The organism is Desulfobacter postgatei 2ac9, from assembly GCF_000233695.2.
Classification (GTDB): Bacteria; Desulfobacterota; Desulfobacteria; order Desulfobacterales; family Desulfobacteraceae; genus Desulfobacter; species Desulfobacter postgatei.
Genome location: NZ_CM001488.1, coordinates 3,872,033 through 3,929,703, shown reverse-complemented (window position 1 = coordinate 3,929,703; position 57,671 = coordinate 3,872,033). Strand labels below are relative to the sequence as shown.

The 57,671-nt window shown below is 53.4% G+C and carries 41 protein-coding genes and 1 pseudogene (2 of these 42 running past the window's edge); 35 read left to right on the top strand and 7 right to left on the bottom strand.

All coding sequences use genetic code 11. The annotated features are described in order from the left end of the window. On the top strand, positions 1–148 hold the end of the coding sequence (locus DESPODRAFT_RS18160; RefSeq protein ID WP_004075681.1) for a SixA phosphatase family protein. The gene continues 359 nt to the left of window position 1, outside the view; 148 of the gene's 507 nt are visible here — the last part of the coding sequence; its start codon lies beyond the left edge, outside the window; the stop codon is at positions 146–148. Positions 149–240: 92 nt separating this feature from the next. On the opposite strand, the gene DESPODRAFT_RS18155 is transcribed toward DESPODRAFT_RS18160, so the two are convergent. Beyond that, complete coding sequence (locus DESPODRAFT_RS18155; protein WP_004075679.1) at positions 241–507, bottom strand: hypothetical protein; 267 nt, start codon at positions 505–507, stop codon at positions 241–243. A 279-nt stretch (positions 508–786) separates the two neighbouring features. Here DESPODRAFT_RS18155 and mtgA point away from each other — a divergent pair, with 279 nt between their 5' ends. Continuing rightward, entirely contained in the window at positions 787–1,464 is a 678-nt protein-coding gene (gene mtgA, locus DESPODRAFT_RS18150; protein ID WP_004075676.1) for a monofunctional biosynthetic peptidoglycan transglycosylase, read from the top strand. A 3-nt stretch (positions 1,465–1,467) separates the two neighbouring features. On the opposite strand, the gene DESPODRAFT_RS22005 is transcribed toward mtgA, so the two are convergent. Together DESPODRAFT_RS22005 and DESPODRAFT_RS18140 are read right to left on the bottom strand one after the other, a co-directional pair. Beyond that, positions 1,468–2,571: a peptidylprolyl isomerase gene (locus DESPODRAFT_RS22005; protein WP_004075675.1), complete on the bottom strand. Its 1,104-nt coding sequence runs from the start codon at positions 2,569–2,571 to the stop codon at positions 1,468–1,470. Positions 2,572–2,809: 238 nt separating this feature from the next. Further along, positions 2,810–3,547: an ATP-binding protein gene (locus DESPODRAFT_RS18140; protein WP_004075673.1), complete on the bottom strand. Its 738-nt coding sequence runs from the start codon at positions 3,545–3,547 to the stop codon at positions 2,810–2,812. A gap of 241 nt (positions 3,548–3,788) precedes the next feature. Here DESPODRAFT_RS18140 and DESPODRAFT_RS18135 point away from each other — a divergent pair, with 241 nt between their 5' ends. The 29 genes and pseudogenes from DESPODRAFT_RS18135 (at position 3,789) to DESPODRAFT_RS17995 (ending at position 39,048) form a co-directional block, all read left to right on the top strand. Then, the gene (locus tag DESPODRAFT_RS18135; RefSeq protein WP_157488537.1) at positions 3,789–4,430 is read left to right on the top strand and encodes a Crp/Fnr family transcriptional regulator; all 642 of its coding nucleotides are present in this window, start codon (positions 3,789–3,791) and stop codon (positions 4,428–4,430) included. A gap of 445 nt (positions 4,431–4,875) precedes the next feature. Then, positions 4,876–5,142 carry a hypothetical protein gene (locus tag DESPODRAFT_RS18130; RefSeq protein WP_004075668.1) on the top strand — a complete coding sequence of 89 codons (267 nt, stop codon included), beginning with the start codon at positions 4,876–4,878 and terminating at the stop codon, positions 5,140–5,142. Positions 5,143–5,568: 426 nt separating this feature from the next. Next, on the top strand, positions 5,569–6,066 hold the full coding sequence (locus DESPODRAFT_RS20195) for a hypothetical protein (protein WP_157488536.1): 498 nt from the start codon (positions 5,569–5,571) through the stop codon (positions 6,064–6,066). Positions 6,067–6,084: 18 nt separating this feature from the next. Further along, the gene (locus DESPODRAFT_RS18120; RefSeq protein ID WP_004075664.1) at positions 6,085–6,450 is read left to right on the top strand and encodes a hypothetical protein; all 366 of its coding nucleotides are present in this window, start codon (positions 6,085–6,087) and stop codon (positions 6,448–6,450) included. Positions 6,451–6,452: 2 nt separating this feature from the next. Further along, positions 6,453–8,561, top strand: coding sequence for a phage tail sheath C-terminal domain-containing protein (locus DESPODRAFT_RS18925; RefSeq protein ID WP_004075662.1), 2,109 nt, complete (start codon positions 6,453–6,455; stop codon positions 8,559–8,561). A 14-nt stretch (positions 8,562–8,575) separates the two neighbouring features. Then, the gene (locus DESPODRAFT_RS18920; RefSeq protein WP_004075660.1) at positions 8,576–10,387 is read left to right on the top strand and encodes a phage tail sheath C-terminal domain-containing protein; all 1,812 of its coding nucleotides are present in this window, start codon (positions 8,576–8,578) and stop codon (positions 10,385–10,387) included. Positions 10,388–10,419: 32 nt separating this feature from the next. Continuing rightward, positions 10,420–10,878 carry a phage tail protein gene (locus DESPODRAFT_RS18105; RefSeq protein ID WP_004075658.1) on the top strand — a complete coding sequence of 153 codons (459 nt, stop codon included), beginning with the start codon at positions 10,420–10,422 and terminating at the stop codon, positions 10,876–10,878. 16 nt (positions 10,879–10,894) lie between these two features. Then, on the top strand, positions 10,895–11,275 hold the full coding sequence (locus DESPODRAFT_RS18100; protein WP_004075656.1) for a hypothetical protein: 381 nt from the start codon (positions 10,895–10,897) through the stop codon (positions 11,273–11,275). Continuing rightward, positions 11,272–11,454, top strand: coding sequence for a DUF6760 family protein (locus tag DESPODRAFT_RS21810; protein WP_004075654.1), 183 nt, complete (start codon positions 11,272–11,274; stop codon positions 11,452–11,454). Before DESPODRAFT_RS18100 ends, DESPODRAFT_RS21810 begins: the two co-directional genes overlap by 4 nt. Before the next feature lie 13 nt (positions 11,455–11,467). Next, positions 11,468–13,297 (top strand): phage tail sheath family protein, encoded by a 1,830-nt coding sequence (locus DESPODRAFT_RS18090; protein WP_004075652.1) that lies wholly within the window; start codon positions 11,468–11,470, stop codon positions 13,295–13,297. Further along, positions 13,294–13,794 (top strand): phage tail protein, encoded by a 501-nt coding sequence (locus DESPODRAFT_RS18085; RefSeq protein ID WP_004075649.1) that lies wholly within the window; start codon positions 13,294–13,296, stop codon positions 13,792–13,794. The genes DESPODRAFT_RS18090 and DESPODRAFT_RS18085 overlap by 4 nt, the downstream gene beginning before the upstream one ends. Then, positions 13,794–14,357 carry a Pvc16 family protein gene (locus DESPODRAFT_RS18080; protein ID WP_004075648.1) on the top strand — a complete coding sequence of 188 codons (564 nt, stop codon included), beginning with the start codon at positions 13,794–13,796 and terminating at the stop codon, positions 14,355–14,357. Before DESPODRAFT_RS18085 ends, DESPODRAFT_RS18080 begins: the two co-directional genes overlap by 1 nt. Next, positions 14,344–16,596, top strand: coding sequence for an ATP-binding protein (locus DESPODRAFT_RS18075; RefSeq protein ID WP_004075646.1), 2,253 nt, complete (start codon positions 14,344–14,346; stop codon positions 16,594–16,596). Before DESPODRAFT_RS18080 ends, DESPODRAFT_RS18075 begins: the two co-directional genes overlap by 14 nt. After that, positions 16,593–17,429 (top strand): eCIS core domain-containing protein, encoded by an 837-nt coding sequence (locus tag DESPODRAFT_RS18070; RefSeq protein ID WP_004075644.1) that lies wholly within the window; start codon positions 16,593–16,595, stop codon positions 17,427–17,429. The genes DESPODRAFT_RS18075 and DESPODRAFT_RS18070 overlap by 4 nt, the downstream gene beginning before the upstream one ends. Before the next feature lie 3 nt (positions 17,430–17,432). After that, positions 17,433–18,977, top strand: coding sequence for a hypothetical protein (locus DESPODRAFT_RS18065; RefSeq protein WP_004075642.1), 1,545 nt, complete (start codon positions 17,433–17,435; stop codon positions 18,975–18,977). A 2-nt stretch (positions 18,978–18,979) separates the two neighbouring features. Then, positions 18,980–19,669 carry a CIS tube protein gene (locus DESPODRAFT_RS18060; protein ID WP_004075639.1) on the top strand — a complete coding sequence of 230 codons (690 nt, stop codon included), beginning with the start codon at positions 18,980–18,982 and terminating at the stop codon, positions 19,667–19,669. Between the two features lie 7 nt (positions 19,670–19,676). Then, positions 19,677–20,747, top strand: a pseudogene (locus DESPODRAFT_RS18055) (phage late control D family protein). Then, complete coding sequence (locus DESPODRAFT_RS18050; protein WP_040016089.1) at positions 20,744–21,388, top strand: phage baseplate assembly protein V; 645 nt, start codon at positions 20,744–20,746, stop codon at positions 21,386–21,388. The pseudogene DESPODRAFT_RS18055 and the gene DESPODRAFT_RS18050 overlap by 4 nt, the downstream one beginning before the upstream one ends. 13 nt (positions 21,389–21,401) lie before the next feature. Beyond that, the gene (locus DESPODRAFT_RS18045) at positions 21,402–21,794 is read left to right on the top strand and encodes a PAAR domain-containing protein (RefSeq protein WP_004075635.1); all 393 of its coding nucleotides are present in this window, start codon (positions 21,402–21,404) and stop codon (positions 21,792–21,794) included. Positions 21,795–21,797: 3 nt separating this feature from the next. Beyond that, positions 21,798–22,199, top strand: coding sequence for a GPW/gp25 family protein (locus DESPODRAFT_RS18040; RefSeq protein WP_004075633.1), 402 nt, complete (start codon positions 21,798–21,800; stop codon positions 22,197–22,199). Next, positions 22,196–25,321: a putative baseplate assembly protein gene (locus tag DESPODRAFT_RS18035; protein WP_004075631.1), complete on the top strand. Its 3,126-nt coding sequence runs from the start codon at positions 22,196–22,198 to the stop codon at positions 25,319–25,321. Before DESPODRAFT_RS18040 ends, DESPODRAFT_RS18035 begins: the two co-directional genes overlap by 4 nt. A 7-nt stretch (positions 25,322–25,328) precedes the next feature. Next, positions 25,329–27,251 carry a baseplate J/gp47 family protein gene (locus tag DESPODRAFT_RS18030; RefSeq protein WP_004075629.1) on the top strand — a complete coding sequence of 641 codons (1,923 nt, stop codon included), beginning with the start codon at positions 25,329–25,331 and terminating at the stop codon, positions 27,249–27,251. Next, positions 27,218–28,189, top strand: coding sequence for a phage tail protein (locus tag DESPODRAFT_RS18025; protein WP_004075627.1), 972 nt, complete (start codon positions 27,218–27,220; stop codon positions 28,187–28,189). Before DESPODRAFT_RS18030 ends, DESPODRAFT_RS18025 begins: the two co-directional genes overlap by 34 nt. Positions 28,190–28,208: 19 nt before the next feature. Continuing rightward, on the top strand, positions 28,209–29,690 hold the full coding sequence (locus DESPODRAFT_RS18910; protein WP_004075625.1) for an Ig-like domain-containing protein: 1,482 nt from the start codon (positions 28,209–28,211) through the stop codon (positions 29,688–29,690). 28 nt (positions 29,691–29,718) lie between these two features. Beyond that, positions 29,719–32,415: a choice-of-anchor X domain-containing protein gene (locus DESPODRAFT_RS18015; protein WP_004075622.1), complete on the top strand. Its 2,697-nt coding sequence runs from the start codon at positions 29,719–29,721 to the stop codon at positions 32,413–32,415. 9 nt (positions 32,416–32,424) lie between these two features. Beyond that, positions 32,425–33,018 (top strand): YkgJ family cysteine cluster protein, encoded by a 594-nt coding sequence (locus DESPODRAFT_RS18010; protein WP_004075619.1) that lies wholly within the window; start codon positions 32,425–32,427, stop codon positions 33,016–33,018. Positions 33,019–33,043: 25 nt separating this feature from the next. Further along, on the top strand, positions 33,044–33,838 hold the full coding sequence (locus DESPODRAFT_RS18005; protein WP_157488534.1) for a YkgJ family cysteine cluster protein: 795 nt from the start codon (positions 33,044–33,046) through the stop codon (positions 33,836–33,838). Between the two features lie 6 nt (positions 33,839–33,844). Then, positions 33,845–38,002, top strand: coding sequence for an eCIS core domain-containing protein (locus tag DESPODRAFT_RS18905; RefSeq protein WP_004075615.1), 4,158 nt, complete (start codon positions 33,845–33,847; stop codon positions 38,000–38,002). A 41-nt stretch (positions 38,003–38,043) separates the two neighbouring features. Next, positions 38,044–39,048 carry a tetratricopeptide repeat protein gene (locus DESPODRAFT_RS17995; protein ID WP_004075613.1) on the top strand — a complete coding sequence of 335 codons (1,005 nt, stop codon included), beginning with the start codon at positions 38,044–38,046 and terminating at the stop codon, positions 39,046–39,048. Here the strand turns inward: DESPODRAFT_RS17995 and DESPODRAFT_RS17990 are convergent. From DESPODRAFT_RS17990 to DESPODRAFT_RS17980, 3 genes are all read right to left on the bottom strand, one after another. Further along, entirely contained in the window at positions 39,033–40,418 is a 1,386-nt protein-coding gene (locus DESPODRAFT_RS17990; RefSeq protein ID WP_004075612.1) for a sigma 54-interacting transcriptional regulator, read from the bottom strand. The two genes, DESPODRAFT_RS17995 and DESPODRAFT_RS17990, sit on opposite strands and share 16 nt — an antisense overlap. Positions 40,419–40,893: 475 nt before the next feature. Continuing rightward, on the bottom strand, positions 40,894–41,607 hold the full coding sequence (locus DESPODRAFT_RS17985; RefSeq protein ID WP_157488533.1) for a 4'-phosphopantetheinyl transferase family protein: 714 nt from the start codon (positions 41,605–41,607) through the stop codon (positions 40,894–40,896). Between the two features lie 20 nt (positions 41,608–41,627). Further along, positions 41,628–53,066: a type I polyketide synthase gene (locus tag DESPODRAFT_RS17980; protein WP_004075609.1), complete on the bottom strand. Its 11,439-nt coding sequence runs from the start codon at positions 53,064–53,066 to the stop codon at positions 41,628–41,630. Positions 53,067–53,276: 210 nt separating this feature from the next. On the opposite strand from DESPODRAFT_RS17980, the gene DESPODRAFT_RS17975 reads away from it, so the two are divergent. The 4 genes from DESPODRAFT_RS17975 to DESPODRAFT_RS17960 all read left to right on the top strand — a co-directional run bounded on the left by DESPODRAFT_RS17975 (position 53,277) and on the right by DESPODRAFT_RS17960 (position 56,808). Beyond that, on the top strand, positions 53,277–54,755 hold the full coding sequence (locus DESPODRAFT_RS17975; protein ID WP_004075607.1) for a sigma-54-dependent transcriptional regulator: 1,479 nt from the start codon (positions 53,277–53,279) through the stop codon (positions 54,753–54,755). 23 nt (positions 54,756–54,778) lie between these two features. Next, the gene (gene aroC, locus DESPODRAFT_RS17970) at positions 54,779–55,891 is read left to right on the top strand and encodes a chorismate synthase (RefSeq protein ID WP_004075605.1); all 1,113 of its coding nucleotides are present in this window, start codon (positions 54,779–54,781) and stop codon (positions 55,889–55,891) included. A 140-nt stretch (positions 55,892–56,031) separates the two neighbouring features. Next, on the top strand, positions 56,032–56,211 hold the full coding sequence (locus DESPODRAFT_RS17965; protein WP_004075603.1) for a rubredoxin: 180 nt from the start codon (positions 56,032–56,034) through the stop codon (positions 56,209–56,211). A 243-nt stretch (positions 56,212–56,454) separates the two neighbouring features. Beyond that, positions 56,455–56,808, top strand: coding sequence for a DVU0772 family protein (locus tag DESPODRAFT_RS17960; protein WP_004075601.1), 354 nt, complete (start codon positions 56,455–56,457; stop codon positions 56,806–56,808). Between the two features lie 92 nt (positions 56,809–56,900). On the opposite strand, the gene proC is transcribed toward DESPODRAFT_RS17960, so the two are convergent. Further along, a protein-coding gene (proC, locus tag DESPODRAFT_RS17955) for a pyrroline-5-carboxylate reductase (protein WP_004075599.1) crosses the window boundary here: on the bottom strand, positions 56,901–57,671 show its 3' portion. It continues 81 nt past the right edge of the window; 771 of the gene's 852 nt are visible here — the last part of the coding sequence; its start codon lies off the right edge, out of view — the gene reads right to left on this strand; the stop codon is at positions 56,901–56,903.

Here is a 57,671-nt window from a genome sequence, read left to right as displayed (position 1 = left end):
CTTCTGCAACCGGGTGGGAGACACAACCATAGAAAAGCTGCCTACCTGCGCCTATGTCCGGCTGGAACTGGACGCAGATTCATGGACAGATATCGGCCTGCGCAGGATGCAGCTCACCGCGTTTTTAACCCCAAAAATGTTTCGGTAATGGAGATCGCCCACGATAGTGACCGGGATAGAATCCGGCACAGAGTCATATTTATAGCGTCAAGGCCTGGGATCAAATTTTCCCTGGGGATTTCACCTAAAAAAAACAAGGCGGGAACTTAAGTTGACAGGCGTTTTAGTCAGGGTCAGCGCCATGTGACGAGCGGCTTTTTCCTTTGTCACCAGAGACCCGATCTCCGCAAGTCCGTCAACAGACACCGAAGAAAAAACTTCCGGATGGGCCACAAGTTTCGGATGTTTTACGGCAAGACCTTCAATGGTCCGTTTTGACAAACCAGGCTCGGCTGTCAGATAACGGTCTGTAAACGTCGTATTGTCCACCAGCAGGGTAAGGTCCATTATTTTAACTTACACTCCCCGGCGGCTCGTCCGGCCGCAGCAAAATCCAGGTCTGGCAAATTAATATTGATATTGATATATTCTTCACACGGGGTTTGGATGATACCGCCATATATCAGTATAACTTTAAAATCGGGGTTGTACATGCAGTTTTCTGCGTAAAAATAAAGATACCCTTAGATTTGTGGTTTGGCAATATTCTTAAAAATCGAAATTTAAAAAAGCAATGGCCTGGACCCACCCCAAGAAAAAATGAATAAAAATCTAAAAAAAAGAGTTATGAGCTGGACAAAAAAAACCGTTGCCGGATTGGTTATTGCCGTCGTAGCAACCACATTTCTCCAGGTTGTCGCCTTCAGATTTTTCAATCCGCCCTTCACGGTCAACATGGTTTATGAAAAGGCCATTGCAGCCTATAAAAAGATGCCTTTCAAGGCCAGGGCCTATGAATGGAAGGATATCGCTCAGATATCCGTATATCTACAACAGGCCGTGCTGGCCTCCGAAGACCAGCGTTTCATGGAGCACCATGGATTTGATTTCAGGGAAATAAAAAATGCCGTGGAGGAGATCATTAACCACAAAGGATTTCGGGGGGCATCCACCATCAGCATGCAGGCAGCCCGCTCCCTTTTTCTTCCCTCAAGCCGCACCTTCGCCAGAAAACTTGCCGAAGCCTGGTACACGGTCATGATTGAACTGGTCTGGGATAAAAAAAGAATTCTGGAGATCTATCTTAATACCGTAGACTGGGGAAGGGCCAATGTGGGTGCCCAGGCGGCAGCCCAAGCCTATTTCTCCTGCGATGCCAAAGATTTGACAGCTAAACAGGCAGCCCTTTTGGCTGCCATCCTGCCAAGTCCCCACAAACGGTCTGCAGTCACCCCCGACCCCTATGTCCTGCAACGCCAATCCCGCATCTTAAAACAAATGAAGAACATGCCGGTACTCAATTAATATCTATTGGAAGTCTACCAGCTCTACATCGAATATCAGGGTGGACTTGGGCGGAATCGCACCAGGATACCCGCGCTCACCATATGCCAGGGGATACGGAATCAACAGCTGCCGGGCCTCGCCTTTTTTCATGCCTTCAATCCCGATATCCCAGCCTTTGATCACCTGCCCCTGACCCAGAACGAATTCAATGGGGTTGCCCCGGTCCCGGGAGGAATCAAACTTTTTGCCGTTGGTGAACAGCCCCGTATAATGCACCTGTACTTTTGCCCCGGACATAACGGCAGGGCCGGTGCCTTCCTGTACCGGCACATACATCAGACCGGATTCGGTTTCCACGGCATCGGGATATTTTTCATGCATCTCTTTTTTAAATGCTTCCATCTCTTTAATTTTTTCCTGTTTAATTTGGACTTTCCTGTTTGCAATAATGGCATCAAAGCCATCCTGATCTGTTCTGAAAACCTTTGCCTCATCCCCTACTGCCAGGATCTCAACGGTTTTAATTTTATCCTCTTTTTCTATGGCATTGACCACCGTCATGCCCTTGATCACCTTGCCGAACACCGTGTGTTTGCCGTCCAGCCAAGGGGTGGCTTTGTGGGTAATGAAAAACTGGCTGCCATTGGTGCCCGGGCCTGCATTGGCCATGGACAAAATTCCGGGGGCGTCATGTTTTAATTCAGGACTGAACTCATCCTGGAACCGGTATCCTGGACCTCCCCGGCCCGTGCCCTGGGGGTCTCCACCCTGGATCATAAAATCCGGAATCACCCGGTGAAATGTCAGTCCATCGTAAAACTTTTCGCCCTTTTTAACATCTGTATCCATTTTTCCCAGAGCAAGCCCTGCAAAATTGGTAACAGTCAACGGGGCCTGTTTGTAAAAAAGCTCAAGAAGAATGGTTCCTTTATCCGTATCCATTTTTGCATACAGACCGTCTGCAAGGTCAGCTTTGTTTTGGGCCATGGCACCGGAAGGGATCATGGTCAAAGAAAAAAGAATCCCCCAGGCCAGGACGGATCTTAATATTTTCAAACTAAGATGACTGCAAAAACCCCAAAAAGAGATATGGCCGATCCGAGCTGTTTCATTATTATATTTCATCTGATCTATCCTGAATTTGATTTTTTATGTTGCCAGGCAACTGGAATTATTGATATTTGCAGGCCTAATTCCCGGTACCTGAATCCAATTTCGATCGGATATTAGCATGTTTTTTCTAAAATACAAATTCATTTAAAACAAACGCGGCCTGACCATACAAATACCGCGCCAAGTGACGAAGTGATCCCGCAGGTGTTAGGCGAATCTGTCATTGATTGTGCTGCATTTTCCGAGTCCCTTAATCGGGAGTTTCAGACAAGACCCGGCCTGTGGTTGCAATGGTTACCTGGTGAACAGGAATGCTTTCACGGGATTTTTCCAGGGCACGTTCAACGATCCATTTCATTTTAGCGCAGCAGGGAACTTCCATGACCATCATGGTGATCTCCCGGATATTATTCCGCATAAAAATATCCGAAAGCTTGTCAATATAAAGCTCAGTATCATCAAATTTGGGACAGCCCAACATGACAACCTTGCCTTTCAGATAATCTGAATGAAACGACGGTGCAGCAACGGGAACGCAGTCGGCTGTAATCAGCAGGCTTGCATCTTTTAAAAATGGGGCTGTGGCGGGAATCAGCCGAAGCTGTACCGGCCAGTGTCCTAGGGCTGAGGCGCCGGCGGATCCGGCAGTTGCCATACCCATTCCCGATACCGGGGAGATGGGAAACGTTGTTACCTGCTGTGATGGGCAACCCTTAAATTTGGGGGTATCGGCAGCTGATTTTTGCGCATCAAGCCTTGTGTGTACCGCTTCTTCATCATACGCATCCGCCTGACGCTCAATAAGCTTAAGCGCGCCTTTAGGACAATCCCCAAGACAGGCCCCAAGCCCGTCACAATATTTATCGGCAATGACTTTTGCCTTTCCGTCAATGATCTGAATAGCCCCTTCGGCACAGGAGGGCACGCAAATACCGCATCCATCACACTTTTCGTCGTCTATTTCTATAATTTTACGAATAACTTTCATGGATCACACCTTTCATTTTTAAAATTCAAATTGGGTTTACATCCTGGCTTGAAGTTACTATAGACAAAAAAAGGGAACCTTGATCTGGATCAAGCCTTTAATTTTTTTTACCGTCATCCGGATGCCCCAAATCAAACCATAACTGAAAAATATTTTTCGGAGGCAACGCATCGAAAATTATCTGCATATCATTCCCCTTTTTTCAGGGCTGACAGAAGACCAGTGTGCGGCCCTTGCCGATTTGGCCAGCGAATTGAGCGTGAACAAAGGAGAGATTATCTTCCAGGAAGGTGACAGAGGCAAAGGGTTTTATATCGTGGCGGAAGGCCAAATTAAAGTATTTAAAATCTCTTTTGAGGGAAAGGAGCAGATCCTGCATATATACGGTCCCGGCCATATATTTGGTGAAGTCCCGGTGTTCCAGGGAAAAAACTTTCCTGCCTCTGCCATGGCATTGGAACCGTCAACCATTCTTTTTCTGCCCAGGCAGGCATTTGTCCAACAGATTGAAAAGTCCCCTGCCCTTGCCATGAACATGCTGGCAGACCTGTCCAGGCGCTTAAGGGAATTTACGATTCAGATTGAAAATTTAAGTCTGAAAGAAGTACCTGCCAGACTGGCCGCTTATATTCTTACCCTGGTTGAAGAAGGGGCGGAACATTTACAAACAATCCCATTGGGAAAAGAAAGATCGCCGGCAGTCAACGTGTCGTTGCCTGTTTCCAAGGTTCAACTGGCAAGTCTGATCGGCACAACCCCTGAAACCATTTCCCGTGTATTAAAAAAAATGGACCTGGCCGGCTTTATCAAGGGGGATGGAAAAAATATTTTAATTTTAGATCAAGAAGGTCTGGCAGAGTTATCCCATACCGGTCGCCTTTAGAAACAGAAAATCGCCCTAAAGGAAGCTGAAATTAACCGCCTGCAGCAAGAATCTAAGACGATTCCTGAAAGAACAGACATCGCTAATCTTGAAGATTACCGCTGTTTTGAACGTATTTCAAATGAAAGTAAAAACCTTTTCGATTTTGTAACCAGCTGCGTTTGGAATGCCCGCAAACAGGTGGTTGAATGGTTGCTTCCATCTATTCCACCAAGATGTTTACTCACAGATGAGGAGATTGGGGCATTATCGACCCACCTGGTGGGTATTGGTCATCTTCCTGATGACTACCTGTTCCTGACATGTTCGCTTTTCTTAGTTCAAACATGTGGGGCATATTAGACCCGGACCACCATTTTTTTTGCAGTATATCCTTGAAACTTTAACATATTTCCTCTTGTAGAAGTTGGCATACAAGTTGCTGTTAATTTACACGAGGCTTACAATGACAAATGATGATGAAGATAAATTGGAGAAGACTATCAGGGTAATACGTCAATATATAGAAGACTTTCCGCGAGCTGCCGACAATCTTTTAGGAATTGCAAATTGGTGGTTTGAGGATGACCAATTTAGACCATCGATTAAATTGGTTGAAAAAGCGTTGGCGCACCTGATTAATGAGGGCTCAATTGTCGATAAAAAATCGGTAGGTGGTGAAGTCATATACGTGAAGGCCCCAACTCCGGCAGATGGTCCGAGGGAGCTTTGAATGGGATTTGAGCAACGGTTTCGGCGTGTCTCTGTCGCCATGATGATGGTCGATGACATAACATCCAGCATCTTGAGGCAGGTAGAGGTTACAATGGCGGACAGTCTGAGTAAACCGGTGTTTAACGGTGACGGCTTTTGTGTCTTTACAGACGTACCGGACGGAACCCACGCTCTTTCGATACAGACTCATCATCATCGACCATTTTTCCATGACATTACAATCCCGCTTTCAACGACGGATAATTTTGTCTTGGACGTACCCGGAGAGAATGAATCGTTTGTCGTCGTTCAATCCGTGGACCTTTCTACTCGCACAATCACCTTTGCGACCCGTGATTTCAGGCCCGGATTGGCAGTGGGAACCGCTGTCATCTCCAACCGCTTCCTCACGACATTGGCACAACCGCTGGAAGGGGTCGGTATCGTGTCCGCCGTTCTTACAGAAGTCGTATCGGGTGCGGAGACGCTCCAGGCCGGAGACCTTGTTCGATTTGTCGACCATCGAATAATTCGGATGCTGGCCGGACCCTATTATCCTTTTTTATCCGATATTCAACGAGTGAGCGGTACAGTGACCGATTCGGTGACAGGACTACCGCTCGCCTCTGTGGTCGTTGAGCTAAGACGCGTCAATAATCAGGTAGTTCAGAACCAGAATGTCGGTACCAGCGCTGGAAATCGAGTGCGACTATACACTGTCGGCACGGGACCCGATTTGCGGGTGATCGGCCGTCAGACCGATGTGCGGTGCGAAACCGACGTCCGCGGAAGATATCTTCTCTATTTCTTACGAAGAGAGGACCTGATCATTACGGATATCCGTGTTCGGGCCACGCTTTCCGGCTACCAGAACAGTGTCGAAACTGTCTCGTTCAGTGAACGGCAGAACGTTACGGTCAGTTTTTCAATGGTTGAAGTGTAACGAACCAGGAGGAGACCAGTGTCATATAAATTACGTAATCATACCAATCGAACTGTGGAGTTTCCACTCCCCGGGGGTGGATGGTGTCGACTGCTTCCCGGTCAACACCGGGAGCTTAACGACAAAGAGGCCGTGTCGCCACATGTCGCCAGGCTCTCAAGGCGGGCCGGCATGCAACTCTCCAAACAATCAGCGCCAGCGGTTCACAAAAAGAAAGCAATCACGGCCGAGGCAGAAGAAAACAAAGCCGCAAAGGTAGATGGAGAGAATCCCGTTGATAAAGACGCGAAGAAAATTGCCAAGGTCGAGACGAGAAAAGCCGCAAAGCAAAACGATAGCGTCAAGAAAGGCAAGGAAACATCTACCGCAAAGAAGGAGGAGTGACGATGGCCGAGTATCTTGCGCCAGGAGTCTACGTTGAGGAAGTTGCGTCCAGCGTCAAGGTGATAGAAGGGGTTGGGACATCGACCGCCGGTTTTGTCGGGGTGGCAGAGCGCGGGCCGGTCAACCAGGCGACGCTCATTACAAGTATTTCGGAATTCCATCGGGTATTCGGGAAACCTCTCGATATACGGCAGGAATATTATCTCGGGCATGCAGTGGAAGCATTTTTCAGGGAAGGCGGGACCCGCTGCTACGTGGTTCGTGTGGTACACTACGATGATATTCTGGATAACAGCACAATGACGGCAACACCGGCCACGGGGACGTTTGGTTTTGTTTCAGGCACGGCTGAGCTTACCATAGAGGCTGCCAGCGCCGGCGAGTTCGGCACCGGCATCTCCGTTGCGGTTCAAAACAGCAGCAAGTTCGGCACAACGTTGTCAACGGCGCGCGCGATGGGGACCTTCGACCGGGTGGCGGTTTCGAGCGGAGAGGGGATGACAAAAGGAACCCTTTTGTGGATGGTGCATCCGATCCTTGCGACCGTCGCCGGAATTGAGGACGCAGCACTCGGACAGTTATCATTGACCTATGGCAGCCTATATAGCGATCCAGAGGGAACGGCGGTCGCAGATGGTGAAACCATTGCAGTCGGCGCCCTAGTGGTGACACCGGATTTCAGTTATATGGGGCAGACCACAGCCGATGTCACGATTGCGGCCGACACTGATCCGATATTGACGCTGAGCAACGCGAGCGCCGGCATCACGGCGCCGTTGAACGATCTTTTCGACACACCGATTCCACAAGGCGCAACCCTCTGGATCGTCCCGGCGGATCAACAGGCGTTTGCAGTCGTTGACCGGGTTGAGACCAAGGTGGTCGGGGGCAATAAAATTGTCAACGCCGTCTTTTCGGGACCATTGACCACAGCGGTCGATTTTCCGACAAACACGAAAGTGCTCGCCAGAGACTACTCGCTGTATGTTTGCGAGGAGGGCGATCTTCTGGAAACCCACAAACATCTCTCTTCGGTTCGGGAAAACGGCGCCGACTGGGCGCCCAATCGCGTGAACGAGGGTCCGGGCGCGTCCCGCTTGATCCGCCTGTCCCAAGACGCGAGCGTTGTTCCGATTGTCAATGCCGGCTTCACCGCATTGGCTGGGAGTTATTCGGACGGTCTCTCTGATTTGTCTCGCTTCGATTATGTGGGCAGCCCGGTGAGTCGCACCGGCATTTATGCATTCGATCCTGTTAATGACGTCAATATTTTAGCGATTCCCTATCCCCGTTTCACCGCAGCGACCGACCTATCGAGCGGGGCCGCTTCTGATGACGCCCTGACGCATGTCTTCAAGGCGCTATCGAGCTATTGCGAGCAGAGAAGCTACCTCTTCTGTGTTCTGGACAGCAAACCCGGCCTCAGTGCCACCGATACCCTCACGTTCCGAAATTCGATCGGTGCCTCCAACTACGCAGCCTACTACTATCCGTGGGTGAAAACTCGACCTTCGGGTGAAACCCGTGATTTTCTGTTACCGCCCTCTGGAAACATCGTCGGCATATATGCTTTCACGGACCAGAAACGCGGTGTTCACAAGGCACCCGCGGGTATCGATGTCGGCAGGGTGAAGGCGGCAACCGGCATAGAAAAGCAGATCACCAAGGCCGAACAGGACGGGCTCAATAACAACGGCATTGACGTGATCCGTTCGTTTCCCGATACCGGGCTCAATGTGTGGGGAGCCAGAACCATGGCCAGTGATGCCGAATGGAAGTACATCAACGTCAGACGCCTGCTCAACTTCATCGAGCAGAGCATCGATCGAGGCACCCAGTGGGTGGTGTTCGAGCCCAACGACCTGGCCCTATGGAAAAAGATTGAAAGGAATATAAAAGACTTCCTTCGAACTGTCTGGCGCGACGGCGCGCTGTTCGGCCAGAAGGAAGATATGGCGTTTCGGGTTCGATGCAATCGCGAAACAAACTCGCCCGAGACCATTGAAGCGGGGCAGGTGATTACCGAGATCGCGGTGGCTCCGGTAAAACCGGCGGAGTTTGTCATTTTTCGAATCTCCCAGGCCGCGGCCGGCGCGGCGATTTCAGAGTAAAGGAGTCATAAGTCATGCCAGAATATCTATCCCCCGGAGTCTATGTGGAAGAAGTGCCGTCCGCGAACAAACCGATCGCCGCGGTCGGCACCTCCACCGTTGCGTTTGTCGGCCTGGCAGAGAAAGGGCCGGTGGGAGAGCCGGTGTTCATCGACAGCCGGACCAAATTCTTTGAAACCTTTGGCGGCTATGTCAGTGGTGCCTATCTCTCCTATACGGTCGACCTGTTTTTCAAGAACGGCGGCAAACGGTGCTACGTGGTACGAAGCTCGGCCCAAGGGGTCCCTTCCCACGCCACACTCGCTGATACAACGCCGGCCAATGCGCTCGCGGTGTACGCCTTGGCGCCTGGCGTGGTAGGTGATTCGCTCAGCGTGGAGGTCATCCACGAGACCCTACCGGCCTTTACACTCCTGGTTCGGAAGGACGGCACCGAGAAGGAACGCTTCGAGGGGCTCACCATGACCCCGACGGAGAATCCGGTGGTCGAGCAGCAAATCAACGGCGTTTCAGGTTATGTGCGGGTCATCGCCAATCCGGATGGTCTGTCCACCTATCCGGGCACCCCTGTCCAGGGAACGACATCCCTGGACGAGGGCGTGGATGACGATACGGTTGCCGCCCTCAGCGCGTCAACCGTGTTGCAATCCGGGACCACCGACATACTGACGGTAAATGCCAAATCACCGGGAACCTGGGGCAATGAAATAGCGCTCCAGGTCGTTCACGAAGCAGGCCTGGATGATTTTTCCCTGAAGGTCTCGGTCGGGGGATCTGTGCTTGAGACCTACACCGGTATGAAACGAGGCGCCTCTCTTCCAAATCAAGTCGAGGAAAAAATCAATAGCGTCTCTAAGCTCATAGACGTCGCGGTGGTCCCCGGCGCAACGCTTCGGCCCGACGCGGCGAACGCCTCCTTGAAGGGTGGAACCAACGGCATCATCGGCGTGGTGACTGGAGACTTCACCGGCCTCATCGGGCTCAGCGCTTTTGATCCGATCGACGACATCAACATCGTCGCCATACCCGAGACTGCAGACCGGGCGGCGGTGGTAGCCGGGCTCGGGTACTGCGAAGGACGGGGAGACTGCTTCTTCGTGGCCCATGCGGTCGAGACCGCAGACACCGCACAGGAGGCGCTCGCTTACAAGCAGGCGACCGGATCACTCTACAGCGGACAGGCGCCGTTCAACTCGAGCTTCGGCGCCCTTTACGCACCGTGGGTGGTCATCTCCGATCCATTGACCAAACGGGGCGCTACCGTGCCGCCGGACGGCGCGATCGCGGGCAGATACGCGGCAACCGATATCAAGCGGGGAGTACACAAAGCGGCTGCGGGTATCGATGATGGTCGCATCCGCGGGGTGATGCGGCTCGACGGCCTTTTCAGTCATGGAGAGATTGAGGTGCTTAACCCGGCCCACGTCAATACATTGCGTCACGTGGAAGGTGTAGGGGATCTCATCTGGGGCGCCCGCACGCTCTCGGCAGACCCCGAGCTACGGTATGTGACCACGCGTCGTCTGCTGTTGTTCATTGAAGAGTCAATCGACCAAGGCACACGGTGGGTGGTGTTCGAGCCCAACACGCCCGATTTGTGGCGAAAGATTGAGCGCAACGTGAAGGCGTTCCTCAGGATTGTCTGGCGAAATGGTGCGCTGTTCGGCGCGGTCGAGGATGAGGCGTTCTATGTCAAATGCGACGCTGAGACCAACCCCCCCGAATCCATCGCGCTCGGTCGGGTGATCACGGAAATCGGGGTAGCCATCGTAAAACCGGCAGAATTTGTCATTTTCCGCATATCTCAAGGTGTCGAGACATCATAATCAGAGTGTGCGTCATAACACGGAGGTAAAGAATGAGACGAGAAAGTGGGCCGTTTGATCCCTTCGGATCTTTTAATTTTATCGTGGAAATAGAAGGTATCACGTCTGCCGGTTTTTCAGAGTGCACCGGTCTGGATACCGAGACGGATATTGTTGAATACCGCGAGGGAGCCGACGACATTACCGTTCGCAAGCTCCCCGGGCTGAAAAAGTTTTCCAACGTTACTCTGAAGCGAGGGGTCAGCACCAATACAGAGCTCTTCGACTGGCGAAAGAGCGTGATGGACGGTGCCATCGAGCGAAAGAATGTCTCCATCGTCCTATACGATGAGCGGGGCGTATCAGGCGGCGGCGAGCGTGTGCGGTGGAACCTGCAGAACGCATGGCCCTCCAAGTGGGTCGGCCCGGAGCTCAAAGGCAGCGCCAATGAAGTGGCAGTGGAGACACTGGAGTTCTGTCACGAGGGAATTACGGACTTGGTGACGAGTTGATAAAGGAGACCAGGTGATGTTACAGACTGAGTTTGAGTTTACACTGCCGAAGGGGTACGTGGATCAGCACGGAAATCTACATCGTGACGGTGTGATGCGCCTGGCGAGCGCGGCGGATGAGATCGCTCCCCTGCAGGATCCTCGGGTCCAGCGAAATGAGGCTTATTTGAGTATCATTCTCCTGTCCAGGGTCATACAGAAGCTCGGAGATCTGCCCGATGTGAATCCATCAATTGTGGAGAAGATGTTCGCAGCGGACGTATCGTACCTTCAGGAGCTTTACGAGATAATAAACGGCAACGGTCACACGCAGATAGGCGTGACCTGTCCGCACTGCAACGCGTCGATCGTCCTTGATGGTGCGTCTCTCTTTCGGGAGAGCGCCCTGGGGGAATAACATGCTACCCCCGAGATCAGGCGCGTCGGGAGGTAGCGTTTATCGCGTACCATTTCCATTGGCCACGCCAGGAGCTGATGAGCTTATCTCATTTGGAAAGGCGCCTATGGGTGACGGATATCTCGCGGATCAACCAGGAGATCAACGAAGTCGGACGAGAAGCATCTCGGGCAAATTAATGAGGAGAAAGTAATGGCGGCTTTAGGTACGCCGGGGGTATATATCGAACGGGTTGCCCTTCCACCGGAACCAGTGGCTCGGCTCTCGAGTGTCACCGGTTTTGTCGGATTGGCAAGCCGGGGACCCTTGAACCTTCCCCAGCGCATCCGTAAATGGGATGAGTTCGAGATCATTTTCGGCTCTGAAAATGACCGGTACTATCTCCCCGGCGCGGTAAAGAGCTTTTTCGCCAACGGGGGACAGTTGTGCTACGTGGTTCGTGTAGCGCATTCGGTCAACAGTGACGGCGCGCCCCGGGCGGCCCGGTATCGCGTACGCAATACCTCGGGACAGCCCCTTTTTGATATTGATGCCTCAGGGGTGGGCTCGTTTGGAAACGATCTGGAGTTCTTGCTTACCGCCTCAAGCCGCTTAATGACCTTGACCCAAACCGCACCTATTCAATCGGGGGTCGATCTGCTCACAGTGGATAGCTCGGCGGACCTCTATGACGGCATGTCGGTGCAGCTTCATCCTTTGAATCAAGGGGTGAGCGCCCTATCGACGATTGACCAAGTCATATCGGAAACTCGTATACGGCTAACCGAGGCCGTGACGAACGACTGGCCGTCCGGCTGCAACGTGGTGGGGCGGGGCCTCTCCCTTACCGTGAAACTGGGCAGCATCGAGGAGCGCTTCAGCGCGCTCTCTCTCAACCCGGAGCATCCGAGCTATCTGCTCGCTGTTATTAATGGCGATCCATCTGAATCGAGCTGGATTGCCAATGGGGAAAAGGGGCACTCAACTCTGATTCGAATTGTCAATCCGACCTCCTCGAGGCGCCCAATTCCGGGGGTGGATCTGACACTGTCTTTACTGCCATCCATCGTAGCGGTCCAAACTGGTCTGGATCCTGTCATTCCCATGGCCTCTGCCTACTATACCGGCTATGACGATTCAGGTTATTTCCCGTATCCAAATCCGGCGTTGGACGGATATCAGGGGGTCGCGGCACTCGAACAGATAGAACAGATCAGCCTGGTGGCGGTACCGGATTTATGCCAGATGATCCAGAAGGCATCATCGGGCACATTGTTCGATTTTCCGGCCTATGTCTCGGCGCAACACCGAATTCTGGATCATTGTGAGAAAATGGGCGACCGGATGGCCATCCTCGATCCACCACCCCTTGACGGAGATCCGGTAGCAGTAATCGACGCAATCATGGATCTCTATGTGCCGTCTTTGGCAATTGATTCAACGGGAATGAACGGTGCCCTTTATTTTCCCTGGATTCGGCGTAAAGAGGTCACGGCGCATTGGCCGCCGAGCGGCACTGTAGCCGGCGTCTTCGCCACTACAGACACCCTGGAGGGGGTCCAACGCGCACCGGCAAATATCGCGATGACCGACGTCATTGCGCTCAAGCTTGCCTTGGACTCGTCGGCGACCGAGCAGCTCACCGCGTTGGGCGTGAATTGTCTCAAATCGATGCCAAGCTTAGGGCCCGCGGTTTGGGGGGCTCGCACCTTGTCGAACAATTCTGTCTATAGATATATCAGTGCGCGGCGGACGGTGCTCTCAGTCAAACGGGCGCTTCGCCGCACCCTCGCGTGGGCGGTTTTCGAACCCAACACGCCGGAGCTGAAGAAAACCATCGTAGGGAGCGTAACAGCCTATCTGAACGGCCTCTTTCGCTCCGGGGTTCTGGCCGGAACAAAGCCCGAGGAGGCGTTTGTCGTGCAAGCGGAAAACATGGACGACAATCTGATCATCGACATCGGGTTGGCGCTGCTCATCCCGACAGAGTTTGTTGTCATCAGGCTTCGACACACAAATGAGACCATAGAGGTTTACTCATGACAGAGCGTTCAACTGATCCGTATGTCGGGTTCCGTTTTAGAATCAGTCTCGGTCATATTGAGATTGGCGGCGCCGCTGAATGTACCGGGCTCGAGTCCGAGGTAAAGGTATTCGAATATCCCGAGGGAGGGGTCAATACCCATCTGTTGAAATTTCCGGAGCGTTGCTCATTGAAGAATATCACCATCAAACGGGGGCTGACTCAATCCTACGATTTGTACGATTGGTATTTGGACGTGGCGTCGGGCAGCTTCGACCACGACAACCAGCGCCCGGCCGGTTCGGGAACATCCGGGCTCGGCAACGAAAACGATCAGAGCGTTGACAAGAAGATCTCCATCTCGCTGATTGATTCATCCGGCGAGACCCTGAAAGAGTGGGTGCTTCGACGCGCCTTTCCAGTGAAATGGGTGGGACCCGAGTTCAAGGCCACTGACAACGTGGTGGCCTTCGAGAGTATTGAGCTTGCCCATGAAGGGCTCGAGAGGCTGGATTGATGGCATCGAACAGCGCCATACGAGACGTTACGAGCACGCTTCTGTCTCTTTTGGGGTCGGAGATGAGCACACCGAATCTGGAAGTAACGGCCACATCCCCCAAGAGCATCTCCCTGGACACGGACCACCTGATCAATATTTTTCTTTATCAGGTCACCGAGAATCCCTTTGCCAAAAACCAGCCCCCGCTCGTCCGCGGAGCGACCGGGACGACACGCGGGCCCCTTTCCTTGAATTTGTACTATTTGATCACGCCGTATGTCACTGATACGGTAAGCACCCTTGACGAGCACCTCATACTGGGAGATGCCCTGAGAGTACTCTATGATCACGCTGTTGTGGGTGGAACCATGCTGCAAGGAGATCTGGCCGGTACGGGCACCCAAATCACGCTGGGGCTCTGCCGCATGAATCTGGAGGAGCAGACACGGATCTGGAACGCATTGCAGATCCCCTACCGGCTATCGGTTAGCTACGAGGCAAAAGTGGTGTTCATCGATTCCGAAACGGATTGGGATGTCAGGCGGGTAACGACCATGGAGACGCGGTATGGCACATATTGACAAACAACTGTTCTTGAGTGAATCGGCGGTGAGAGAAGATGGAAATAGCCGTTACCTCAGGGATCAGCTTTGCCGTATCGATTGTTTCATCCAACGGGAGCTTGCACGCATGCGCAGCATCGACAACGACGGGCAAACCGTAAACGGGGTGGTTTTGAACGATGCCGACGCCGACGTCCTGGCCGACAGAACTTTGCAGCGGGCTCGCCCGAGTGCCGTGTCCGACGAAAAATTGGCTCGAATCGAATCCAGAATGACGGCCGGCCTTGCGCCCCTTCATCAGACAGGCGCCCTGCCGCCGCTTGAGTTGCTGGTTCTCGAATTCGGTCTCTCTTTATTCGAACGAGACGTGTTGATGCTTCTCCTCGCCCCGGAGATCGAGGGCAAATACCGCAGACTGTTTGCATATCTGCAGGATGATTTGACCCGGACAACTGTCTCCTTTGACCTTATTTTCAGGCTGCTTTGTCGTGACTTCGAAGAGACCTTAACCGCTCGTCACTCCTTTGGTAAAAAAAGCCCTCTGGTACGATACGGCCTAGTAGAATTGGAACGGTTTGGCGATGAGGCGTATCTTCCGTTCCTGGAGCGCAGTGTGGGGGTGGATGACGCGGTGGTCGATTTGGTGCTCAATCAATACGAGTTGGACAACCGCATCCGCCCGGTCGCCGATTGGGTTGATATTGATCAAATCGACGCCCCCCTGACACTGTTTTCCGTAAATACCGCAAAAAATCTGGAGAACGTTGGCCATGCTTATGAATCGCATATCAAGGGCGCCGGAAACGGTGAACAGAGACGAGGGCTCACCTGTTGCCTGATAGGCCCCTCCCCGTCGGTCACTGAAGCGGCGGCCGCTGTTTGCCGGACCATATGCGTCCCGCTCTTGACTATAGACATGGCCGTAACATCGGGGCTCAAACAGCGGATCGACGATACCCTGATGCGAGCGGTTCGCGATGCCCGAATTTTTGGCGCTGCCCTCCTCATCCGCAATCTCGATGTTCTCTTCGAGGGTCGTCCGACATGGGAGGCGTCTTATCATCTTTCACTCGTCAACCGGCGTCTCTCAGATTTCAAAGGGATGAGTTTTTGGGGGGTCAAGGAGCCCTTACCAGCGCTTCAAGGCCTTCCGGACAGCTTACTGGAAGTTCGTATCACCGCCCCGGGATTTGAAACACTCAAAGCTATATGGAAGCGTGAGCTCGATGCCGCGTCGATCGTTTCCGATACCATATCCGTTGATGAGCTGGCCGGGCGCTATCGATTCATCCCATCTCAAATCTCCACGGTGGTGGGGCAGGCGAAGTCCATCTGCATTGTGGAAAATGGCAAAGACGAGCACGTCGATCGGTGGATGATCATCGAAAGCGCCAACCGGCTTGGTCGACGAAAGATGGGTGATCTGGCGTGCCAGGTAAATCCGGTGTTCGAGTGGTCGGATATCATCTTACCCGATGACAGATTTGCTCAGCTCTTAGAGCTTGTTGACCAGGTTCACTTTCGTCAGAAGATAATCGGCGAGTGGGGCTTTCATAAGATATTCTCTCGGGGAGAGGGTCTCAGCGCGCTGTTCTCCGGCCCGTCGGGAACTGGGAAGACGATGGCTGCGGAGATCGTGGCGAATCGTCTCGAGATGGATCTGTACAAGGTAAACCTGCCAGGGATTGTCAGCAAATACATCGGGGAGACAGAGAAGAATTTGGAGCGACTGTTCCAAGAGGCGGACCAATCCCACGGTATCCTCTTTTTTGATGAAGCCGATGCTCTGTTCGGCAAACGGACTGAAATCAAGGATTCTCACGATCGATACGCCAATATCGAAATCGACTACCTGCTGCAGCGTATTGAGGCGTTTGATGGGCTGGTTATCCTCTCTACCAATGTCCGGGGGCATCTGGACGAAGCGTTTACCAGACGTCTTCGATTCTGTATCGAGTTTCCCTTGCCCGGGGAGGCGCAACGCAAACGTATTTGGCAGAAGGTATTTCCCGCTCAAACGCCAGTGGCCGAGGACGTCGATTTCGATTTCCTCGCAAAGCAGTTCAAGTTTTCAGGCGGGAATATCAAAAACGTGGCATTGGCGAGCGCGTTTTTGGCAGCGCGAAACGAAGGCCAGGTGACAATGACCTACATAATATTGGCCATCAGGCGAGAGTATCAGAAGATGGGAAAACTTTGTACCAAATCGGATTTTGGTCGGTACTTTTCACTTGTACCGCAAGAGGGGGTCTCATGAAACGAAAGAAAAAACGGCTCAAGCCACTGCAAAACAGTATGAGTCTTCAGGACGAACGCGAACGAACGCCGGAAGCCCGCCCAACGACGCGAGCCTCGGCGCCGAGGCGTTCATCAAAGCCGGAGGATCTTCCTTCCGTTGCCAGGATCCGGTTGACGTCACTGCTCGGCAACGATCTGGCCAAGGTGCGGATCCACCGGGATGAAGCTGCTGCAGAAGAAGCAGCGGAAATTGGGGCGGCCGCGTTCACCCGTGATCGGGATATCTATTTCGGAAAAGAGAGGTTCGCTCCGGACAAACCAGAGGGCATGGGGCTGTTGGCCCATGAAGTCGCCCATACGATTCAATCGGACAACGCGGTCTCTTCCGGCCTATCGTCAACTGAGGCAAGCTTGGAGAACGAGGCCGAAACGGTGAGTCGGTCCGTTCGGGAAGGTACGAGCGCCCGGGTCGCGCTGCAGAGCAGAGGTGAAGTTCTACTCGAAGAGGAGGAGGCTGAGGCGGTCCCCACGATCACAAAACACCCCGGTGAGATTACGCCGGCCCTGGGGCGGGGTTCCCTCCAGGTGGGGGCGGCCACCGTCTCGTTTCGCTATGACGCTGGTAAGCAAGGAGAGCAGGTCACCCTTGTATTGGATATTCCCAAGGGGGTCGAGGCGGCGTTGACCCCGATGACCCATGAAGGCGACATGGAAATTGATGATCCCGGCGGCGGAGGGGCCCGAAAAATCCGCATAACAGCGACCTCGGGCACCGGATCCGTACCGCGAGTGAGAGCTCAGCTCTCCGAGGGATCGACGACATTGATTGCTGTTTTTCAGTTTACGGCGTGACAGATGAAAAAGAATACGGACATTGCCACATCGACCCGACCCGACTTTAGGCCCATGAGCCTTATTTGCACCCGCATCGGTGTTGCGACACGTGCCCCCAAGAAACGGGGTATCGGAGTGCTGCGCGGCATGAACGGCATGGTTCGAAGACGATTGGGACAAAAGTGGCGGATGAAATCGTTGATCGGAAATCACGTCGCGAAAAACAGTTCTTTTCTGAAAATGATCCACAGGCTCTTTGTCGGACAGATAACCGTACAGCCCACCCTGGCGCTGCATTGGTCCTCCGGGGTTACCCTGGCGTTATCGCTCCCGGTCAAGAACTTGCAACGCGTTGAGCCTCTTTTTAAACAGCGTTTTTTCAAAACCGGCGAGTGGCGCAGAGAGGAGCGAGCCACTCATCTATGTTTTCAAAAGCTGTCCGGCGAGACGGGGCGAGCATGGCAGGCGGGCCTTCGTTCGGCGTCGACCTCTATTTTGGCTCCTGCCGCCATTGTGGCTTCGGTTGAACCGTATCGCCTTGCGCCATGGCACCGGACAGATTTGCAGCGCATGACCGTGGCTATGCCCAGTCTTTACGAAAACACGACAAATAAAGGGCCGATCATTCAACACGCTGCCTTGCCGGTCATCCACAACGAACGCCTCCGCCAATTGGGCTCGCGAAGAGACATATTGAGCATCTCGCGAGAGCGGCAACGCATCCGAGCAAGGGCGCAGGAAAGGACACAAGCATATTCTGCGACATTGCCAAACCTGACGCCGGTTTCAAGAAATGAAGCCGGCTTCATACAACGACAAACAGTTTCAAAAATGGGGATGCGACGTCGAGAAACCGTTTACCGATCACATTGCCAGGTGCATACCCCATCCATCTTGAGACACAACATCAGGCAGACATTGACGACGATGAAGATGCTTTGCAATCCAAATGGTGAAAAAGCTACCATGGCTCCGATATGGTCAAAATATCTGTTTGCAACCCTGATCGCAGATACACCGGCCAGATTTAGGAGGCGTATGAAGAATCGGCTTGCCAAGGGATATTTTGAAAAACGTCGGCAAAGCCAGGTTTTCAAGAGAGAGCTTGTTGAAACGTCCCATGAAAAACAGATAACCGTTTTATACGGAGAAAAAAAGAACAGGCCGAGCTCGGACCTCTCAACGACTCGAACGGGGTTGTCTCTTGTGACTCATGAGAAAAGACAGGCTTTGGTACCCAAAGAAAGGCTGCGGTCTGTTACCATCAGAGCCGATCGTACCATGAGAGCTGATCGCCATACGGTTCAGCAAGATATACGCTTCGTTCACAAACAGGACACCTCGACTTTTCTTGCAGTAAAGGAGATGAAGCAGACACTGACACCGACACGGACCTGGAATACGGAGACGACAACGGCGCAAAGTGAGGCCGAAGTCACCTCCCTCGTGGAGAAAGCACTACGGGGTTGGCAGAAACAGATGCTCAATCCGAAACGACTCACTCGGCAGACAGAACGTTCCTTGACCCGCCAGCTTCTGAAGGAGCGGGAGAGGGTGGGGAGGTAGGCATGCCACTCGCCAAAATGACGATTATCAACTTGGACGCCAATGAGCAGGTGACCAATGACAATGTAAAAGTGCTCTTCAATCCCACCGAGTACACCATCGAACAGAGCAATAGCTGGGATACCCAGAATGTGCAGGGACAGGAGCCGAGAACGCAGTTTACAAAAGCAGATCTGAAGAAGTTGAGCATGGAGCTCTTTTTTGACTCGTACGAAGAGCGGGATGGCTCGGGAAGTCCGGTGGATGTCAGGGTGTATACAGACCGGGTCGCGAGGCTGATGGTGGTGAGCGTCGACGAGGGCAATGACGGAAAACGGCCGCCGATTGTCCAGGTGACATGGGCCAACGCCCCCACGGGCGTCACCAATCCGGACTTCCCTTTCAAGGGGGTGCTGCTCAGTCTGCGACTGCAATACATTCTCTTTTCCGAGCAGGGTTATCCGGTGCGGGCCAAAGCCAATTTGAGCTTCCAAGAGTATCTGACACCGGAAGAGATTGAAGAGCGGTTCCCAAGGCGAAGCTCCTTTCCGGCGCGGACCTATACCGTCCGTGAAGGAGATACGCTCAGCAGCATTGCGCAGACGGTCTGGAAGAAACCGGGGGAATGGAGACGTATCGCCAGGGCGAACACTGTTCTTGATCCCAGAGCTCTTCCGGCGGGAACCGTTTTGACTATACCGGCGATTAAATAGGTGATAAATGTCGATAGAAGATGAACAATTGGAACTTATTCCTGACTGGTCCATCGAGCTGGATGGACGTGCTCTGGAACCGGAAGTTGTGCCGGACGTGCTGTCGGTGGAAGTGGAGCAGCACGTGAACGGTCCGGATACGTTCGAGGTGGCTGTCAATATCTGGGACACGGACGTACAGGATTACAAATGGATTGATGACGGCACCTTTGCCGAAGGCCGGGAGATTCGTATCACCATGGGCTATGGTGAGGAGCATACCGACCTCATCGTGGGCGAGATTGTGGCGGCGCAGGCCGATTTCGGGGACACAGACAGTCCGGTGCTTCGTGTACAGGGATACGACAAGCTCCACCGTCTCCGCCGGGGAAGAAAAACACGCACCTTCGCGGATGTCAAAGATTCCGAAGCTGCCGAGTTGATCGCGCAGGATCTGCAGCTCTCGGCTCAGATCGAAGAGAGTGAGGTGGTTCACGCCTATCTCGTGCAGCACAATCAGAGTGATATCGACTTTCTGGCGGAGCGGGCGCGGCGTATCCACTTCGAGTTGGATGTCGTGGATGGTATGTTGATTTTCAGACCGTCGGCCCACGCCGACGGCAAAACAGTTACCCTGACGTACCGGCGGGATCTGAGGAAATTCGAAGCGCGCCTTTCAACGCTGGCTCAGGTGGACAAGGTATCGGTTCGCGGATGGAATCCCTAGGCCAAGGAGGCCATTGTCGGTCTCGCCACTGAATCGGACGTCACAACCAACATGGCCGGCAACACGCTGGGGGCGGCGATTACCAAGGAGGCCTTCGGAGAGAGCGAGATGATCGTGGTGGACCAGGTGGTGTTCAGTCAGACCGAAGCAGACCAAATGGCTCGTGCCCTGCTCAATGAAATCTGTATGCGGTTCATCGAAGCCGAAGGGGAGACTCTCGGCAATCCGGCTATACGCGCAGGAGAGGTCGTGGAACTGGACAAGCTCGGCACGCGGTTCAGCGGTCTCTATTACGTCACCCGCGCTCAGCATATTGTTGACGATCAGGGGTATGTGACCCGCTTCTCCTGCCAGAGGAACGCTGCCTCATGACGCTTTACGATTTGATCTCCCCGCCGGACCGTTATCCTCGCCAGGTGCCTGTGATGGGCGTGGTACCGGCTATCGTCACCAACAACGAGGATCCGGACGGGCTCGGACGTGTCCGTCTGAAATTTCCCTGGCTCAACGACGACGCCGAGAGTCACTGGGCACGGATTGCCACACCCATGGCCGGCGCTGACCGGGGCTTCTTCATGTTGCCCGAAATGGGAGATGAGGTACTCGTGGGGTTTGAGCATGCCGACCCTCGGCGTCCTGTTGTCCTCGGTGCGTTGTGGAACGGCGAGGATGGGCCGCCCGGGGAAAACAGCGACGGCAAAAACAACCTGCGCTTCATCAAATCCAGGTCCGGCCATACGATTCTACTCGATGACACCGACGGCGGGGAGCAGATTGTCATCACCGACAAAAACCAAAAGAACTTCATCCGCATAAACGTGGCCAAAGGCAATCTTGAGATCACAGCAGACGCAGATATCACTATCAGCGCGCCCAACGGCACCTTGAAGCTGGCGTGCAAAGATCTGGAAGTGACGGCGTCCTCGTCAGCCAAGTTGACATCGGGTGGGGACGGGGATCTGGAAGCGAGCGGCACCCTGAACATACAAGGGTCCACCGTGAACATCAACTGAAGGAGGCGACACTATGGGACAACCCGCGGCAAAACAGAGTGACAAGATTCTTGGGGTGGACATCCACATCATACTGATTCCCACCCCCGGCGGACCGGTGCCCACGCCGATTCCCCACCCGTTCTCCGGGGATATAGACGGAGCTCTCAGCAGTGACGTGAATATCGAGGGCAAACCCGCGGCCACAGTGGACAGCACCGCCACCAACACGCCCTCCCATATCCCTCAGGGGGGATCGTTTCAGTCGCCCCCGAGTAACCGGGCCACCATCAAGATGGGCAGCGGGACCGTTTTCATCAACGGAAAGGCCGCGGCTCGAATGGGAGACATGGCCGAAACCTGCAATGACCCGACGGATGCGCCTGTGGGAACGGTGATGGCGTCCGGCACGGTGATGATAGGATAGACAATGGTAGAACGGGCATACACTGGTGAAGGATTCGGGTTTCCGGTCGCTCTGGACGAGACCGGTCGTGTGGTGAGGGTCTCGGACACTGCGGCAATTGATCGGTCAATTGAACTCATCCTCCTGACGGCAAAAGGGGAGCGCATCATGCGGCCCGATTTCGGCTCAGACCTGTCGACCTTCGTGTTCAAGCCCCTCTCAGAACAGAATCGCCGGCGGATGGGCACTTCGGTAAAAACCGCGTTGCAAAAGTGGGAGCCCCGTATACGGCTTCTTGCTGTGGAGGTCCGGGTTTCCCCCAAAGGTCCCAACATAGCGGAAATCTCCATCGACTATAAGGTTAGACAGACCCACACCAAGCATAATTTGGTCTTTCCTTTCTATTTAGGAGGAACAGGCCAATGAGCGACAACACCCCACGGATCGATAAGCGAACGACCGACGATCATTGGAACCTCATGGTTCGATCTCCCATCGACATCGGCGGCAATCGCTATCCGAATGGTCTTCGGGAAAGGTTTACACCGGGCTGGGCCGCGGCAGAGGATGTAGAGAAGTTGGATCTCGGGATGGTGATGACCCGAGCGGTCACGCGATTGATGGACGTTCTGGTGCAGCGCGTCAACCAGATTCCCAAGAAGCACAAAGCGGCTTTCTTGAACCTTATCGGCATCGAAGCAAAACCCGGGTCTCCGGCCAGAGCGCCGGTGACCTTCATACCGGCGTCGAAGACCCCGGACGGCCGGCACATTTCCAAAGGGACCCAGGTGGCAACGACCCAGACAGCAACCAGTCCGGCCGTTATTTTCGAAACAGATACCGGTTTCGATCTGAGCGCTGCAACGCTTGTCAAGGCAGTCACCATTACCCCGCAGGACGATTGCTATCGGGAGATCGAGGACGAGCTCGTCGACGGAGGAACCGGCGCGCCCGTGCTCATGGCGGACGCGAGCGATCGTGACGTGGAGCACAGCCTCTATCTGGCGCATGACGGGTTCTTCACGCTCGATACGTCGCCCACCATCACCATTCGTTTTTGCTTCTCCGATCCCGGCGATCTATACAGGTGCTATGTATGGGAAGTCTATGAGAAGGGGATCTGGACGGGGATTAAAGAGGAGAGCCTGCGTATGTCGACCGTTACCCCCGACGGGTACGAGATCAGGCTACTGTCTTTCCCGGGAACCGAAACGAGCAAGGTGGTTGAGTCCGAGGCCGCCTGGATTCGATGGCGTAACCTCGACCCCTTGACAGTGGACTCCGGCAATCTGCCGGTCATCACGGACATCAAGGTAAAGGCAGAGCCGAACGACGTTGTCCTGCCGCCGGACGCTGCCTATACCAATACGTTTGCCGTTGATCTCAACCGGGATTTTTATCCCTTTGGTGAGCGGCCAAAGCAAAACGATGCTTTTTACATCTCGTGTGAGGAGGCATTTACCCACACGGATCCGATACAGGCGCGAACCATCACTATCAACTGGAAGCTCGCTCCCATTCCGGGTGCCGTGGACGCAAACATGCAGTATCCGGATGAAAAAGCGACCGCAATGATTTCATGGGAGTACTGGAACGGCACCGTTTGGACGCCGATTTTGGGAACACTGACAGGGAATGGGGACTTCAAGACACCTATTGCAGAGGTAGGCGAAACCAAGAGCTTGGGGTTCCCACTGCCAGAGGCCATCTCACCTGTCAAGGTAGGCAAGGAAAAGGCCAACTGGATTCGTGCGCGGATAGTCAGGGGCGATTTCGGTATCGACGCAGTGACGAACTTGAGCGTGGTGGACAATAACGTGAACTACACCTATACGGATCCCACCTACCGTCCACCGTTCTTGTCCATCACCGATTTCGGGATCGAATACGCCAACGCCGAAGAAAATGCGTATGTGGCGCCCACGGCTATCAGGTGTGTCAACAACTTCGAGGTGGCTACCCCGGGGGATGGGGCCTTCTCCCCGTTTGTGCCCGCCACCGTGGCGCATACGGAACCGGCGCTCTATCTGGGATACGATGCGGTATTCGGCAACCGTCCCATCAGCCAACTGTTGGAGGTGGTCTCCCCCTCCCCGAGCCTGCTGTCCGCCGAGCAGGGTGATGATGCCCCTGTTTTGATCTGGGAGTATCTCGATACCGACGATTCATGGCAGCGTCTGGATGTGGAAGAGAACAGCGCCGGGCTCGCCAACACGGCCACGCTTCAGTTCGTGGCACCCGAGGACATGGGCGTGGGATCGCGTTTCGGCGAGACGGCCGCATGGATTCGCGCGCGGCTCGTGCGTGGCGTTTTTTCACAGCCCAGGCGGCTCATCAACGTCCACACCAACACTGTCTGGGCCGACAGTATCCGGACCGTGAAAGCGGAGCTGGTGGGCAGCGGCACCGGGCAGTTGAGTCAGACCCTCTATCTCTCGCAATCTCCGGTCCTTGAGGGAGAGCAGATACTGATTCGGGAAGCATCCCGGCCGGCGGAAGATGCGCTCGCGGGAATGGCCGAAGAGGAGGCCGAACGGGCGAGGCAACTCGGGGTATCCCCCTCACCGGTAATTCCGGAGCAGCCGGAAGGAGAGGATGGGACGTGGGTACGGTGGCAACCGGTGGCCAACTTCCGGTTTTCATCGCCCACGAGCCGGCACTATGTGATCGATCGGGTAACCGGTCAGTTAACCTTCGGTGCCATGCCGGATGAGCCCCAGTTTCAAGCACTGCCGTTACCCCTCGGCAGAAACAACGTGGTTGCTCAGGTATATCGGGCCAACGGCGGCGAGGATGGCAATCGCCCCAAGGATACGATTGTTCAACTCAAGAGCGCGTTGCCGTTCGTGGCCGCGGTCCGTAATCCCATCCCGGCCGCCGGCGGGGCACCTCCTGAGACCCTGGAAAAGACCTTGGCCCGTGGGCCCGCCACCCTCAAGCATCGAAACCGGGCGGTTACCCCGGATGACTACAGCGCGCTGGCAAAGGAGGCGAGCGCCGAGGTGGCGCTGGTGCGAACCCTTCCCATTACCAATCCGGCGGGTAAAAGAGAGCTCGGCGCCGTGACGGTGATGATCGTGCCCCAGAGTGAGGATCGCAGGCCCGCACCCTCTGCAGAGCTCCTCGGCAGCGTCCGGCGTTATCTGTCGTGGCGAGCGCCCGAGACCGCCAATCACCGGCTCTATCTCATTGGACCGACCTACACATCCGTTGCCGTAACCGTGATCTTCGTACCGGCTGATCCGGCTGAGGCCAACCTGGTGATCTGTCGGGTCGTTGCCGACCTCGATCAATATCTCCATCCGCTTAAAGGCGGTCCGGAGAATGCGGGGTGGACATTTGGCAACCAACTCTATCTCTCGAATATTTATGCCCGCATTGAGGCGGTAGAAGGGGTTGATTTTGTCGTGACCGCTTCGTTCGAGAGCGACCCGTCTGCGACGGTGATCGATATTCCACCAAACCAGCTGGTGAGCAGCGGGGTTCACCGGGTCGTTGCGGTGAGTCAGGCAGAGGCCGTGCGTATCGGCACGGCTGAAGGAGCATAGATACATTATGGCGCTACCGATACCAAAGATTGACGACCTCAGCTATCAGCAGATTCGGAGCATCCTGCTCGATGAGCTGCCGCTCATCTCCCGGGACTATACCGATCACAATGCATCGGATCCGGGTATCGCCCTATTGGAGCTGCTCAGCGCCATGGGGGAATCGATCATCTACCGTTGTGACCAGATTTCTCCGGAAGTGGAACGGAACTTCCTGAAAATGGTGCTCGACCGGCCGGAGCCGGTAACCGCGACGGTGGTGTTCTATCGCGGTAAGAAGTCGGTCCCGTTGCCCGCTCTTCCAACCGGCGTTGATTTTGAGGACGCAGGGTTCGGTGAGAAAATGTCGTATGACAGCGGGACAGGCCTGCTCAGCTTCGACGGGGCGATGACCGAATTAAACCGGCAGCGGCTGTCGGCACTCTCTGCCGATTCCCTGTACGAAGCCGCGGTGACGGCTCTGTTCGAAGCGACCAACAAGGTCATCGTGATTCACGCGGGCACCGTAATCACCGGAGCTAATGCCGCCGTTGGCCGGGCCGTGCCCGATGCCGGCGGAACCCTCTTCGAAACCATCGGGGAAGTGGAGATCCCCGCCATGACCAACAATGTTACGGCGACCGCCCGCCATTTGGCGGTTTGGGAAGGCAGCCAATCGCTCGGCACGGGCAGCGGGGAGACGGATCAGTATTTTGATCTGGTTTTACCCAAGGGGAGTCTCCCCTTGTTGCTGGATCCGGCCCGTCAGGGGTCGCTCGCCTATGATCCCAATCCGCTGATCACGGTTGGCGCTCAGACCTGGCGCTATGCGCCGGATTTGCTGGACGCGGTCGAGACGGACGCGGTGTTCACGGTGGAGTGGTTGCCGAGGCGCGTCTCCGCAGAGGAACAGGCGTACCGCTTTCGCTTCGGCAATGGGGTCAACGGACGCATTCCCGCCGATGGAGAGCCGGTTGTGTGCCTGCGGTATCAGCGTGTCGCCGATCGATACGTGCAGGTGGCGGCCAACTGTCTGGATACTATTCAATCCCTGCGAGAGCCGCTGCCCCCCGACGCAGTGCCGGCCGGACTGGTATCCGGCGTTACCTACGATACTACCCGAGAGCTCCTGCTGCTCACCGGCGGCTTGACCGTGGATTGGGCAACCCTTCGCGACCTCGTTCCGGCAGACGCAAGTTATCTCGCGACGTATCAAAGCGCAATCGACAATCTGTTCGAACAGTCGGCACTACACGTAAACAATCCCCATCCGGCCAGGGGCGGTCGTTATCTCTTCGGTGCACACACCGCCGCGGAACAGGGGCTTGGAACGCTCTTTGATCCGGATCGGGCCATTGCCGCGCGGGATTTCCAATTCATGGCGACAGACGGCTTCAACGGCTCAAGCGGGCTTAAGGCCCTCAAGGTCGCCCGGGCCCATGCGTTGCGGACCGACGATCTCGGTGGGGTAGCCGTAATTGTCGTTCCAGAGCGCGCCTCCATCAATGACTGGTGGCCAACACCGACCCTTGATCTGTTGAATGCCGTGTATCAGTTCATCGACGAACGACGGGTCATCACCACGCGGGTGCTGGTGCAGGCGCCGGTTTATCAAGAAATTGCGTTGTATCTCAGCGTCAAGTCGAAGCTGCATGCCGACCCCGTCGAGCTGGCGGGCGCGATTCAGAAAACCGTGCGCCGGCGGTTCGATGCCCTCGACGGAGGAATCGACGGCACCGGATGGCCCCTCGGACGCGGCGTATACCGCTCCGAGCTGTTCCAGCTCTTGAAAGGGATCAACGGCGTGGATCAAATTGAATCGGTCCGTATCGGCAACAACGTCGACAATGCGTTGTTCAATCTTTCACCATTGACCTTCCCGAAAATTGTCGGGGAGCTTTGCATAGGAGGCAGAACGTGGCCACTCGACCCGACCGTCCCGATTACCTGACGTATCTTCCACCGGCCTATGTGGACGATCCGGAGGGGCTTTATGCCGGTTTCGTGAAGCTCTACGAAGCTCTCATGGCCGGCAACAGAGAGATTGCGGTTCGCCCACTTCGCGCCTCGGTCTCCATCGACGTCATACCACCCGCGCTAATCGGCGCCCCAGGAGATGTTACCTATGACACCGAGACGCGAACCTTTACGTTTTTAGGGGAGATGAGCCACACGCGGCTTGCCGAGCTACTCGCCCTGGGATCGGTCCTTTCGGCCGATGAGCGCGCCACCTACGAGCAGATTCTGACCGAACGGCTTCACCCCTTGACCCAGGGACAAACAGAGGCCGTTCCCGGGCTCGAACAGCTGCTTGACGACATTGCCCGGTATACGGATCCGGAACGCGCGCCTGGCGGGAACCGGCCGAGCAGCGCGGAGGCCGGGTTTTTCGACGAAGATTTTGTCCAATACCTGGCCGGCTGGGTCTCCCTTTCCGTAACCGACAACTGGCCCCTCTCCAAGACCCGCCGGTTGATCCAGAACATCGTGCCGCTCTACAAACGCCGCGGCACGATCACCGGGATTCACCGTTTTCTGGAGATCTTCGTTGAGGCGCCGGTAAAGGTGACCGAAGAGCTGGGCATTCAGGTGGGTGTCCGCTCCACGGTCGAGCTTGACACCACTGTGGGCGGGCTGCCCCACATCTTTCAGGTGGAGATCCCGTACGGCTACCGGGAAGTATCGGCGCCGCCCGTGCCCATCGATATAAACAACCTCAAGTTTGTGGCATCCAACGTGCGGACCGTACTCGACGAGGAGCGGCCGGCGCACACGGACTATACCATTGGATACAACTTCCCCGGAATCATGGTGGGTCACTACTCGACTGCAGGATGGGACACGCTGGTGTGGCCCAACGCCGAGACGATCGACGTGCCGCGGGAATAGAAATAGCGAAGGAGGATTTATGGCTGGAGAAGAACGCATCAACATGAGTACCTGGAATTCCCGATTGAACTATTTTGACGGGCTTTTCCTGAAGGCCGAGGATTTTACCTTGGAACAATTCTTTCATTTGATGGCGAGGCGATATCTAAACTACTTGCTGTTTAATCCCGGACGCCTCTACACTGCCGACGGCACAATGCCCCTCGAGGTGACCGCCTCCGGCACCACCATTACCGTTTCGTCCGGCACCGCGCTGGTGAGGTATGACGGAGACGCCGACAACCGGGCCGGTCACGAGGTGCATCTGGAGACATCCGTGGATTTGGATCTCTCCACATCGACATACGGTTTCAGCGTTGGTGATACGGTCTATGTCCGAATAGACTACCGCGAGGCCGAGGAGATCGTCGGCGCCGGAGGCGGCGGGGCCGGCGTGTTCGTGGCAAGCGCCAACCAGGTGAGGGAGCAGGCGGTCATCAAGCTCTCCACCGTCCCCCCCGATGGCTTGCCGCCGGATGACTACTCGGTGCTGCTGGCCACGGTGGACTACCAGGCAGCCATGACCAACAGCAACGTCACCAACGATCCGACCCGGGGAGGGATTCGGTACGAGATTCTGTCGAGTGATTTGCTCAGCCGAATTGGGACTTCTTCCGGGGACGCCGTGTTGACTGGCATCACCATCACACCGGGAGCAGAGGATTCTATACTCAGTGGAGGAAACAAGTCACTTACAGCAACGGGTTCATACTCTGACGGGTCATCCCATGTTCTTTCGAGTAGCACGCCTGGATTGGAATGGTCGAGTTCGGATGAGACTGTCGCAACTGTTGATTCTAACGGTGTGGTTACAGGAGGGAATGATGGAGCTGTCAGCATCACTGTAACGGTCGATACAGTGTCCACGTCCGTGGACCTTTCCGTGTTTACGGACGTTTCAATTACGATAGAGGGTGAATTCTCAATAAATATCGGAGAAAGTAGTGCGCTGACAGCTGTCGGCGAGTTCGACAATGGTATTATTAGACAACTCACCGCCGCTGGTGATGGACTGGCTTGGTCGAGCAACAATGAAGCCGTCGTAACCGTAGACAATAGTGGTGTCGTATCGGCGCATGAGGCCGGAACAGCTCAGATCCAGGCCGAAGTGTTTGGATCGAGCAGTGCAAGCGTGACAATTACGGTTGCTCCGTCTATAACGCGACCAGTGTTTCGAACTACGGGTAATGAGTTTCTACCGACGAGCGTCTTTCTGAGCAGCTCCCCCACCATCGAAATATTCTGTGAGCACTTCTTCGAAGGCGATCCGAACCTCCGGAGGATCGCAATTGGCGGCATTACGCTTACAGTCGATGAAATGGCAGGCATCATTCAAACATTGGGTGGTATTGGAAGCGTACCAATGCCGGCTACGTTGTCTCCGGGGAGCTACCATATCGTTCTTACGAACGAGGGTGGACCATCCGAACAGAGCACACGGACCTTGAATGTGTATTCATAGAAACTCTTCATTTTAGAAAGGAACCATTATGTGCAAAACAATGAGAATCAATTTGTTTGATTTGAATAAAACCACACTTTTTTGGATTGTACTCTTTTTACTGGGGTCTTATTTTTATTCAGCAAAAGTTTCTGCTCAGACGGCGATAACGATAACCGGAACGAGTCCCAATACCTTCAATATCACCGTCCCCGAAGGTGTGAGCACGAGGTCTGTTCGATTGGCGGGGGACCTGTCTGATGTCGTTGTTTATGTCCAACGAACTTCGGATCCGGCTGCTGAGCGCACGCTGACGATACCATCGTCAAACAATACGCTCATAGGCGGTGGAGGTTTGTCTGTCGCCACCCTCGACGCAGTTGAAGAGATAGCGGACAAAGTGTTTCACCTTAAGTTTGCACTGGATTCGCCAGCTCCCGCTGGTGATGTGTGGTTGATTCGAGTGTCCAAGCCGAGCGCGGACACACGGACAATCTACTGGATGGAAGGGGAGCTGAACGATGCATTCGGTGCCACTTATGTGTCAGACGTTTTTGCCGCACCGTCCCCAATGGAGTTCGACAGCGTGATTGTCGGAGACACGAAAACCCTGACAATTACGGTTCATAATCGATTTGCCCAAGATATGACACTGGCGGTTGCGCTGGAATACGGAGATAGAGGCTTCTCTATTTCCAGTTCGGTGGGATCGCCGGTAACGGGTGTTTCAAGCACCGATATCGATATTTCCTTCAATCCCGTTGATGCATCGGCCAAAACCGATACACTCCACCTGACTACCAATGACCCGGATACGCCCGTTCTTGATGTAATTCTGAACGGAACGGGCACAACACGTCGCATCATCCTAGCGTTGGACTACTCTGGAAGTATGAGTTGCGCTTACGATGAGCCGTGGCCGTGTTCTGATGCATTGGAATCCAGTCGGATAGCCCAAGCGAGGAACGCGTTGGAACCGTTTCTAGACGATCTTGAGATCGGCGTTTCGCCTGGAACGATTGGCGCGGTTCGCGTTGGAGCAGTACGTTTCGGTGGCGGTCCTCCAGCAGTGGAGGTCGAATATGGGCTAAACCCAATTAACGGTTCACATATCAACGCGATGAAAGGCGCATTGGGAATACCCTATTCAGGGGGCACCGGCCCGTCAACAGGTGGTACCGGTACTCGCATTTCAGATGGATTGAATCAATGTCTTACACTCTTTGGAGACTCCAATGATGGGGTCATACTGCTCATGAGCGACGGATACGCCGAGCCTTCTGGGCAAGACCCCCGGGATACAGGTGTATTGACGAGCATCGTTGACAAAGGAATTCCGGTATTTTCGGTAGCCTTTGGGGAAAATGGCGCCTATGTGGATCACGAGCTGATGGAAGATATTCAGGAGCAAACAAATGGAGAGTTTGTTGTTTTCGGTGCGGGATCAGGTGAGTCTATTCCTGCTGATCTTGCAAGCATATATACTAAAGTATTGGATATCGCCTTTGGGACAGAAACATCAGGAGATCCAACGGTTTCTGTTGAGCCGGGTGACATAAAAGAGATACCGCTTCCGGTCGGCACGTCTGATAGACGAATAGATTTCGTTGTCAGTTGGGAAAGAGGGACGCCAAATCTGTTCGCGGTGAGCATTATAGCACCTGATGGCACAGAGATAACACCGGACGTGGCGAGAGAAACAGATTATGTTTTCAATCGAGAAGGGAGCTTCTCCTCCGTCTATTCAGTTCATAAAGATTACTTGAGACAACCAGGGAAGGTAGGAGAATGGAAACTAAAGGTCCAACATCAAACCGGGGAAAACGCAGTCCTCCGGGAAAACGGATCCGAATTTTCATATAGCACACTAATTCTGTCTGACTTGACAATGGATGTGATGTTTGACAAAAAACAGTACTTCACAGGAGACAGCATTCGTATTGAAGCGAAGCTGACCGATCGTGGAAAGCCCGTTGTCGGCGCTGACGTGGAACTGAATTCCGCCAAGCCGACAGTCAGCATAGGAAATTGGTTCAATTCAAATACGATTGACCCCGGTGAGTTCGAAATACTTCGAAAGAAGTATAAACTCAATGATGCAGGCCTTAGGATGCACAGTCAGAAAGCTTACATCCTCTCTGAAGTAAAAAAAATCGAGCCGCCGTTAGTTGTTATGAACGATACGGCACAGCGGTTTTATGATGACGGCACCCACGGTGATAATGCCGCCAACGACGGTATCTATACATATGTGTCAAGTCCGCTGACTAAGACAGGACTCCATACTTTTTTGATCAAGGCAAATGGCAAGGCTGCGCAGGACTACAATTTCCAGAGAGAGAAACGATTGGACCACTATATCAAGCTTCGACCTTCTGTAAAGGACTCGAATATCTCTGTTGCCTACTTAGAGACTGTTGAAGGACTTGATTACTATCAAGTCCACTATCAATTAATGGATCAATACAAAAATCTACCGCGGCCGGATACCGCTAGGTACTTTGACTTCTCATCCATGAACGCGCTTAATGCAGTTGAACCCCTTCAGGACAATCTAGACGGCACCTATACGCAAAAGATCAAGATTCCTAAAAACAAAGAACAAACAATCACTCTGAATTTTGCAGGGGTAGAATTCACCAAGAAAATCGTCCCGCAAACAACCATACAACCACTATGGTGGGTTATCCTCGTGATCATCGCCGTCATCGTGATTTTCATCATCCGCAAGCTAAAGACCGCATAGGAGATGATCATGGACACGGCACTGCAAACCAAGGAAGCCATCTGCAACGGCTGTATATCGCGCACCTGTTGCTACCACTACCGGGTGAGCATCACCGGCTTCGATCTGTGGCGCATCGCCTCGGCGCTCGATATCCGGCCGAGTCAGTTTGTGGGGTTCACCTATGCGGAAGCGGATGCAGAGCACGCCTTCATCCTTGATCACAGCGGCGAGCGGTACGAGCTGGTGTTGGCCAAGAGTACCGATGCGCAACGGCTCGGCGCGTGCGTATTCCTGGTGAGGACCAACACCGGCATCCACCGCTGCGGTCTCGGCGATCTGAGCCCCCTGGTGTGTCGCCAGTATCCGGGCTATTTCAAGGACGGCCTCATGCGGGTGATCAATAATCCGAACGCCTGTTGGCGGACCTGGTCCATTCTCGAGCTGGATGTGGACCTGGAGCGGGCACTGGAACAGTCCGCCAAGGAGCGGCTCGATGACTATGACGCCATCCTCCGGGACTGGAACGAGCGAGTTGGAAAAAGCTCAGCGGATTCATGGTTCTCGTTCGAACAATTCTGCACTTATTTGGAGAATCGCTATGTCACCCAGTTTGCGACTTAAAGTGGTCTCCGGGGTCTCTCCCGGTATGAGCAGCACGGCCACCGCGTGCTCGGTCTGCAGCGCCCGCTGCTGCGCCGAGTACACGGTGTCGGTCATCGGCTGCGACGTATGGAATATTACATCCGGCCTCGGCATTCCGCCCGAGGACTATCTCCTCTGTTTTCAGACGGACAGGGTCAGCCCGGGCACGTTTTGTCTGGACCAGAGCGACACGCGGTATGACATCGCCCTGGACAAAGTTGAGGGGCAGGAGGAGAAGCGGGACTGCGTCTTTTTGATGCCCCTCGGCGGACCGGGGCGTTGCGGCATCCACGCCTGTCGCCCGTACGTGTGCCAGACCTATCCGGCCTATCTGGACGGAGACATGGTGGCCATCCGGGAGGATGTACTCTGTCCCACCGGCGCATGGAAGTTGTCCCGGATGAATGTCGGTGGATGGCGGGAACGGCTCAATCTGTTTCAGATGGCCCAGGATGTGTATTACTATGTGGTTTTTCTCTGGAACGAACGCGTTGCCGCGGCGCCGGTAGGTACGGTGTTCGCCATTTCGGAGTACTACAGCTTTCTGCTCAACGCCTACCGCGCCATCGCGCGGCGTGGCGGCAACGCGGATGCAAAGACGATTTCTGCGGCTTGGGTGGCCCACCACAATGCGTTTGCCGCTTCGCCATTGATGGAGCCGGATGAAAAGACCGCTCCATTAGTCGCCCAGGCGGCGACACGTATACAGGACGCATTGCGGGAGTTCTTTGTAACGCCTGAGGTGTGTGACGATGAAGTAGATCCGCCGGCGCGGATAGCGGTCGGATCTCTGAGCTGAAGCAAAATGGCAGAAATGACAAAAACCAATATCGCTGAGACGGCTTCCCAGAAAAGCGTCGAGTCGACGGAACCGAAGTACGCATCTGTTGCGACGGGGCAAAGAGAGGTGAACGAGAGGACGCCGGGCCGGCGTTCGGGCATCATCGACAAGATGCCGTCGACTCGGATGGTCTCCCTGTTGACCGATCCGGGGGTACAGCCAAACCGCCATCAGATCTCCCGCGGCAAGTTGGCAAAAACGCTCCAGCGTCGGGTGGGGAACCGCAATACAGCATTATTGCTCCAATCCGCCAAACCGCGCGAACCACGGGAGGTGCCGGAATCGGTCTCCACTCATATCGAGAAGAGCCGGGGACTGGGACAGCCCCTGGGTCAATCCACCCGCGCCGAGATGGAGTCCGGTTTTGGCGAGGATTTTGGCGGAGTACGGGTTCACTCGGATACCGATACGGAACGCACCGCAGAGAGGTTGGGGGCAAAGGCTTACACAGCCGGACGGGATCTCTATTTCGGCCGAGGGGGCTATCAACCCGAGACCGCTCAGGGAAAACATCTGTTGGCCCACGAGCTGGCTCATACCGTTCAGCAGCGCAGCGCGCCCGCGCTCCCCAAGGCAAAGATGGGGGTGAGTACGCCCGATGATCCCGCGGAGCAGGAGGCCGAATCCGCTGCAACCGCCGTAATGAAGGGCGAGCCTGTCAAGCATCCGTTGAAAGAGGACCAGGATGTAACCGGCCTTCTGCGCACCGAAGCGACACCGGTTCAAGCTGGGGGAGAAACCGTCGGCGCGTCCGCAGGACCGGCCGAAAACGGCGATCTGGTGATCAAGCTGGGCAATGATGTGCGGATTGAAAAGAGCAAGCTGGAGGCGAGGCGGCAGCAGATTGTCGTCGATCTGGCCGACGCTCCGGCGAGCGTGCCCGGCCTGCGTCTCAACAAATTTTTGTACTGGCCTGGAACGAAAAAAGGGGAGCTGATGGCCGATGTCACAGTCCCGTTCGTCACCAATCCCCGGCGAGGACTGCGTATTCGAACCGACAAGGACGGTGTCGCCACCTTGTCGACCAAGACACGGGTGCCCATTGCCGCGCTCAACAACCCCGAAATTACGTTGTCTGTGGGCAACGACCATCAGTTCACCGGAAACGTCAGCTTGAGCGCAGACAAGTTGAAGCCTCCGGGTCTGCCCAATCTTCGCGTGGACGGTGGCGGAGAGGTAGAAATCTCAGCGGGTAAACTCAAGGGATCGGTGCATGCCAATCTCGAATATGCAGGGCTGGCCAAAGGTAAGTTCGACGCCTCTTTTGTTGACGGCGTTCCCAAGGGCAGCGGCCAGGTCGATATTACCCAGGATATGCTTAAAGGCGCAGGGGCGGCGATGTCTATCGAAGAGGGGAGTCTCAAGGCCGAGGTCACCGTGCCGGCCGCCAAGATCGTTCCGTCTCTCCCCGGCATCGAGATACCGTCCGGCGATTTGAATTTAACCATGATCAACGGTGATCTCTCGGGCGGCGTCAACAACCTTCTCATTCGCTACAAGCAGTTCGGCGAAGCCGGTCTGACCGGGACCATTCGAAAAGGGGTGGTGGACGGGACCGGTACCTTCACCTTAAAGGTTCCGGCCATTGATCCACTCACCGGCACCTTCGGCTACCGTCGGAACAAGCTGTTCGGCTCGCTCACCGTGAGCGCCCAGAATATCCCGGGGGGGTTGGTCCAGAGCGGATCCATCACCGGCCGGGTAAACGATAAGGGCCAGATGGGATTTGGCGGCAGCATGGCCGTAGCGCTCGGCAGTGTAGCGCGGGGAAACCTGAAGGCGAGCTACGATGAAGCCGGCAGCTTCGGCATGGGCGCGGACGTGCAGCTCAGCATACCCGGGTTACAGGACGTAAACGCCCAGGTCAACTATGTCAACGGAGCGCTGGAAGGTGATGTGGAGATCCCGATTGCCAGTGAAAAACTGGCCGGTCTCAGCGGCAACCTTCATGTCTGGTACAAGGATAAGCGATGGAAGGGTGAACAGAAGATCGCCTATGAGCGGGACAACGGCAAACTCAAGGGAGATGTCTTGCTGGGTGTGGCCGAAAAAGTCAATGGGGGGCTGGCCGTTTACGGTGGCGGTGATGTAACCGCTCAGCTCACCAGCTTTCTGCAAGGCACCCTCGGCGTAAAAATCAAGGAAGACGGCACCACGACCCTCAAAGGGGCCATCCGGGTGACCGAGCCGCTGGAACTGTTTCCTCAGAAGAAGATGGATCGAGAGCTCTTCAGTATGAGCCGTAATATTCCACTTTGGGCCATCCTGGTGGCAGTAATTCGCATGCGTGCTGGAGTAAGGGCCGGCATTGGACCGGGGCAACTTCGAGACATCACGGTGCAGGGTGAGTATACGGTGGGCGGTGATGCACCCACATTCGACATCAGCGGCGAGCTTTACATTCCCGCCTATGTGGAGGCGTACATAGCGTTCGGCGCGGGCCTGGGGCTTGACGTGCTCATCGGCTCCCTCACCGGCGGCATCGAAGCGGTGGGAACAGCCGGCATCTACGGCGCAGTCTCGGTCCTTCCGGTGCTCTCTTATGCGAATGGCAACTACACCATCAATGGAACGGCCACTATGGCCGCGGCGGCAAAGCTCAAGCTGGGGCTGCAGGCCTGGGCCGAAGTGGAGGCCCTCTGGATTACGGTCTGGGAGAATACCTGGCAGCTGGCCGAGTGGGTCTGGGACGTGGGACCTACCCTGGCCATTCAGGCCAACATGAGCTACACGTTTGGCCAGCCCGAACCGCCGACCCTCGACTTCAAGACCGACAATATCGATGCCGAACGCCTCATCCAGGATGCCATGCCCAAGGATGGCCCCAAGGGCTCGGGTGCGAGAGACGCGCTCAAGAACCGCGCCAACTGGTCTGGTCGAAACAAGGGGAAAGGCAAGTCCGGCGACAAAGGCGGCAGCGAGGTGGCGCCCAAGGGCAAGGCAACACCCAAGGCCCCGCCCAAGCCGTCCCGGAAGCAGAAACCCACCGGAAAGGACGCGGACGCCAAGCGTCCTATCAAGGAAAAGGGCGGACAACGTAAGCCCGGCCTCGATAAGATGATCGATAAGGCGGCCAAGGATAAGCTGAAGTCAAGCAAAGACAAAAGCAAGGAACTCACCCCCAAGGACAAGCTCGATGCAGCAAAGAAAGATGTCGAGGCGCTGATGCGGAGCAGCAAGGATACCAAAGCGCTCGCCCATAGATTCGGTCCCATTAAATCCAAATATGGACTGAAGAAATTGGAGCTAGACCATATGGGAACTTCGAACGCTTCCGTAGAGATGGAGATCAATCCAAGAGCCCGTATCCTGACCATGGGCAATCTCTCGATCATGGTGGGCAGCGGGGCAACGGTTGTGGGCAGTGACGATCCGATAAAGACCGAGGTCAAATGGACAGGCCAGCCTCTAAAAATCGGAGGCGAGTCAGACATTGTCGGAAAGAAAATGACAGCGAGTCCCTTGGCAAAGGACCATGCCGTGGGCGCCGAAGCAAGTACCAGCACAACCCACAGTGGGATAATGAATCGACTTCCCGGTGGCGGTTACTACATTCGAGGGCATTTACTCAATGCTAACGTCGGCGGACCGGCCACACAACATAACCTTTTCCCGATCACTCGACAAGCCAACAGCCATCATCGGGCGTGGGCCGAATCATACATAAAAAGAGATATCTCTGCGGGATATGTGCTTGAGTATACCGTTGAAGTTCAAAATGTAAATAAGGGAAAGACCGGGAACCCAAATCCGAAAACGACCAATCCCGCTCATCCAAACTACTATTGGGTTAATTCCCGTTTCAAATGCACTTCGAGGCGTTTAAACACAAAACGAAAGCCTGTGGGCACAAAACAGCAAACCATCATCGAGTCGTATGATCCTGAATCGGCGAAGAAAGCTCCGACAGAAATCGAACAAAGGTTCACCGAGCCCGGCTCCGGTGATTTCCTCAAAGTCAAAGGCGGGAGTCGCTCTTCTACCATGAGTGATCCCCGAAGGCACAACTCTAAAACCAGGACCCCGGTCGAATCTGTTGACGATGTCAAAGCCGGAAAGTCGAACAGGACGAGATGGAACTACCTTAGCCAGCAGGCATACTCTGAAGACGATTCTGACTGATAGAGAGTCGTTACATTTTTATGATTGCACAAGGATACAGAATGACAGACGAATATCTAAAAAGAGAAGCAGCGGCCCGTCACAATAACCGTGCGGTGCAGCTTCACATGCAAGGAAACCGCCGAGCCGCCGAACATGAATACCGCCGCGCGCTCCACGTCGATCGAAACCACGTCTCGGCGCTCAACAACCTCGGATTTCTGCTAATTGAAACCGGTGCATTCGAAGAGGCGGTGCTGCTCCTCCAACGCGCCATTGGCGTTGTACCTGAAAATGAGGATGCCTACAATAACCTCGGCCTGGCTTATTTCCAGCTGGAACAACATGAGCGCGCCCAGCGCGCATTCGAAACGGCGATTCGGTACAATCCCAGCCATCATTCCGCCAGTTTCAATCTCGGCGTGCTGTATCAGAGCCGTGGAAATTGGGGCGCGGCGGTCGATACGTACAAAAACCACCTTCGAAACCATCCCAGGCATCCAGAAGCCCTCTACAACCTGGCCGTGGCCTACAACGCCCTCGGCATGCTGGACCAGGCCGAAACCTATTACCATTTGGCGATAAAGCAGTCCGGCGCAAACGCGGACGCCCTGGTGAACCTCGGCCAGCTTTACCTTCGCAAACGACAAGCCGATCGCGCCCTGGCGGTGCTGGAGCGGGCATTAGAGATAGAACCGGAGCATCCCTTGGGGCTCTATAACCTGGCCCTTGTCTGGGTCACCAAGAAAAAGCCGGATCGGGCAAAGCCCCTGCTCGCCAAGGTGGTCGCCAAGCGACCGGATTATATTCCGGCCATCAGCAATCTCGCCATGATTTGCGCCGAGCTCGCTGATCCGGACGAGGCCCACACCCTGCTTCGACGCGCCCTGGACTTGGCCCCGTCAACACCCACGCTGCTGTTCAATCTGGGGGTTGTCGAGGCAAAACAGGGCAATAGGGATGCGGCAATAGAGGCCTTCTCAAAGGTCCTCGACCTGGAGCCGGAACAATCGCTTCGCCGTAAAAAGGCCGAGCAGCAACTGGCAGCGCTTCAACCAGTCAAGTAGTACTTCCGGTCAATGCCGTGTTTCTTCAGCAGCTTCCCGAGGGCGCGCCGTTCCTTGCCGGATAATTTTGCCGCCTTGCTGACATTTCCTTGAGTCTCTTCCATTAGCGACATGAGATAGGCTCGCTCAAATCTTGAAATCATTTCCGCTTTGGCTTGCCTGAAACGCAGAGATACGTCAGGTACTTCCGGAGATGAATCCCAACTACTTGGGTCAGCTACAATTTGGGAGTGATTATTCGCCATCAGCACACTGCGGTGAATGAAATTCTCCAACTCGCGGATGTTTCCCGGCCAATGATGGCGGTACAAATGAAAGATGGTTGACGGATGCAGTGTCTTTTTTTCTAGATTGTACTGCTTGGTAAAGACTTGGAGAAAATGATTGGCCAAGAGTTCGATGTCTTCTTCCCGTTCGCAAAGGGAGGGTAAACCGAGTTGAACAATGTTCAGTCGATACCATAGGTCCCTGCGAAACTTTTGGGTATCGACCAACTTATTCAAGTTTGTATTTGTTGCGGCGATAATACGAACGTCGGCACGCTTGATCTGCTTGCTGCCAAGGGGGCGATATTCATGGCTTTGAAGAAATCTCAATAGAGAGACCTGCCCTTTTGCGGATAGCGCTTCAATCTCATCTAAAAATAGCGTTCCTTCCTGAGCTTGTTCGATCAGACCTTCACTGGCAGATTTGGCATCGGTGAACGCGCCTCGCGCGTGACCAAAAAATTCATTTTCAAATAAACTGTCCGGAATAGAGCCGCAATTGACCGGCACAAAGGGACACCCCTTTCTCGGACCACAGTAATGAAGCACGCGAGCCACCAATTCCTTGCCAGTGCCGGTCGCACCATCAATTAGAACAGTCACATCATGATTGAGAATTTGCTGTATGGATCTCAATACTTTGACAAACGATGGCGATCGTCCCAAAAGACCGTGCCTGGAAAAAGTATCTGTCAGGTCTTCATCAATTTCAAGCTCTTGCTGGTCCGATAATGATATCATGCGATCAAGACGATGGGTAAGCTCTCGATCACTGCAAGGCCATATGAGAAAATCATTGCACAAATCAAGTATTTTGTCATTCCATGTGGGCGTTTTGGCTTCCAATACAGCAAGGGATGGGAATTCATGATTTGACTGCAATGAATCAACAAATAAAGGCTCCGGATTATTATTATCTCCAAGGAATATTACCATTGGGTTGGTGGCTGGCAATTCCCTGTTCTTACACCTGTTCATCTCATTGAGAGATTTGATCAAGTTAACATCATAATCGAGTCTAGCAATCTGATTTAGCAAGCCAGTACCTGCAATTGGATTGGCAAAACTGATCAGATTAAGTTTCCTGTCTCCTATATTTTTCATTGAAGTGTCCCCTTTTCCCAATGTCGTTTCGCAATCCTTCTGGTTACAATGCCTGGGAGCAGGCATCCTGTCGCATCATTATCCTGCGAGAAGGATAAGTTTCTTGAGGATGTTACCGATAAACTCATTTATCGGGGCCATTATTATTGAGTCGTTGTAATTTTTGATTACATCGTCTGTTGAAGGCAGGTTATTTAAAGCTGTCCAGATGTAAACGATAGTTGTCACAAAATTTCAAAATGAATACATATTTATCTATTCAAAGTAGAACTCAGTGTCAAGTAACATTTTAAAATACATAGATTATTTTCAGTAGCAGAGAATATCAACCGCCCATTTTTCTATACCGGAAATTCAAATAACAGCCATGGGCTGACCCTGGTCTATCAACACCCAGGCTCAACCCATGGCTGTTATTTTCAAAAACCTGTGGTGTCAATGTCCTGGGGCTGTGTAACCCCTAATCCATTGATTATCATGCCGGTGAATGGGTTGTGGATACCGATGGAAAGACCACCGAGAAAATTACTTTATCCAGTTGGAAGGATTTTACGAGAACGTTATCAATGGGGAGATGATTTTCATACAGTGTTTCATCCAGCCATTCGATTTTTTTTACAGGGGTTTTTAAACCGGTTCGCCGGTATTTGAGCAAGGCTTCTTTGATGGTCCAGATTTTCAGGATGGTTTCAAGGTCAGCCCCGGCGTATGCGTTTCGCTCTTTTTCGGAAAATCCGGCGTGTAAAAGGGCCGGGATATCCACGGGGCTTATGGCCTCCATATCAACACCGATGGCATTGACGTCTCCGCACAGAGCTGCCAAAGCGTAATCCCCTGAATGCGTAATGGATATGGCATAATCAAAAGATGATACCAGGACCGGTGCCCCGGATGCGTCATTATGTATCTCAATTGCATCCGGGGACAAGCCTGTCTCCTGCATGACAAGGTTTTTTACCGCCCATCGTCCGGCCAGTCGTTCCACCTGCTTTTTCAGGGCAAACAATTGATTTAGGCCATTGAGTTCAGCCGGGGAAAGCACAGGCTGTGCAAACTGATCCGGACTGAATCGGCAGCCGGGCCTGGTCTGGTAACCAGGCCCGACTGTTTGGGGTAATAACGCATCGAGCATTGCCGGAATGTGGACAAGACAAAAATCAATGCCCTGTTCCCGGAACAGCAGACTCATGCGTTGCATCTAACCGACCATCAGGCTGTTGCCATATCCACCAGCATGGGCATAGCGGGACGGTTCTCTTCGGTGAGGTGATCCACCCGGACCATTTGAAAATCCTTAATATCTATGATCACACGGCCCGAAGTATCTGCCAGCTGCATATGATAGGTTTTGGTGTCACTGTCCTGGGCCATACGCCGGGTCACGCAGAAATACGGCGTCTCCGGTAGAACCGCCCCTGCAAAGGAAACCTTGCCGATGGCATAGGGCAGCATCACGTCAGCACTGGTGAAAAACTCCAGTATGCCGCCGGTTTGGAATACAGCATCCATGATCACAACAGGGGTGGCAAATTCAGGATAGGTCCGGCCTTTAAAAAATTCGCGTCCGGGCCGCCATTGAACCACTGTGACCAGGCTATCCTCATCCAGGGCCGCCAACTGATCCACGGAGCGGAACAGCCCGTCCATGAACAGGCGCTCCGGGTGGTAGATCTGTTCCTGCCAGTCGGCATCGACCTTAAATTCCGACAGCGCCGGGATGGATATGTCATCCAGCGCGGGCGAATCCGTCCCGATTTTAAATTTGCCCTGGTAATGCAGGGTATCCTGGACAGGGGCTTTGCCTCCCGGGGGGGTGAAGACGGAGTGGATCTCGGTTGTTATTACGCCGTCGTCATTTTTTTCAGCAAAAATTTCAATCTCTTTGGGGCGATTCTTTAACAATTTGATACCATAGGGAATTTTAAAATCACTGACCTCAAGGATGCGTCCTTGGGATCCGCTGCATTCCATAGCCGCTTCAGCCATCGTTTCCAGACCGGTTGCCCCTAAAAACAGCGGCACACCTTTTCTGGCATGGTCGAAAAGGAAAAGATCCCTGTCCGCTTCCAGAAGGCGTTTAAATTTCAGCCGGTTCGGGGTGGAATCCTTTTCCACGGTGTCCAGGAAGGGACCTATGGCAAGCAGGCCGTCCGGGTCAAATGCGGCTGGATTGTTTTCAGGAGGCGCACCAATCAGAATTTCAGTGCTGATCGGATTTTGCAGCTCTTCCTGGAAAAAACGGACCCCTTGGTTCACCGGAAGAAAGGCAATGCCTTTTTCCTTGAGCACAGCTTCAATCGTCCCTTGGGCGGCCATCCCGATTTCAGCCCATGCGGTCCAGTCAAACACTTTATAGGTCAGTTCCGGTGTTTTCAGGGCACTTGCCTGTATCATGGCCCCCATCATGTCGTTTCCTGCGGTGTAGTCAGACTGGGCCTCATTACCGAATCTGGCCGTGATGGATGAAAAACCGATGATATACCGGCAGTTTTTATTTTCAATGGCTGCCAGCACATTGGCTATCCCCTTGACCTTGGTGTCAAAAACCAGATTGAAATCATCCATGGATTTTTTTTCAATCATAATACTTCTATCCACACCTGCAGCATGAATAACCCCGTCTATACGATCGTACCGGCTTGTCGCCTTTAGAACGGCCTCGGGGTCGGTGACATCCACGGCATGGTAATCCACCACCTTTGCGTTGGCACGCAGTTGGGCCAGATTTCCCCGGGCCGTAAGAATCCGCCGCAATCCGGCTGTTCTGTTTTTCAGCTCCACGGGTTTGGCGTTCGGGTGTATGGTTTTAAGTGCGGCCATGATTTGTGTGTCATCCATGGCATCGGTCACAGGAATTTCCAATTCCTCTTCCACCCGGCTGCGTCCTAAAATAACCAGGTGCATGTCCGGACGTATAACCGCCTTGAGCAGTTCATAGGTGATACCCGCAGCACCGCCTGTGACCAGCAGGGTGTCGTTGTCCTTGATGACGGCGGCTCCTTGGCCCTGGGGCTGTGATGCTGCCAAACTGCCGGTCTTTGCACGGATACCGAATCTTAACCCCTTTTCAATGCCCACCTCCAGGCGGGTGCTGATGCTGAAAACTTCGTCCATGAAGACAGAAGCGGCTTGGGTTATATCGGCAATCTCTTTTTTATCGATGAACTCGACCAGTTTCACCCCTGTTCCCGGGTACTCCTTGGATACGGTTTTCAGCAGGCCTGAAATGCCGCTGAAAACAGGAAAAATCCGATCCGGTGCAGGTTCCTTGAAACGGGCCAGGGCGGACTGGACCGATACGGCAGCTATACGGCCACAAGATTGATCCAGCCCGCTGCCGAATGCCTTGCACAACAGAAATAAAAATTTGACGCAGGCACTCTCTGCCGCCAAATTTTCACCTGAATCCATGGCAAAATCCAGGGGATGAAGGAAAAAGATCCCGGAAAGACCGTCATGTTCCGCCTTGATTCTGGAGATGAGATCTTCGGCCCCTTCAAGCCTGTTTAAATCAACGGTGTAATCATCGTGTTCACTGTTACCCACACAGATTACATGCCCTTTGTTTTCTGTGATAAGATCCGCCACAGCCCGACCAAAGCCTTGTTTGTCCATGGTGATCAAATAGGTCTGCCCCTCAAAATCAAGATTGCCGGGGAGAGGGCTGGACAGCTTGCGCAATCCAAAGGTATATCGTTGAATTCCCGGTTGATCCGATTGCATGGGAGACCGGCTTGCCTGCCCGGAATGACCGGTTTCAGGTACTTGACGGCCCGGGGCTGCAGACGTCGGTGGGTTCTTTGCATTGTGGTTTTGATCCCCAGTCAGTTGGGACTGTATATATTCACTGATTTTCCTGATGGTGTTCAATTCAGAAAGATTGATATCCTCGGGAACAGACAGGCCGTATGCTTTTGTAATCTTGCCGAAGGTCTCCACCTGCTTGACCGTGTCAATGCCCAGATCCGCCTCCAGATCCAGATCCGCTTCCAGCATATCCTTGGTATAACCGGTCTGCTCGGCGATCAGGGCAGTGATATCATCAATAATGTCCGGACCGCTGCCGGAACCAGGCTTCGGTGTCTGGACAGCTGTACCGGCGTCAGGCTGTGCCGGGGTATCCACCGTCTGAATACGGCTGCCGATGTACTCGGCAATTTTGCGTATGGTATTCAATTCCGAAAGGCTGATATCTTCGGGCACGGTCAGGCCAAAGGACTTGGTGATTTTACCGAAGGTCTCCACCTGCTTGACCGTGTCAATGCCCAGATCCGCTTCCAGATCAAGGTCCGGTTCCAGCATATCCAGGGTGTAACCGGTCTGCTCAGCAATCAGGGCGGTGATCTCCTTCATGACGTCCGGGCCGCTGCCGGAACCAGGCTTTGGTGTCTGAACAACTGTACCGGCGTCAGGCTGTGCCGGGGTATCCGCCGTCTGAATACGGCTGCCGATGTACTCGGCAATTTTGCGTATGGTATTCAATTCCGAAAGGCTGATATCTTCGGGCACGGTCAGGCCGAAGGATTTGGTGATTTTACCGAAGGTCTCCACCTGCTTGACCGTGTCAATGCCCAGATCCGCTTCCAGATCAAGGTCCGGTTCCAGCATGTCATGGGTATACCCGGTCTGGTTGGCGATCAGGTCGGTGATTTGAGCTAAAACATCTGTGGCCGCTGATTTCACCACAACTTTTGGGGAGTGTTCCACCTGGACAGATACCCGTTGTTCGGGTTCATCGTGCCCCTTTGATCTCCCGACTTCAGGGGCAGCAGGTTTGGCCGCCCCACTGCCTTTATCCTCTATCTTTCCCTGGGCCATTGCCCCTGTGCGTTGATCCTTGGGGAAAACGCACAGGGTTTTATTTGTGACGCCCAGCATGGGTTCTGTGCTGCCGGTGATCCGGGTCAGCCACGCATGGTAGGCCGGATTATTCTCCACGCCGGCTTCCTCAAGCCGGTCTACCATTAAAAAGGCAAAATGGGATCCGAACCCGGCGCTGAAATGCAGCCCAAAGCGGTAATCGCCATTCCCGGACTGTGTAAAGTTCAAATCTGAAAATTCGGCAGGCACATGATCCAGGTTGGCCACAGGCGGAAACTTCTTTTTCTGCAGGCCTTTCACCAGTATGGCATCCTCAACGCCCGCGCCCAGGGTGTGACCTGTATATCCCTTGGTGTTGGTGATTGTGATCTGCCTGTAATCATCTGGGAACGCGGATTTCAACGCCTCCACTTCAGCCGAGGCACTGCCGCCCCGGGCCGGCGTAAAGGTCTCGTGGGACATAAATACCAGTTGCCCGGCCATATCCCTGCGGGATATGCCGTTTTGCCTTTCCACCTGGCCTACGAATTTATTGAGTTCACCGGAAAGGTGGCCCACATCAATACGGGAGGGATGGAATGCGCTGTTTCCGATATAAGAGCCCAAGATCCGGGCCTGGCCGTTCAACCCCCTGCGTTTCAGGGTGTCTTCCCGTTCCACAACGATCCCTACTGCACCGGAACCTAAAATTGTGCCGTTTCTGTCCTCATCAAAGGGCTTGGCAGCGTCTGAAACCACTTCCTTGCTGGTGGCAGCGCCCATGGCCAGAAATCCTGACCCCACCCACGGCATCTGAGCCTCACTTGTGGCCGCTTCTCCGCCGATGACGATCACTCTGTCGCACCGGGCGCTTCGAATCCAGTCCTGTGCCACGCCAATGGCCTGGGTGGTGGATGCACACGCCCCGCTCAGATGAATATTGGGTCCTTTTGCCCGGATAAGCTGGGCAAAATGTGCGCCACCTAAAGAGACGATATCAAAGAGGATATTACGTTCAAATTTATACTGGCCGTATACTTTGCGTCGCTCACGTATCTTGAAAAACCAGTTCGTGATCACATCCTTCATATCCCTGTCCGACAGATTCTCCATCAGGTGATAATAGATGTTTTCCAGCTCTTCATAGGGTTTGACGTAAAACTTGTTGTAGTAATACGCATTGAGATGGTGCAGCAGGGTTTCAAAACCAGGAAAAATACCTGTCATGATCACGCCGGTTGTATCCTGCATCTCTTGGGGCAATACCAGTCCGTCCGGGATGCGACTGCCGGTGGAGGTTTTTTTATACCCTTGGACCAGGGGGATATTGGCGTCTTTCAGGACTTCAAGTCCTGCGGCCATGGCCAGTTCATCCACAAGGTCAAACTTGCGGCTGATGCCGTATTCCGTAGACAGATCAAAATACCCGAGTTTCCCGGCCAGTTGGATCACATCCTTCGTGCGCACAATATCCACAAACCGGGCATTGCCGTTGGGTTCCTTGTAAACCCGGGTAATGTTCATGTCGACGATTCTATGTTTCTCTTCCTCGGTCAGGGGTTCAATGAAATTATTCCCGGCCAGAATACGGTCAAAATTTTTATCATTGAATATCTGATGTCCTTTGCCGGGCAGGCCCACGGAAACACCCGCGATACATACAGAACCGGTATACAGGCCTAAATTTTCAACGGCCGCCAAGGCATTTTTCTGCTGAAACGCTTGATATTCACGCTGAAGCGCTTCCTGAACCAAAGTTTTGTTCTGTTCTAAAAAGGTGTTGAACGATATATCTTTGTTCATTACTTCTTTTGGGGCGTCTGTTTTTTTCAGGCCCTTGATTTTCAAATCCTTATTATTCAGCTCTTTAGGTTCAAAGTTCATCCGCTCCAGGGGAGCCGGTTCGTTTGCCTGGGCAATCTCTTTTGCCTTGGATGGGACAAACCGCTCTGCGGCCAGGTTGAAACTTTCAAGTTCTCCTTTTTTGGCATCTGCCGTGGGCATGGATTCGGGTTCCTCAATGGAGATGTTTTTCAACAAGTTGCACAACAGCCGGCCCGGTCCGATTTCAATAAACCGTTTGCAGCCCTGGGCATGAACGCCTTTTACGGATTCTACAAATTCCACAGGGGAGACGATCTGGCGCGCCAGGTGGGTCCGGATCATCTGTTCATCTGCAGGATAAGGTCTTGCAGTCAGATTTGAGATGATTTTATGGGCATTTTTAAGATTAAATTTTACCGATTCAAGTATCTTGGCCATATTGGCTGCTGCAGATTCCAGCAACGGGGTGTGGAAGGCTGCGGACAAGGCCAGTTTTTTATGGAAAATGTCTTTATCTTTCAGATGGGCGCAAAAAAGGTCTATGCCCTTTGTTGTTCCGGCAATGGCGGTCTGTTTTTCACTGTTTTTGTTGACCAGCCAGATATCGTCAACACCGGATTCCAAAATCATCTCCTGGGCAGCTTTTTCCCCGTCAAAAATCACCATGATCCCGCCGGGGTTTTCTTTTGATGCCCGGGCCATGAAATCAGCCCTGGAAATCACAAGGTTCATGGCTGTGGTGAAATCAATCAAGCCTGCACAGTACAGGGCTGAGTATTCCCCTACACTGTGGCCGATATAAAAATCAGGCTCAAAACCTTTAAGGCTTAAGGCATGATAGATGGCCGCCGTGGACAGAAAAATGGCGGGCTGGGTGTTTTCCGTTTGGTTTAACGGAGTACCGCCGGTGTTCATGAGCTCCAGCAGGGATGTTCCACGACGCGCCTGGAAGATGGTTTCTCCCTGATCCATCACGGCTTTTATTTCAGGAACAGCCTGATAAAGGGCGTTCAGCATGCCTGCAGACTGCGCACCCTGGCCCGAAAGCAGGGCTGTGACCGCCAGGGGCCGGGCCTTGTCCGGCCAGACCCCGGGGGTGACTGCGGCCTGCGCCACAGAAGCGTAAGCCTTTTTGGACTGCAGGAACCGGGGCAGCCGGCCAATGATCACATGGCCGTGGTTGCCGCCGATACCGTTGACATCAGCCCCTAAGAGTGCGCCATCCGCCAGCGGTGTTATCTCTTTTACCGGGTGCAGCAGACTGTTCTTTTCTATGAGTGTCGAGTGGGGCCTGTAGCCGTGGGTGGGCAGTAAAACCCCTTTCTCCGACATCATCAAAAGCCTTGCCATGACTACGGCGGGATTGGCTGCTTTAAAGTACCCGAACTCGGTTTTGATATTGCCGTATCCCACGGGATGGTTCAGGCTTTTTTCAATGGCCTGTTTTTCAACCAGATCCAGGAACGGATTGGACACACCAAATACATCCAGATATGCCAGATGGGGTTTCCTGGTTTTAAATACCCCGGTGTCATTTGAGATCACCTTTTCATATTTGTTTTCAGAAGGAGAAAGCAAATGCTCAGGCGCGCTTGCCGCCATGTTCAGGCATTTTAATTCACCCAGAATCGGCATATCGTTCTGTTTGGCATATTTATAGGTGGTTACGACCAGGCAGGCCGCCCCCTCGCCCATGACATATCCGTTGGCATCATTGTCAAACAGGCTGGGTTCGGTTTCCGCCAGAATACCCAGGCGTTTGAATGCCAGCAGCACCCCGGGATACAGGTTGGTGTCCACCCCGCCGGTGAGTACGGCATCGAGATTGCCTGCGCGCAAATTTTTAACCGCCATGTTCAAGGCCATGGTGGCGGATGCACATGAAGCATCCACCACAAAATTGGTTCCCTGGATGTTATAATGTTTGGATATGCGTGCAGACACAATGTTTGACAGCATCCCGGGGATGCTGTCCCCGTTCATGGGCGGATACTTTTTGCCTAAAAGATCTCCCACGTGGTCTGCAATGGCTGAAAGGGTATTTGCATCCACGTCCGGGATGGACCGGATCATGCGCTGGAGCAGCGGAGTCCGGGTGCTGATAATAGATTCAACATTCCGGGTCCCGGAAATTGTACCCAGGATGACGCCGATCCTGTTACCGGCGGTCAGTTTGTCATTCATGCGGGCTTGTTCAAGGGCCTGGCCTGCGGCATCCAGGCCGAACAACTGGGCCCGGTCCATGTATGTAATGGCTGAAGGCGGAATCTTAAAGGTTTTCGGATCCAGCATAAAATCGTCAACAATGCCGTTTTTCATCATGGGCAGGCGAAAGCCCGAGTTTTCGTCTTCTTCGGCATAGCACGCATTGGCCATGCGATCGGACGGCATGGGCTGGTAAGCCTTTTGCCCCGAAACCATGGTATCCCAGAACGCCTCTTTATTTTTGGCCTTTGGCAGAACAACACCCATGCCGGAAAAAACGATTCTGTCATCATTGGGATCATGGTCCAGATCCGTAAATATTCCACGGGACAGTGTTGTGTCTGACGCGTTCAACTCGCTGACCACGACATGGTAGTTAATCCCCCCGAATCCGTAGGCGCTTACCGCTGCCATGCGCGGGCCACTGACCGGCGCTTCCCAGGGTTTGGCATCTCCCAGGACAAACAGAGGTGAATCCGTGATGTCGATTTTCGGAGAGATGTTCTCAAATGAGCCGTTAGGGGGCAGAATCTGATGGTTTAGAGCCAGCAATGTTTTTATCATGCCAGCCATGCCGGCAGCCCCGAGCAAATGACCGATCTGGGATTTAATGGATGATACCCCAATGGATGCGCCTGCGTCATACACCTGGCGCAGGGTCTCCATCTCCACGGCATCCCCGACTTTTGTGCCGGTTCCATGGGCTTCAATAAACTGCACCATGCCGGGGGAGAATTCTGACTTTATTTTTTCATGACAGCGTTGAAATGCTAATTTCTGCCCCTCTTTATCCGGAGCTGCAATACCCTTGCCTTTTCCGTCGGAAGATGAGGCAATACCCTTGATAACACCAAGGATGGTGTCTTTTTCCCGGATGGCGTCTTTGAGACGTTTCAGGACCAGTACGCCGGCCCCTTCGCCCAGGATAAATCCGTCAGCGCGTTCATCAAATGGAAATGACCCGTTGGCGGACAGGGTACCCATTTTGCAGAATCCCACAAATGATTCCGGCGTCAGGTTGGTGTTGACACCGCCTGCAATCACCATGTCATGGGCCCCGCTCAAAAGCTCATGAATCCCGCACTCAATGGCCGCAAGGGATGTGGCACATGCGGCATCCACGACGTAATTGATGCCGGTAATGCCCAGATGATATGCAATGCGGGCCGCTTCCATGTTCAAGGTGACACCGTGCACAGGCTCGTAAATCGAACCCTGGGACATTTTTACGCGTAGCCGGTCAATGATTTTATTTTGCTCCGGTTCGGACAAGGCATTGAATTCAGGCGTGCTGCGCAGGTAATTTTTAACTTCCGGAAAAAAATATTTAAAATGCAGATCAGATGCCATTTCATTGCCAAGACATGTGGCCACAACAACCGCCGTACGGTTCTGTATTTTTGTTGCAAGCCGGTTGTCATCGGCTAAAAGTTTTGCGTTTTCCACTGCCTGGTAAGCGGCATGCAAAAGCATCTGCTGGCTGCGGGACAATTTGGATGCCTTGGCCGGTGTATACCCGAACCGTTCGCTGTCAAATTGAAAATCATTCACCAGGCCGGCAATCTGTGTATAGGACTTGTTTTCGGCCTTTGGATCGGGGTCGTAGTAGAGGGATTCTTCCCATCTATTGTCAGGTACCTTGGAAATACTGTATTTTTTATCAAGGATATTCTGCCAGAAGGCATCTGTGTCATGGGCGTCGGGAAATACACACCCCATCCCCACTACGGCAATCTCATCGTTGATCTGACCGTCGGCAGAGAAAAGGACTTCAAGGGCATCAAGCCTGGCAATCAGCGCATCCTTTTTCAGGAACAATTCCTCATGGATCCGGGCAATGGTGGTTTGGGTTTCAAAAAAACCAAGGCCTTCGCCGGTCATGAAATTACCGTTTGACCGTTGTTCTTCTTCGGTGTACAAAATCCATTGACCGTCGTTTTTATGATTGAAATCAGGGGTTTTGCCTTTGGCGCTGATGAGAAGTGAACCTAAATTATCCTTTTCAAAGGCGCTTTTGCGTTCGCCTAAGTTCATGGTGTCATCTGCCAGGCGGCAATGCTCATTTTTCATGATCTGGCCGGCAAAAGTCGTGTCGGCGGTGCGACAGGGAAGCCCCACGGTGGAGCCGATGATGGTGGTGCGTTTATGTTCCTGAACCACCTGCTGGTAGACGGATGTTAAGGCGCCTGTTTCAACAATCTCCTTTGTGAACAGATAGGCTGTGCCTATTTGAATGCCGATCTTTACCCCTTCCTTTGCCAAAAGCGCAGTCATGGCGGATATGAAATGGGACCCGGCTGCGCTGATAATGCCCCCGGCAAACAGGACGCTTACATCCGGCCGCTGGTCCGAAGGCAAATCCAGCAGGGTTTCAATGCTCAGTTCCCACAGCACCATACTGGACAGGCTGCCGATATGACCGCCGGCTTCATTGCCTTCCAGGATAAAACGCCTTGTCCCTTTTTCAAAGGCGTTTTTCAGAACGCCGGGCATGGGGGTGTGAAGATATGCCCGGGTGCCGCAGGCTTCCAATTCATTGATCTGCGACGGGATGCCGCCGGCAAAAAGCGCAAAGGGGGTTTTCTTTTTTTTGATCAGCTCCAGGTGATGATCCAGGGTGGGGTTAAAAGCTTTGATGCCGATCATGCCGGCGCCAAATATGGGCAGGTCATCTGATTTTTCCGGCAGAATTTGGTCTGCAATCTCTACGGGAAGGCTGCCCAAAGCAAAAAAGGGCAGACCGCCGTTGTCGTAAACCGCCTTGGCAAATTCTTTGTTGTCGGAAATGTTGGCCATGGGCCCCTGGGTGATGGGAAAGCGGGTGCCATGGGCTTTTGCCAGGGGTGTATGTTCCGTTAAGGGATCAAATTGCTCCACAGCATTCAGGGCATCCCCCACAGAAGTAAACAGGGCACGGATCATCTGTTCCAGCCGGCTGCCGCGCTTTGCAAAGTGCCGGGCAAAGGAGGCGTCCTGGCCAAGATAGAACAGGGACTGCATGGGGGTGTCATGCTCCTGGTCCAGGGATGCCATGTTTTGTTCAATTTCAGTTTTAATGAAATCCAGATTCTGTCCCTCTGCTTTTTTAATGCTGATTTTTTTAATCAGCTCCTGGACAATTTTTGTCCCGGGTTTGGCAAATACCCGGTGTTGTGTATTGCCGCCGCCGTCTAAAACGACGGTGTCGGTCTCTTCCATTTTTTTAAGAACCGCTTTAAACGCCTCGGAAACCGGTGCGTCTTCGGCCAGATAGAGCTGGTCATCCAGAACCAGGCCTGCAGCCCCTGCGGCAAAAAATCCCGGTGCCGTGTGGAACCCTACGCCGCCGTGGACAAAGTATGGCAAGTCGCTTTTTTGGCCATAATACTGGCTGAGCATGAAGCTTGACGCGGAAGAGGTTCTGCCGCCGGCTTCCCTGCCTTTTAAAATAATCCCATGGGGATTGATGCCTTTTAGGATGGTTTCAAGTCCGGATTCATAAATTTCCATCATCAAAATCTCAGCGCTTACGGCTTGTCTTTTGATGAGTGAATCCGGGTTATGGTAGGCAACAATGACACATTCAGGCAGATCTGCCGGGTGCTGTTCAAAATAATCCCATATCTCTTCATCCTCCGCATAAATACGGATACCGTGGCGCAGATTTTGATTTTTAAGCTGCCCGATCAGATCAGAAAGCTTTGACATGCCTATAAATTCAGTATCGAGAACAGGCATGGCACCGGCCAGCCAGATATTTTTAAAGAAATCGAGGTCATATGTTTTTGGGGGATGATATGCCAGCAGGGGCAGACGGGTGGTCAGTATTCTATTAAGCACAGGGCTTCTCCTTGTTGTTTTTCGATGTTATCCGGCAAAATGCAAACAAAGATCGTGCCACTCTTTTGCGCTATCATGACAACGCACTGAATATATGATAAAAATAAATATTATTGGTCTAAAAATAAAATTTCAGCCATAAATCATTGTACAAAAATTGTATTCATGTCATACAATAATTGAACAACAACTTAACCATCCAATCGAAATATGAAAGAAGTAACCACTTTTCAGCCCGAAGAACTGAATTTTTTCAAATGCGTTCATTACGCCGGTGCCGCAAACCCCTTCGGCAGAGAGCGGGTTCTGCGGGAAGCGGAAATTGCAGGTGTTTCTCCGGATAGTCCCAAAGAAATCAGAGTGCTTAAAGCGTGCCAGGCCGTGGGGTATCGACTGGCCCAGCTCGAACAGCGAGGCAGGATCAATCTTGATGCGTTCAAAGGTGAAGAACAGTATTTTTTGCGGTCTGCATTACTCTTTCACTTTTTTCATCTGTTCAGAAAACAGATCGACACCCTGATCACACGTCAGCTTGACAATGCTGAAGAGTCCCTGGACGTGGATTTTGCTCCGGAGGCCCTGACCCTTCTGCGCGGTTGGGGATTCGGTATTGAGGAGAGCAGACGCTTCATTGCCCTGGCGTACCAGTTTCGCCGGGCCTATTATTTTATTTTCCGGCATCTGGTGGGACGCAGCCAATGTATGCAGCAGCTGCGACGGGATCTGTGGCAGAATGTATTCACCCACGACATCCTTATGTACGACCAGTATCTATGGGACCGCATGGAAAATTTCTCCACCCTGCTGTTTGGTGAAACCGGTACGGGCAAGGGAACCGCAGCCCTGGCCATGGGGCGTTCCGGCTATATCCCTTTTGATGAAAAGGAAAACAAGTTCACCCATAATTTTGTGAATACCTTTACCACGCTCAATATCAGTCAGTTTCCTGAAACCATCATTGAATCCGAGCTGTTCGGCCATGTGCGCGGCGCATTTACAGGGGCCATCAAGGACCACAAAGGGGTTTTCAGCCGTTGCAGCCCCAATGGATCTATTCTTCTGGATGAAATCGGCGAGTTGTCCACCCATGTTCAGATAAAACTGCTCAATGTGCTTCAGGAGCGGGTCTATTCACCCGTGGGAAGCGATGAAAAACACCGTTTTCACGGCAGGATCATTGCCGCCACAAACCGCAGCATCCGGGAGATCCGGGAAAAGAAGATATTCAGGGATGATTTTTACTATCGCCTATGTTCCGACATTATCACGGTACCGCCCCTGTACAAAAGGATTGCACAAGATCCGGAGGAGCTTTCGGATCTTCTGGCACACACGGTGACCCGTATTGTGGGGCAGCCATCCCCGGAAATCGCCTCCCGTGTGCTTAAATATATTGAAGGAAGCCTGACCCTTTCATATCCATGGCCGGGAAATGTGCGGGAATTGGAACAATGTGTCAGGCGTGTGGTGCTGCGCAATGCCTATGAAACCAATGAGACACCGGCGTTCAAATCAGATTCGTTAACCCGGCAGATTCAAGAAGGGCGTCTCAGTGCCCAGGACCTGCTCATCCACTATTGCACAAACTTGTATGAAAAACACGGCACCTATGAGGCAGTTGCCCGCATTGCCGGGCTGGACCGGCGGACGGTGAAGAAGTATATTGATTCCCAGGATCAGGTTTATTAAAATAAACATATAAGGAAAAATCCATGTCAAGTTCATTTGGAAAATTGTTTCGCGTGTCAACCTATGGTGAATCCCACTGTCCCGGGGTCGGCGTGGTTGTGGACGGGTGCCTGCCCGGCATGTCTTTGACTGAGCCCGATATCCAGTGCCAGCTCGACCGCAGACGACCGGGCCAGAGTGCCCTGTCAACGGACAGGCAGGAGTCGGACCGGGTCGCCATCCAGTCCGGCACGGAGCGCGGCCTTACCCTTGGCACGCCCATCAGCCTGTTTGTGCCCAATAAGGACCAGCGCCCAGGAGATTATAAATCCATGGCAGATGTGCCAAGGCCCTCCCATGCGGATTTCACATACCAGTCAAAATATGGTATCCGGGCCTCTTCCGGCGGCGGCCGTGCTTCTGCCCGGGAGACAATTGGCCGGGTCTGCGCCGGGGCCATTGCCGAGAAAATGCTAAAAACCGCACTGGGTATCAATATTGTGGCCTGGGTCAGCCAGGTGGGGCAGATCAAGGCGCCGGAAACAGAGGGCTTAAATCTTACCCGGGCCATGGTGGATACCAGCATGATCCGCTGTCCGGATACGGATACGGCCAAGGCAATGGAGGCGCTTGTCCTGAAGGCCAAAGAAGAGAAGGACTCCATTGGCGGTGTTGTCTCATGTGTCTGCACCAATGTACCGGCCGGCCTTGGCGAACCTGTATTTGATAAACTTGAGGCACTTCTGGCTCATGCCATGCTTTCCATTCCGGCCACCAAGGGGTTTGAGATCGGATCGGGTTTTGCAGGGGCGCAAATGCGCGGTTCAGTGCACAATGATCCCTTTGTTGTAAAAGATGGGCGGCTTGGCACCACAACCAATTTCAGCGGCGGCATCCAGGGCGGAATCTCCAATGGAGAACCCATTATGTTCCGGGTGGCGTTTAAACCCCCGGCCACCATCGGGCTTGCCCAGGAAACGGTGGATTTCCAAGGCCGCCAGGCCACACTTGCGGCCAAGGGCAGACATGACCCCTGTGTGGCAGCCAGGGCCGTGCCCATTGTGGAGAGCATGGCCGCTCTTGTGCTGGCGGATGTTATGTTGCAGCAGCAGGCCAGATTGGCCGGCATGGCGCTCATGAACCAGACACAGCTATAATCCAATGCCAACTTCTGCGACATTGTATTTAAATATGGCATGTTTATTGCTTTTGGAATCGAATATTGCAGAATTTTTTAAACCATCTTTAGACAGAACGATCCTGAAACAGGCCGCACCCTTAATTAAAAGGAGGAACTATGTCAGACCCCAAGGATATGTACCAATGTCAGGTTACCAATTGCGGATTCATTTATGACCCGGACAGGGGTGATCGCAAAGGAAAAATTAAAAAAGGGACAAAATTTGAAGACCTGCCCGAAGAGTGGCGCTGTCCAGTCTGCGGAGCCAGCCCAAAAAGCTTTAAATGCCTGGGTTGAAAAATAACACCCCAACCACTCGTTAATTTTTAGACCCCTTAGACAGCCTCTTAGATACAAAAATGTATCATAGAGGCTGTCTCTTTTCTGTATCATTTCGCATGTGTCATTTCGCACCTCCATCTCCATACAGAGATAACTATCTATTATTAAACAACATAACAACAAGCTTACAAATTGGCACAAGATTTGCTTTTTACATATACAGAGTTTGAGATTAACTGCAAAAAACAGGAGGCTTATATGAGACTCAACGACATAAAAAAGAACTATAACCTGATAAATTCTGTAGACTGGGAAATGACCCCTGAAGAAGCCATTGCCCTGCATCTGGAATGGGGGCCCTTGCGTTCCCAGAGCTACTATAACTCCAGGGATAATAATAATGAAACCGTTTATTTTGTTATCAACACCTGGAAAAAAAACCCCATTCTGACCCTTGTCAGAAGAAAAGGGTTTGATTCCGAAGAACTTGGCAGTTTTGATCTGCCCCAGGATGTTGCCTCAGAATTCATGCAGGGTATCGGCAAATACAAAGGCGTTTATGCCGTCGAAGGAAAAGTCAGAGAGTGGCTTAGAAAGGAACTTGACGCCTAATCCGCCATCTATGTGTAACCACCTGCGTTAAGTTTCCTTTTTCCCGGAACCGGAAGATGAACCCTCCTTACCATCCTCCGGTTCCTTTTTAATCAATCTTCTGCGTTTTTGATAAAATCCTTCACCATCATCTCGCCCAGTTCCATGGACCGCTTGGTGGCGGCTTCAACGGCATTGATCAGGGTCGTGCGAAGCCCGCCCTGCTCCAGGGTGTGGATACCGGCAATGGCAGTTCCCCCTGGAGAGGCCACTCTGTCTTTGAGCTGGCCCGGGTGTTCCCGGCTTTCAAGAAGCAGACGTGCCGCACCCAACACGGTTTGAGTGGATAGAAACAGAGAATCTTTTCTGGACAGCCCCATTTTTACGCCGGCATCAGCCATGGCATCCACAATGATAAAAATATAGGCCGGGCCTGACCCGCTTAATCCGGTGAACGCATCCATGAGTATGTTTTCCTGTATAAATACGGTTTTTCCCACGGAATCAAAAACCGCCCGGGCCATCTCCACATCGCCTTCCTGGACAAACTGCCCCGCGCAAATCGCTGTGGCGCTCTCTTTGACAAAGGCACATATATTGGGCATGGACCTGATCAGGCGCAGTTCCTTTTTAAGGCCTGCGGCGATGGCGGCCAAGGGCACGCCCGCAGCAATGGAGATCACAAGCTTGGATTTGTCCAGAGCTGGTGCCGTCTCCTTGAGCACGGAACCCAGAATCTGGGGTTTAGTGGCGTAGATAATGATTTCTGATTTTTCACAGACTTCAATATTGCTGGTCGTGGTCAACACGCCATATTTTTCGTGAATATGCGTGAGCGTTTCGGGAAAAATATCCGAGCAGATAATATTTTCCGGTTTGGCTGC

What these genes read in the sequence shown, in the direction of transcription:
- DESPODRAFT_RS18920 (WP_004075660.1), top strand. Translation starts at nt 8,576, where the DNA reads ATGCCAGAATATCTATCCCCCGGAGTCTATGTGGAAGAAGTGCCGTCC.
- DESPODRAFT_RS18030 (WP_004075629.1), top strand. Translation starts at nt 25,329, where the DNA reads ATGGCGCTACCGATACCAAAGATTGACGACCTCAGCTATCAGCAGATT.
- DESPODRAFT_RS18075 (WP_004075646.1), top strand. Translation starts at nt 14,344, where the DNA reads ATGGCACATATTGACAAACAACTGTTCTTGAGTGAATCGGCGGTGAGA.
- DESPODRAFT_RS18065 (WP_004075642.1), top strand. Translation starts at nt 17,433, where the DNA reads ATGAAAAAGAATACGGACATTGCCACATCGACCCGACCCGACTTTAGG.
- DESPODRAFT_RS18070 (WP_004075644.1), top strand. Translation starts at nt 16,593, where the DNA reads ATGAAACGAAAGAAAAAACGGCTCAAGCCACTGCAAAACAGTATGAGT.
- DESPODRAFT_RS18105 (WP_004075658.1), top strand. Translation starts at nt 10,420, where the DNA reads ATGAGACGAGAAAGTGGGCCGTTTGATCCCTTCGGATCTTTTAATTTT.
- DESPODRAFT_RS17990 (WP_004075612.1), bottom strand. Translation starts at nt 40,418, where the DNA reads ATGAAAAATATAGGAGACAGGAAACTTAATCTGATCAGTTTTGCCAAT.
- DESPODRAFT_RS18910 (WP_004075625.1), top strand. Translation starts at nt 28,209, where the DNA reads ATGGCTGGAGAAGAACGCATCAACATGAGTACCTGGAATTCCCGATTG.
- DESPODRAFT_RS18130 (WP_004075668.1), top strand. Translation starts at nt 4,876, where the DNA reads ATGACAAATGATGATGAAGATAAATTGGAGAAGACTATCAGGGTAATA.
- DESPODRAFT_RS18905 (WP_004075615.1), top strand. Translation starts at nt 33,845, where the DNA reads ATGGCAGAAATGACAAAAACCAATATCGCTGAGACGGCTTCCCAGAAA.
- DESPODRAFT_RS17985 (WP_157488533.1), bottom strand. Translation starts at nt 41,607, where the DNA reads ATGAGTCTGCTGTTCCGGGAACAGGGCATTGATTTTTGTCTTGTCCAC.
- DESPODRAFT_RS18035 (WP_004075631.1), top strand. Translation starts at nt 22,196, where the DNA reads ATGAGCGACAACACCCCACGGATCGATAAGCGAACGACCGACGATCAT.
- DESPODRAFT_RS22005 (WP_004075675.1), bottom strand. Translation starts at nt 2,571, where the DNA reads ATGAAATATAATAATGAAACAGCTCGGATCGGCCATATCTCTTTTTGG.
- DESPODRAFT_RS18015 (WP_004075622.1), top strand. Translation starts at nt 29,719, where the DNA reads ATGTGCAAAACAATGAGAATCAATTTGTTTGATTTGAATAAAACCACA.
- DESPODRAFT_RS18155 (WP_004075679.1), bottom strand. Translation starts at nt 507, where the DNA reads ATGGACCTTACCCTGCTGGTGGACAATACGACGTTTACAGACCGTTAT.
- DESPODRAFT_RS18040 (WP_004075633.1), top strand. Translation starts at nt 21,798, where the DNA reads ATGGTAGAACGGGCATACACTGGTGAAGGATTCGGGTTTCCGGTCGCT.
- DESPODRAFT_RS18085 (WP_004075649.1), top strand. Translation starts at nt 13,294, where the DNA reads ATGACAGAGCGTTCAACTGATCCGTATGTCGGGTTCCGTTTTAGAATC.
- DESPODRAFT_RS17960 (WP_004075601.1), top strand. Translation starts at nt 56,455, where the DNA reads ATGAGACTCAACGACATAAAAAAGAACTATAACCTGATAAATTCTGTA.
- DESPODRAFT_RS18005 (WP_157488534.1), top strand. Translation starts at nt 33,044, where the DNA reads ATGAGCAGCACGGCCACCGCGTGCTCGGTCTGCAGCGCCCGCTGCTGC.
- DESPODRAFT_RS18050 (WP_040016089.1), top strand. Translation starts at nt 20,744, where the DNA reads ATGACGCTTTACGATTTGATCTCCCCGCCGGACCGTTATCCTCGCCAG.
- DESPODRAFT_RS18925 (WP_004075662.1), top strand. Translation starts at nt 6,453, where the DNA reads ATGGCCGAGTATCTTGCGCCAGGAGTCTACGTTGAGGAAGTTGCGTCC.
- DESPODRAFT_RS17995 (WP_004075613.1), top strand. Translation starts at nt 38,044, where the DNA reads ATGACAGACGAATATCTAAAAAGAGAAGCAGCGGCCCGTCACAATAAC.
- aroC (WP_004075605.1), top strand. Translation starts at nt 54,779, where the DNA reads ATGTCAAGTTCATTTGGAAAATTGTTTCGCGTGTCAACCTATGGTGAA.
- DESPODRAFT_RS18045 (WP_004075635.1), top strand. Translation starts at nt 21,402, where the DNA reads ATGGGACAACCCGCGGCAAAACAGAGTGACAAGATTCTTGGGGTGGAC.
- DESPODRAFT_RS18010 (WP_004075619.1), top strand. Translation starts at nt 32,425, where the DNA reads ATGGACACGGCACTGCAAACCAAGGAAGCCATCTGCAACGGCTGTATA.
- DESPODRAFT_RS17965 (WP_004075603.1), top strand. Translation starts at nt 56,032, where the DNA reads ATGTCAGACCCCAAGGATATGTACCAATGTCAGGTTACCAATTGCGGA.
- DESPODRAFT_RS18080 (WP_004075648.1), top strand. Translation starts at nt 13,794, where the DNA reads ATGGCATCGAACAGCGCCATACGAGACGTTACGAGCACGCTTCTGTCT.
- DESPODRAFT_RS18100 (WP_004075656.1), top strand. Translation starts at nt 10,895, where the DNA reads ATGTTACAGACTGAGTTTGAGTTTACACTGCCGAAGGGGTACGTGGAT.
- DESPODRAFT_RS18140 (WP_004075673.1), bottom strand. Translation starts at nt 3,547, where the DNA reads ATGAAAGTTATTCGTAAAATTATAGAAATAGACGACGAAAAGTGTGAT.
- mtgA (WP_004075676.1), top strand. Translation starts at nt 787, where the DNA reads ATGAGCTGGACAAAAAAAACCGTTGCCGGATTGGTTATTGCCGTCGTA.
- DESPODRAFT_RS18060 (WP_004075639.1), top strand. Translation starts at nt 18,980, where the DNA reads ATGCCACTCGCCAAAATGACGATTATCAACTTGGACGCCAATGAGCAG.
- DESPODRAFT_RS17975 (WP_004075607.1), top strand. Translation starts at nt 53,277, where the DNA reads ATGAAAGAAGTAACCACTTTTCAGCCCGAAGAACTGAATTTTTTCAAA.
- DESPODRAFT_RS18090 (WP_004075652.1), top strand. Translation starts at nt 11,468, where the DNA reads ATGGCGGCTTTAGGTACGCCGGGGGTATATATCGAACGGGTTGCCCTT.